At 53.8% G+C, this 57,671-nt stretch carries 40 protein-coding genes and 1 pseudogene (1 of these 41 running past the window's edge); 13 read left to right on the top strand and 28 right to left on the bottom strand.

Features of this window, described 5'->3' with window-relative positions:
- On the top strand, positions 1-729 hold the 3' portion of the coding sequence (locus tag HYD27_RS02830) for an AraC family transcriptional regulator (protein WP_219211240.1). The gene continues 192 nt to the left of window position 1, outside the view; 729 of the gene's 921 nt are visible here — the last part of the coding sequence; its start codon lies off the left edge, out of view; its stop codon occupies positions 727-729.
- Between the two features lie 165 nt (positions 730-894).
- On the opposite strand, the gene HYD27_RS02825 is transcribed toward HYD27_RS02830, so the two are convergent.
- From HYD27_RS02825 to HYD27_RS02770, 12 genes are all read right to left on the bottom strand, one after another.
- Positions 895-1,731, bottom strand: coding sequence for a carbohydrate ABC transporter permease (locus HYD27_RS02825; RefSeq protein WP_219211238.1), 837 nt, complete (start codon positions 1,729-1,731; stop codon positions 895-897).
- 1 nt (position 1,732) lies between these two features.
- On the bottom strand, positions 1,733-2,665 hold the full coding sequence (locus HYD27_RS02820) for a carbohydrate ABC transporter permease (RefSeq protein ID WP_219211235.1): 933 nt from the start codon (positions 2,663-2,665) through the stop codon (positions 1,733-1,735).
- A gap of 89 nt (positions 2,666-2,754) precedes the next feature.
- Positions 2,755-4,101, bottom strand: a complete 1,347-nt coding sequence (locus HYD27_RS02815) for an ABC transporter substrate-binding protein (protein ID WP_219211233.1) — start codon at positions 4,099-4,101, stop codon at positions 2,755-2,757.
- A 1,118-nt stretch (positions 4,102-5,219) separates the two neighbouring features.
- Entirely contained in the window at positions 5,220-6,548 is a 1,329-nt protein-coding gene (locus HYD27_RS02810) for an ABC transporter substrate-binding protein (RefSeq protein ID WP_219211223.1), read from the bottom strand.
- 53 nt (positions 6,549-6,601) lie between these two features.
- Entirely contained in the window at positions 6,602-8,362 is a 1,761-nt protein-coding gene (locus tag HYD27_RS02805; RefSeq protein ID WP_219211221.1) for a cache domain-containing sensor histidine kinase, read from the bottom strand.
- A gap of 37 nt (positions 8,363-8,399) precedes the next feature.
- Entirely contained in the window at positions 8,400-9,998 is a 1,599-nt protein-coding gene (locus HYD27_RS02800; protein WP_219211218.1) for a response regulator, read from the bottom strand.
- Positions 9,999-10,415: 417 nt separating this feature from the next.
- Positions 10,416-12,569 carry a sialidase family protein gene (locus HYD27_RS02795; RefSeq protein WP_219211216.1) on the bottom strand — a complete coding sequence of 718 codons (2,154 nt, stop codon included), beginning with the start codon at positions 12,567-12,569 and terminating at the stop codon, positions 10,416-10,418.
- Between the two features lie 55 nt (positions 12,570-12,624).
- On the bottom strand, positions 12,625-14,385 hold the full coding sequence (locus HYD27_RS02790) for a glycoside hydrolase family 2 protein (RefSeq protein ID WP_219211214.1): 1,761 nt from the start codon (positions 14,383-14,385) through the stop codon (positions 12,625-12,627).
- A 75-nt stretch (positions 14,386-14,460) separates the two neighbouring features.
- Positions 14,461-15,267, bottom strand: a complete 807-nt coding sequence (locus tag HYD27_RS02785; protein WP_219211212.1) for a carbohydrate ABC transporter permease — start codon at positions 15,265-15,267, stop codon at positions 14,461-14,463.
- Complete coding sequence (locus HYD27_RS02780) at positions 15,267-16,157, bottom strand: carbohydrate ABC transporter permease (RefSeq protein ID WP_219211211.1); 891 nt, start codon at positions 16,155-16,157, stop codon at positions 15,267-15,269. The genes HYD27_RS02785 and HYD27_RS02780 overlap by 1 nt, the downstream gene beginning before the upstream one ends.
- 175 nt (positions 16,158-16,332) lie before the next feature.
- The gene (locus HYD27_RS02775) at positions 16,333-17,694 is read right to left on the bottom strand and encodes an ABC transporter substrate-binding protein (protein WP_228744948.1); all 1,362 of its coding nucleotides are present in this window, start codon (positions 17,692-17,694) and stop codon (positions 16,333-16,335) included.
- A 173-nt stretch (positions 17,695-17,867) separates the two neighbouring features.
- Complete coding sequence (locus HYD27_RS02770) at positions 17,868-18,815, bottom strand: ArsR/SmtB family transcription factor (RefSeq protein WP_219211210.1); 948 nt, start codon at positions 18,813-18,815, stop codon at positions 17,868-17,870.
- 309 nt (positions 18,816-19,124) lie between these two features.
- Here HYD27_RS02770 and HYD27_RS02765 point away from each other — a divergent pair, with 309 nt between their 5' ends.
- The 3 genes from HYD27_RS02765 to HYD27_RS02755 all read left to right on the top strand — a co-directional run bounded on the left by HYD27_RS02765 (position 19,125) and on the right by HYD27_RS02755 (position 22,530).
- Positions 19,125-19,871, top strand: coding sequence for a YdcF family protein (locus tag HYD27_RS02765; RefSeq protein ID WP_219211938.1), 747 nt, complete (start codon positions 19,125-19,127; stop codon positions 19,869-19,871).
- A gap of 1,033 nt (positions 19,872-20,904) precedes the next feature.
- The gene (gene rsgA / locus HYD27_RS32605) at positions 20,905-21,450 is read left to right on the top strand and encodes a GTPase RsgA (protein ID WP_309242006.1); all 546 of its coding nucleotides are present in this window, start codon (positions 20,905-20,907) and stop codon (positions 21,448-21,450) included.
- A gap of 51 nt (positions 21,451-21,501) precedes the next feature.
- Positions 21,502-22,530, top strand: coding sequence for an aminoglycoside phosphotransferase family protein (locus HYD27_RS02755; RefSeq protein ID WP_219211202.1), 1,029 nt, complete (start codon positions 21,502-21,504; stop codon positions 22,528-22,530).
- An 827-nt stretch (positions 22,531-23,357) separates the two neighbouring features.
- Here the strand turns inward: HYD27_RS02755 and ybaK are convergent.
- The 3 genes from ybaK to HYD27_RS02740 all read right to left on the bottom strand — a co-directional run bounded on the left by ybaK (position 23,358) and on the right by HYD27_RS02740 (position 25,998).
- The gene (ybaK, locus tag HYD27_RS02750) at positions 23,358-23,831 is read right to left on the bottom strand and encodes a Cys-tRNA(Pro) deacylase (protein ID WP_219211937.1); all 474 of its coding nucleotides are present in this window, start codon (positions 23,829-23,831) and stop codon (positions 23,358-23,360) included.
- A gap of 37 nt (positions 23,832-23,868) precedes the next feature.
- Positions 23,869-24,120, bottom strand: coding sequence for a YolD-like family protein (locus HYD27_RS02745; protein WP_219211200.1), 252 nt, complete (start codon positions 24,118-24,120; stop codon positions 23,869-23,871).
- A gap of 201 nt (positions 24,121-24,321) precedes the next feature.
- Positions 24,322-25,998, bottom strand: a complete 1,677-nt coding sequence (locus HYD27_RS02740; RefSeq protein WP_219211198.1) for a hypothetical protein — start codon at positions 25,996-25,998, stop codon at positions 24,322-24,324.
- 540 nt (positions 25,999-26,538) lie between these two features.
- On the opposite strand from HYD27_RS02740, the gene kduI reads away from it, so the two are divergent.
- The 4 genes from kduI (at position 26,539) to HYD27_RS02720 (ending at position 29,894) form a co-directional block, all read left to right on the top strand.
- Positions 26,539-27,372, top strand: coding sequence for a 5-dehydro-4-deoxy-D-glucuronate isomerase (gene kduI, locus HYD27_RS02735; RefSeq protein ID WP_219211197.1), 834 nt, complete (start codon positions 26,539-26,541; stop codon positions 27,370-27,372).
- 34 nt (positions 27,373-27,406) lie between these two features.
- On the top strand, positions 27,407-28,162 hold the full coding sequence (locus tag HYD27_RS02730; protein WP_219211195.1) for a DeoR/GlpR family DNA-binding transcription regulator: 756 nt from the start codon (positions 27,407-27,409) through the stop codon (positions 28,160-28,162).
- Positions 28,163-28,228: 66 nt separating this feature from the next.
- On the top strand, positions 28,229-28,984 hold the full coding sequence (kduD, locus tag HYD27_RS02725) for a 2-dehydro-3-deoxy-D-gluconate 5-dehydrogenase KduD (protein WP_219211193.1): 756 nt from the start codon (positions 28,229-28,231) through the stop codon (positions 28,982-28,984).
- Between the two features lie 286 nt (positions 28,985-29,270).
- Positions 29,271-29,894 carry an NUDIX hydrolase gene (locus HYD27_RS02720; protein WP_219211191.1) on the top strand — a complete coding sequence of 208 codons (624 nt, stop codon included), beginning with the start codon at positions 29,271-29,273 and terminating at the stop codon, positions 29,892-29,894.
- Between the two features lie 99 nt (positions 29,895-29,993).
- On the opposite strand, the gene HYD27_RS02715 is transcribed toward HYD27_RS02720, so the two are convergent.
- On the bottom strand, positions 29,994-32,063 hold the full coding sequence (locus HYD27_RS02715) for a beta-galactosidase (RefSeq protein ID WP_219211189.1): 2,070 nt from the start codon (positions 32,061-32,063) through the stop codon (positions 29,994-29,996).
- A 178-nt stretch (positions 32,064-32,241) separates the two neighbouring features.
- Between HYD27_RS02715 and HYD27_RS02710 the strand changes: the two genes are divergently transcribed.
- Positions 32,242-33,111 carry an AraC family transcriptional regulator gene (locus HYD27_RS02710; protein ID WP_309242005.1) on the top strand — a complete coding sequence of 290 codons (870 nt, stop codon included), beginning with the start codon at positions 32,242-32,244 and terminating at the stop codon, positions 33,109-33,111.
- A gap of 173 nt (positions 33,112-33,284) precedes the next feature.
- Positions 33,285-35,273, top strand: coding sequence for a Na+/H+ antiporter (locus HYD27_RS02705; protein ID WP_219211187.1), 1,989 nt, complete (start codon positions 33,285-33,287; stop codon positions 35,271-35,273).
- 146 nt (positions 35,274-35,419) lie between these two features.
- Here the strand turns inward: HYD27_RS02705 and HYD27_RS02700 are convergent, their stop codons facing one another.
- Both HYD27_RS02700 and HYD27_RS02695 read right to left on the bottom strand, forming a co-directional pair.
- Positions 35,420-37,159 (bottom strand): ABC transporter ATP-binding protein, encoded by a 1,740-nt coding sequence (locus tag HYD27_RS02700; RefSeq protein ID WP_219211185.1) that lies wholly within the window; start codon positions 37,157-37,159, stop codon positions 35,420-35,422.
- Complete coding sequence (locus tag HYD27_RS02695) at positions 37,156-38,895, bottom strand: ABC transporter ATP-binding protein (RefSeq protein ID WP_219211183.1); 1,740 nt, start codon at positions 38,893-38,895, stop codon at positions 37,156-37,158. The genes HYD27_RS02700 and HYD27_RS02695 overlap by 4 nt, the downstream gene beginning before the upstream one ends.
- A 262-nt stretch (positions 38,896-39,157) precedes the next feature.
- On the opposite strand from HYD27_RS02695, the gene HYD27_RS02690 reads away from it, so the two are divergent.
- Entirely contained in the window at positions 39,158-40,024 is an 867-nt protein-coding gene (locus HYD27_RS02690; protein ID WP_219211180.1) for a LysR family transcriptional regulator, read from the top strand.
- 205 nt (positions 40,025-40,229) lie between these two features.
- Here the strand turns inward: HYD27_RS02690 and htpG are convergent, their stop codons facing one another.
- Together htpG and HYD27_RS02680 are read right to left on the bottom strand one after the other, a co-directional pair.
- Positions 40,230-42,110, bottom strand: coding sequence for a molecular chaperone HtpG (gene htpG / locus HYD27_RS02685; protein WP_219211179.1), 1,881 nt, complete (start codon positions 42,108-42,110; stop codon positions 40,230-40,232).
- A 250-nt stretch (positions 42,111-42,360) separates the two neighbouring features.
- Complete coding sequence (locus tag HYD27_RS02680) at positions 42,361-43,257, bottom strand: LysR family transcriptional regulator (RefSeq protein ID WP_219211177.1); 897 nt, start codon at positions 43,255-43,257, stop codon at positions 42,361-42,363.
- 119 nt (positions 43,258-43,376) lie between these two features.
- Here HYD27_RS02680 and dapA point away from each other — a divergent pair, with 119 nt between their 5' ends.
- The gene (gene dapA / locus HYD27_RS02675) at positions 43,377-44,264 is read left to right on the top strand and encodes a 4-hydroxy-tetrahydrodipicolinate synthase (protein ID WP_219211175.1); all 888 of its coding nucleotides are present in this window, start codon (positions 43,377-43,379) and stop codon (positions 44,262-44,264) included.
- A 127-nt stretch (positions 44,265-44,391) separates the two neighbouring features.
- Here the strand turns inward: dapA and HYD27_RS02670 are convergent, their stop codons facing one another.
- From HYD27_RS02670 to HYD27_RS02645, 6 genes are all read right to left on the bottom strand, one after another.
- Positions 44,392-45,471: a Gfo/Idh/MocA family protein gene (locus tag HYD27_RS02670; RefSeq protein WP_219211164.1), complete on the bottom strand. Its 1,080-nt coding sequence runs from the start codon at positions 45,469-45,471 to the stop codon at positions 44,392-44,394.
- A 23-nt stretch (positions 45,472-45,494) separates the two neighbouring features.
- A complete protein-coding gene (locus tag HYD27_RS02665) occupies positions 45,495-46,592 on the bottom strand; it encodes a Gfo/Idh/MocA family protein (RefSeq protein WP_219211162.1) in 1,098 nt (365 codons plus the stop codon).
- A 34-nt stretch (positions 46,593-46,626) separates the two neighbouring features.
- On the bottom strand, positions 46,627-48,243 hold the full coding sequence (locus HYD27_RS02660) for a response regulator transcription factor (RefSeq protein ID WP_219211160.1): 1,617 nt from the start codon (positions 48,241-48,243) through the stop codon (positions 46,627-46,629).
- A gap of 80 nt (positions 48,244-48,323) precedes the next feature.
- Entirely contained in the window at positions 48,324-50,081 is a 1,758-nt protein-coding gene (locus HYD27_RS02655) for a cache domain-containing sensor histidine kinase (protein WP_219211158.1), read from the bottom strand.
- Between the two features lie 36 nt (positions 50,082-50,117).
- Positions 50,118-50,948: a carbohydrate ABC transporter permease gene (locus HYD27_RS02650; protein WP_219211931.1), complete on the bottom strand. Its 831-nt coding sequence runs from the start codon at positions 50,946-50,948 to the stop codon at positions 50,118-50,120.
- A gap of 8 nt (positions 50,949-50,956) precedes the next feature.
- Entirely contained in the window at positions 50,957-51,919 is a 963-nt protein-coding gene (locus tag HYD27_RS02645; RefSeq protein ID WP_219211156.1) for a carbohydrate ABC transporter permease, read from the bottom strand.
- A gap of 216 nt (positions 51,920-52,135) precedes the next feature.
- On the opposite strand from HYD27_RS02645, the gene HYD27_RS02640 reads away from it, so the two are divergent.
- Positions 52,136-52,507 carry an iron chaperone gene (locus HYD27_RS02640; RefSeq protein WP_219211153.1) on the top strand — a complete coding sequence of 124 codons (372 nt, stop codon included), beginning with the start codon at positions 52,136-52,138 and terminating at the stop codon, positions 52,505-52,507.
- 1,613 nt (positions 52,508-54,120) lie between these two features.
- On the opposite strand, the pseudogene HYD27_RS02635 reads toward HYD27_RS02640, so the two are convergent.
- Together HYD27_RS02635 and HYD27_RS02630 are read right to left on the bottom strand one after the other, a co-directional pair.
- Positions 54,121-55,041 (bottom strand): annotated as a pseudogene (locus HYD27_RS02635) (ABC transporter substrate-binding protein); the annotation flags it as partial.
- 528 nt (positions 55,042-55,569) lie between these two features.
- Positions 55,570-57,147, bottom strand: a complete 1,578-nt coding sequence (locus tag HYD27_RS02630; RefSeq protein ID WP_219211142.1) for a DEAD/DEAH box helicase — start codon at positions 57,145-57,147, stop codon at positions 55,570-55,572.
- Positions 57,148-57,671 lie beyond the last annotated feature (524 nt).

The raw sequence follows: 57,671 nt of genomic DNA, 5'->3' as shown, positions 1-57,671 counted from the left end.
CAAGCATTTATACAGGAAATCGGAGATATCCTGTTCATCCGGCCAGGAATCAGGCATTCCAGTCTGGGAACAGACTCCGGCGATGATATGGCTTATTACTGTCTGCATTTTGACATCGATGACCTGACGCTGAGGCGCGCCCTGCTGACCATGAATGCGGTCAGTCTCAGCGGGGACTCTCCGGTGCAGCAGGCAATCCGCTCGGCATTGGATGTTATGATCAGCACTGCTATTCTCCCCGAAGCAGCCGATGCCCAGCGCAACCGTCTGGTTACGCTGAATGCCTCCCTGCAGCTGTTCGCCGCACTTAGCGGCTGGGTGCTGGCAGAGCTGCCAGCCGCCTCTCGCAGCGCCCGGCCGGGAATTACAGAGAATACCGTTGCCCTCGCGCATGCGGTTGAAGGGCTGCTGCAGGAATCTGTCTTTACAGCCGCGGCTACGGGCAGCAGGGGCGGCGGCATCGAGGACATTGCCGCACGGCTGGGCTATAGCCCGAACCACTGCAACCGGGCGTTCCGGCATATTTACGGCCTGTCGCCAAGGCAATACCTGTCTGATCTGATTATCCGCCACGCCAAGCTGATGCTGCTGGACAACAGCATGTCCGTTGAGGCCATCGCCCACAGGCTCGGGTACCGCGATGTCTCTCATTTCAGCAAGCAATTCAAGCGCTGGACCGGCCTGCCGCCCATGGGCTACCGCCAGCTGACAGAAGAATCCGGGCAGTGAAGCAAGCAGAAACGGCTACGCCGGGACGGAAGTGCTTCAGCGAGAAATAGAAGGATCATTTAGTGGGCCAAGCATATAAATTCTATTTCAAAAAAGGATACGGAAAGCCGTTGTATGAACAACGTCTTTCCGTACCCTTTATTCATGTGCTTTTTTTTAATGCCATTACCCCTTGGTTGCCCCGGAAGCAATTCCTTTCACGAAATACTTTTGCAGAGAGACGAATACGACCAGCACCGGCACCACCGACATGGCGGTTCCGGCAAAAATCATATCCCAGCGCGAGGAGAATTCACCGATATAACGGTAGATCTCCACGACCATCGTCTTCGGCTCGCCGGAAGGCAGCACCAGCATCGGCATCAGGAAGTCATTCCAGATCCCCAGACCGTTCAGCACGACCATGCTTGCCGTAACCGGCCCCAGCAGCGGGAAGACGATTTTCCAGAAGATGCCGTACCGGCTGCAGCCGTCAATCTCCGCCGCCTCCTCGATCTCCCTCGGGATGCCTTTGACAAAGCTGGTATAGAGCAGGCAGCCGAAGCCGACCGCACCGGCCACGTAGACGAGAATCGGACCGGCCAGACTTCCGTACAAGCCGAACATTCTCAGTTCTTTGAACAGCGGAATCATGTACGCCTGGAAGGGAATCATCATCCCGGCCAGGAAATACAGAAACACCAGCTTGGTCCACCGGGTGTCCCTGCGTTCAATCGCATAACCGGCCATCGGAATAATCAGCACCTGGGCCACAATGGAAACGAGCGTCAGGATCAGGCTGTTGACTATCGCGCGGGGGAAATCCGTCTCCGTCAGCAGATACTTGAAGCTGTCCAGATACAGCCCCTTGGGGAATGCGATGGCATCCTTCATGATTTCCGCATTACTCTTGAACGCCGACATCAGGTTGAAGAATATCGGGAAAAAGAAAATGACCGCCAGCAGCACCGTTATGGCAAGCAGGGCAATTTCGCCCCATCTTTTCTTCGCTTGCAATGTCATATTACATCTGCACCTCCCTTTTCCGGAGGAATTTCACTTGAATGACGGTAATCAGCATGATGATCAGGAACAGAACCATGGCGAGTGCCGTACCAAAGCCCTGCCTCAGTTCGCCAAAGCCGACCTTGTAAATAATATAAGTCAGTGTCTCGGTCTCAAAGCCCGGACCCCCATCGGTCATGACCGCAATCTGATCAAAGATCTTCAGTGCGCTGATCATGGAGAGCACCAGGCATACCGTCATCGAACCGGCGAGCAGCGGAAACGTAATATGGCGGAATTGCTGAAATCCGCTCGCTCCGTCGATGCTTGCCGCTTCATTCAGCTCGGCGGGAATCCCTTGCAGCCCTGCCAGATAGATGATCATGTAATAGCCCGCGCCTTTCCACACCGTAGACAATATAATCGAAAGCATGGCATACTTCGGACTTCCGAGCCAGTCCACCACCCAGCTGCCCAGTCCGACGGCATCCAGAATCTGGTTGAACACCCCGAAGTTGTAATTCAGAATCATCGCCCAGACAAAACCCATTACGATACCGCTGAGCAGTGTAGGGAAATAAAAGATACTTCTGAATAAATTGCGGAACCAGCGGACCTTGTCGACGAGCACAGCCAGCACAATCGCGGCAATGTTCTCCAGCAGCACCAGGCTTATCGTCATGACAAGGGTATTCTTGAGCGCGTTATGAACCCGGGGACTATTCCAGATCTCCACAAAATTGGAGAAGCCGATGTACCGGACATCCTCGCTGATGCCGTCCCATGAGGTAAAGCTTAAATAGATGCTTCCCGCTGTAGGAACGATAACAAACAAGGTATAGATTATAAATGAAGGCAAAATAAACAACAGTGCGTAGGACTGCCATTTCTTCTTTTTCTTCAGTATGGCTGCCGTTAGCGGCTTCTCTGCTCTTTCTACTGCTGTAGCCATGGTTGGTTGCTCTCCCTCCCGGAGCTGTTCCCTGGGAGAGGACGGCCGCCGTTCAAGCACAGCCGCTCCCCCGCCGGACAGTTTTCTGTTTACTGTGCGTTGGCTTTTACCTGAGCGTCATATTCTGTATCTGCCTGCTTCATGTATTCGGCCACGTCTCCGTTTTTGCCCACCATATCCTGCAGCAGCTTGTAATACCAGTTGCGGAACTGCGGCGGAATCAGATTGTCGCCCCACCAATTGTTGATCGCCAGGGACTTGTTCACGTCAGGGTCGGCAATCAGGTCCAGTGCGACCTGCATCTGCTCACCGGCTTCATAGGTTACATTTTCTTTGGTCGACGGAATGGCATTGATGCTTGCCAGGTATGTGGCATACTGCTCCGGCTCAAAGAAGAAGCGGATAAAATCCTTGATCGCCTGTGTTTTACCGGCATCCTTGGCTGCTTCGGACGAGAGCGACCAGCCGGCAGGTGACGGCAGACCGACTACATTGATCTTCCCTTCACGGTCAGGGACAGCATAGAAGCCAAATTCAAAGTTAGGATCAGCCTCTGTGATTTGCGAGAACATCCAGGTTCCGGAGAACAGCTGGGCCGCTTTGCCGGATACGAGAATCGAGGCGGTCTGGTTATCTCCTGTGCTCAGCCAGCCTTTATCCACATAATTGGTGAACAGATCTTTGAAATCGGTCATGGCTTGAATGACATTAGGATCGGTGAAGCTTACGGTCTTCGCGGTACGCTTGGAGTTCCAGTCCGGATCTTGCACGTACACATCGTCAATCAGGAATTTGTTCACCCAGAAGCCCATGTGGAAAATATCCTTGCCGCCGACCACCAGCGGCGAAATGCCGGTAGCCTTCAGCTTCTCCTGGATGGCGATGAATTCATCATAGGTTTTGGGAAGCTCAGTAATGCCTGCATCGGCATAAGCCTTCTTGCTGTAAATAATGCCCTGGGGCACATTTACGGACATGGGTGCATTCCACACCTTGCCATCAACCTGCGGCGGGTCACTGAAAAGCTCCAGCAGATCACTTGGCAGCTCTACAATTTTACCGGCATCGGCAAACACCTGGGTATCACGCATTTCCACGAGATCCGGGAATTCACCCACCGCATCCTTGGTCTTCAGCCAATCGAGATAGGCGGCAGAGGTAGTTTCGCTGATATCTTTGATTTTCACATTCGGATTGGCTTCCATGAATGCTTTGACTGTGGCGGCAATGGCCTGTTTGGTGGCGGGATCGCCGGCAGCGTAGCCGATGGAGAAGCTCACTTCTTTTTTGCCGTCCGTTGCGGCGGCATCCGGTGATTGCGGGGCAGCCCCATTGCCGCCGGCATTGCTGTTATTGCTGTTGTTTCCGCAAGCCGACAATATGGTTGTGGCCGCCAGCAGCAGGACCGATAGCTTCGTCATTGTTTTCTTGTGCATATGAAGAGTAACCCCCTAATAAGTTTCTGTTCGGATGTGTTGCGGGCCTAGCCTTGTACTATGGGCCGGAAACCGGTGCCCGATGTGCGCATCATCGTTCGAAAGCGTTTCCTTGCTTCAAGGATAGCATTCCTGAACTTTCGTTAGAATGAACTTTTTTAAGCGCCGTGTGCGGTAAATTTAAGAGGAATGAAGCAAGTGGAAACGGCTTCGCCTTCCTTATAAGGACGGTATCCGTTTCAGCGGGAAAGATAAGGCTAATGTATAGCGTGAAACATATTATAAATTCTTATCTTTGAACAAAACGGCTATGCCGTCCTTGACCGGGCAGCGCAGCTGTTTGCATTTCAGGTGTGAGGCCGGCTGCGGTTCCCCGGTTCCCCGGCTCTCCGGTTCCCCTGGCCGGCTGAAGCTCTTCCTCCCCGATCCCTCCAGACCTTCCTGCTCAGACCCGGCGGCTTAAGCCCAAGTGGAAAAAGGAAACTTAATCCCCACTTTCCCTTTTTCGCTTGCGTTAGCGGGAAAAAGAATCCCTAACCGATCCGTCTCGCCCCCTTGCGGGGAACACGCCTACATTAAGATGAACTTGAACCATTCATCCAAAGGGCAGCCATTTTAGTGGGAAAAAGGATAACTAAAGTAACGCATTCGGATTCTGTATCATCCCTAGTGGGAAAAAGTATAACTAATCCGGCTGAAATCAGCCGTATGGAGGGAGTGGGCCTCTATGAAGTGTACAAAATCCCACTAAAGCCCGTTCAACCCAGAATTCCAGCCCATTAGTGTTACTTTTTACACTTCGCTTCTGTTCCCTATGAACCTCCTTGCGTTCCATCCAGCTTGTTAGGTTCGCCGGTTCCATTCCTATACATTAAACTACCTTGTTGGCTCAAAGCCAAAATCAGCGGTTGACGATGTGAATGAAGTCCGCTGCGGGTTCAGAGGGTTCTTCCGGCCGCTGCTAAAGCCCGGTTTCCTGATTGGAATAAGATTGCAAACTTCATAACATACCTTATCTACAATTGACGAGAAGCATAATTTCCTAAACGACAAAAAAAGCCCCTGCAGGAAAAGCTCCTGCGGGACTGTCGATAGGCTAGCACGGGCCGTTAAACTCTTCACAGCCGATTATCCCGCACCTGCCGGTCATACTCCAGGTCCGCTCTCTTCATGTATTCGGCGACATTCCCGTCGTTGACAACCATCTCCTGCAGCAGCTTGTAGAACCAGTTGCGGAACTCCGGCGGAATCAGATTGTCTCCCCACCAGTTGTTGATCATCAGCGACTTGGTCACGTCCGGATCGGCAACGAGACGGAGGGCTTCTTTCATCTGTTCACCCGTCTCATAGGTGACCTTCTCCTTCGTGGACGGCAGGCCGTTGATGCCGGCCAGAAATATCGAGTATGGCTCCGGCGCAAAGAAGAACCGGATGAACTCCTTCATTGCTTCCATTTTATCGGGATCTTTGGCGGCTTCCGCTGACATCGACCACCCGGAAGGCGAGGGCAGGCCCACTATATTCCGTCTGCCTTCACGGTCGGGCAGCGCGTAGAAGCCGTATTCAAAATCCGGGCCGGCTTCCTCGATCTGCGAGAACATCCAGGTTCCGGAATAGAGCTGGGCTGCCCTTCCAGAGACAAGAATAGAGGCCGTCTGGTTATCACTGGTACCGAGCCAGCCTTTGTCGACATTGGTTTCGAACAGCTCCTTGAAATCGCTCATGGCCCGAACCACGTTATCATCCGTGAAGCTGACCTGCCCCGCCGTGCGTTTGGCATTCCAATCCGGATCTTTGGCATATACATCATCTATCAGAAATTTGTTCACCCAGAAACCCATATGGAAAATATCCTTGCCGCCGACCACCAGCGGAGTTATTCCATTCGCCTTCAGCTTCTGCTGTATTTCCAGAAATTCGCCATAGGTCTGCGGGAGCCTTGTGATTCCGGCACTGGTGTATGCTTGTTTGCTGTAGATAATGCCTTCAGGCGCATTTCCGAACAGCGGTGCATTCCATACCTTGCCGTTCACCTGCGGCAGGCTGCCGAACAAGTCCAGCAGGTCAGCGGGCAGGGGGACGATTTTTCCGGCGCCGGCAAATGCATCGGTGTCGCGGATTTCCACGAGGTCCGGAAACTCGCCTACAGCATCCTTGAATTTCAGCCAATCCAGGTATGCGCTTGCGGACAGCTCGCTGCTGTCTTGAATGATGATGTCCGGATGAGCCTTCATAAATGCTCCAATCGTGGCGACGATGGCCTGCTTGGTTGCCGGATCGCCCGCAGCGTAAGCAATGGAGAAATGCACCTCGTTACCGGAAGCCGCCGCCCCGGCTCCTGCCTGTGTGACGGCAGAGCTTCCTGTGCTGTTATCCCGGCAGCCAGACAGAAGGAGCATGGCCGCCAGCAGCACAGATGCCATACTTATCTTGGTGTTTTTTTGCATTGGTGAGCTGCCCCCCCTACTCATTGACCTTGGTTCTCTGGTCCGCTTGATCATTATTCCCGGATAACACCCATAATCGGGAACAGCAGTGTTACCGAGGTTCCGATATGCTCGCGGCTGCTGACCGACAACCCGTATTCTTGCCCAAAAATCGAGCGTACCCGCTCATGGACATTTTTCAGACCCACGTTTTTGCTCGGGGCTTCCGTATCCTCCAGCGTTTGGGTAATCCGCTCCAAGGCTTCCCTGCTCATGCCGACCCCGTTGTCATAGATGGTAATCGCAAGCAAACCGTCCTTCTTTTCCATCGTAATTCCTACGGTTCCTTTCCCCTGCCGCCGCAGTCCATGCTGTACCGCATTCTCCACAATCGGCTGCAGCGAGAGCTTCAGGATCGGCCAGTCCATTTGAATATCCGGGGCAATATCCAGATGCAGCTCATACCGGTTCTCGAAGCGGACGGAAATAATGTAGAAATAATTCTGCAAATGCTCCAGCTCGGCGCGGATGCTGACCCGGTCCTCCCCGTAGTCGATCACATATTTCAGTTCGTTGGACAGGGCAAGAATCATGTCAGCGACCTCACCCGCTTCCTTATCTACGGCGTTCATCCTAATCACTTCAAGCGTATTGTACAGATAATGGGGCCGGATCTGGCTTTTGAGAGCACTCAGTTCGGTCTGCTTCTGCTTGATTTGGGCCACATACGCTTCATCAATATAGACCTGCAGCCGTTCCACCATCCGGTTGAACCCGTGGGCGAGCCTGCCCATCTCATCATTTGTGTTCACTGACAGCTGAATATCCAGCTTCCCGGATTCCACCACCGTCATTTGCTTGATCAATTCGCGGATCGGGGCGGCAAGCCGGCGGGAGAACCAGGCCCCCATCACAATCATGACAAAAGCACAAATAATAATGGCAATGTAGACGGCGGTTCTGGCGGACAACAGCTGCTCGAACAGGCTGCCGCGGTGAATCCGCGCAATGACCTTGCCATTCAGAAAAGGAACGGCCTCGCTGAGCTCGAGCATTTCGCTGTTCTTTTGAACGGTATCCTCCATAATTCCTGCCGGGAGGTTCTGATTGCTGAAATATACCTTGCCCCCGCCATCCAGCAGGTAGAGCTCGTCCTGTGCCCCCAGGCTAAGCTCCCGGAAGAACTGTTCAAAGAGCGAAGTATCGATATCCAGAAACAATGTGCCGACCACCTTGGGCTCCTTGGTCACCCGCCCCGAGGTATCAATCAGGCTGCGCCCAATGGTAAATACCTGCCTGCTTGAGCGGAAGAAATATTCGTCCGTATGCGTGGGGAATATCGCCACCTCGGACGGACTGGGCTTCATCGTCTCCAGCCACTCGGCGGCGGGAAACATATTGGTGTCCAGCGAGCGGTTCTCCTTCTCCTGGGAATACAGCTTGCCGTCGGACTGGCGGATAAATACAGCGCTTGAGATATAAGGATCACTGAACAGGACAGTCTTCAGAAAAGAATCGATCGGAATGGTGTTGATCTGCTCCAGCTCATTGACATTGGTGGTCTGGTCCTGCTTGTAGCTGTCAATAAAGCCTTCGTAACGGCCGGTATACATCAGCTTGGACACTTCATTGTACTGGTTGAATGCCGAATTCAGATTATAGCTCATATACAGCACCATCTGCTGCAAATTGCTCGTGGTATACCGTTCCACATAGCTGGAGAAGGTCTTCACCGAGAAAAAGCTGAGCGCCAGCAGGGGAATCAGCCCGACCAGCAGGAAGGATGCAGAAAATTTGACGAAAATGCTTCTGGATCTTCGCCCCCGGATCAGCAAGGATATTCCCCCTTTTCTCTAGATATAAGCTTGAATGTTAATTCTTGACCGATTGCTTGTACTCCTGGGGCAGCTTGCCGAAATGCTTCTTGAACATATCACTGAAATGACGGGCATTGTTATAGCCGACCCGGTCCGCAATCTCATAGACCATCAGATCACTCTGCAGCAGCAGCCGCAGCGCATGCCCCATTCTCACCTCAGTGACATAATGCTTAAAGTTCTGTCCGGTATGTTTCTTGAAAAAGCTGCTGAAGTAGTAGGGATTCATATAGACCAGCGCCGCTATCGACTCCAGGGTAATATTCTCCGCATAATGCTCTTCGACAAAAGCCTTGACCTGCAGCAGCTGAGGCATTTCCTTACCGGAGATTTTGCAGGCCAATTGGTCGGCCAGTCTCTTCAAAGTATCCTCAAACTGCTGCCCAAGCGCGGCAAAGGTCGGCGCATCCGTCAGCTTCTCCAGCAAAGGCTTATCCTCGGGGCCAACCAAGCCGGCATCCACGCCGAAGCCCGCAAGCTCCTGTTCCAGTTGGATGATGGAGTTATACACATGGGTTACCGCCTGGTTCCTGCTGTCTCCCGACAGAAGTCGGACCGTTTCCAGAAGCTTGCCCGCCAGAACCGGAAGCTGCTCCTTGTCCAGCGATTTAAGCGCTTCCGCAAGCGAAGCCTGCGCTGCCGTCCATTCGGTTACCCCCGCCGGATTTCCATGAGTCTCCGCACTGTCCGTGAGCACGCGGTTGAGGCCCGAAAAATACCTGTATTTTAACGCTTTCAAAGCACTGCGGTACGATTCGTCTGCTTCCTCTATTCCACTTGCCGGCTGTCCAATCCCGATGGATACCTGCAGCTTCAGGTAGCTGTTGATTTTGTGATGGAGATCCTGCATGATCTGCTCCGGTTCAGCCTCCTGCTCATGCTGCAGTAAAACTGCGAATCGCTCCCCTTTGCGGAAAACATAGCCATTCCCTGCGGCATCCACCGTTTCTTTGATAATATTGGACAGGGCAAACTCCACCAGCTTGCGTTCACGCTCCTCCCAGCGGGAGGTCTGGACGACATATTCATCCGTCTCTACCACACATACGCTGGCATAACGGGTAATCGCTATATTTCCCATGCGGGCAAGCGCGGCCGCAGCCCCCTTGTTGCCGTCGGTTAAGCGCTCAAGCAGCTCCTCAATGGTAATGGAATGATTTTTCCGTTCATACGATTTGAGCATTTCCTTGTTGCGCTCTTCTTCCGATTCCTGGCGGATCACGGCCACGGCCCGGCCCACCACCTGCTCGAGCTGCCCTGTATTCACAGGTTTGACGAGGTAGTCGAGCGCCCCGTACTGAATCGCCTGCCGGGCATAGCTGAATTCCTGATAGGCACTGATAAATACAACCTTAATCGGGCGCCCCGACTCATGAATATCCCGTATAATATCAATTCCGCTGAAGCCCGGCATGCTGATATCGCTGATTACCAAATCAGGATGGCAGGTCTCAATCAGCGCCTTCAGCTCGGTCCCGTCATTCGCTTCGCCGACAATATCAAGGCCCAGGCTCTCCCAGGAAATCAGCTTCTTCAAGCCGCGCAGGATCACCGGTTCATCGTCCGCCAGCAATACCCGTATGCTTCTGACCATCGCAATCCCTCCGCAAGTCTGTCTTCTTCTATATCTTCACACGGCGGCTGTCTGCCTGTACCTCTATCATATCAGACCCGCCCTCATCTTTGTCCACTGCATCACGTTGCTCAAGATTTGCCAATGCCTCCTGCTGTCTGCCGATGAAGAGAGGCATCCAGCTTTACTGTAACATGCCAGGCCGGAAGCTTGAGTGAAGCTTTTTAATGGAAAAGAGCAGTTTTTTTAGATTTACCTCTCATTTCCCCCTTTAGCCGGGTGCGCTTTCATATGATCAGGTTATGAAGAATCAACAATTTCCCACTTGGATCAGCTTCCCAAACAAATAAAAAGACGGCTCCAATTCACAATCGAATTGCAAGCCGTCTTTCATTATAAGCACCCTATGCAATAAATACCTTATCCATTTAAGCAGTGTTAATACATCTTAAGATTATCGAAGCTGACATTGTTGTTGTAGCCGGCTCTGACTCCCAAAGAACCGTTATTGTAGGAAGTGTCTTTTTTATCGATATACAGTGTGTTGTTCACGTAGACCTGCATGCGGAATCCGGTTACAACAACTTTGACTGTGTACCAGGTGCCCGGGGTTATGGGCAGGGAAGCACTGCCGAGATTTGTATAATTGTTATTGAACTTGCCCAGCCAGACGGAGCCGGTCGTGCTGATCCCCGCTCCATACCCCCTGAAGCTGTCGGTTCCTGCGGCCAAGCCCTGGGTATTCCAGATCAGGCTGCCTTCCCCGCTGTCATTGATCCTGATGCTGCCTTCAACCGTATAGTTCAAGCCGCTGGTCCGCTGGTTAAGCACCGATTTGGCAAAAGCGGCCGGTGAAGCAACAGTGTACACCCCTCCGGTCAACGTCCATGTGCCGCCATAACGGGTCCACTCCGTATCTGTATTGCTGTCGAAGCTGTTCAGGTAAGTATGCGGAGTCACCTGTACATTGTCGAACTTGGCGGTATTGCCAAAGCCGCCGCGCAGGCCCACCGTGCCTCGGCTGTAGGCCGTATCCGTATAATCCAGCTTCAGCACATTATCCAGATAGACATGAATCCTCCCGGAATTTTTTACCACCTTCAGGTGATAGGTGCCCCCGGCAGCTATGGCCGCAGGCGCGCTTGCCAGCTGGCTGTAATTGTTATTGAACCTGCCCAGCCAGACCGTGCCCGAGGTGTCGATGCCGGCACCGTACCCCTTGAAGCTGTCTGTGCCGTTGCCCGGCCCCGTTACATCAAAGATCAGACTGGCCTGACCGCCGTTTGACAGCGTGATGTCTGCTTCGGCCGTATAATTCACCAAAGACACATATGGACTGACGATTGACTTTGCCGCACTGGTTGAGTTTACGCTGTAAGCCCCGCCCGACACGCTCCAGGCGCCTTCATATTTCGTCCAGCCCGTATCATCGCCATCATTGAAGCTGTCGCTGAAGGAAGCGGGCAGCGTCAGGAACTTTATTCTGACGTTGTGCCCGCCCGCAGCCCGGACAGCAGAGGTCATGGCCGCAAGCTCGCCGGTTCCGGTCTGATACAGACTGGGCCAGATATAATCCGGGAAGCCGCCCGGCCAGAGCGCCTGATCATTCGTATACCAGGTGGCACCATAGTCATTGCTGAATGAGAGAGTGCTGCTGTTGGCGGTAACCGCCAGCCGTCCGTCGCTGAGCGACAGAACATAGGGCGCGCCGTTCTGGCCGGGAACCGGATTGCCGAGTCCGCTGGCCCAGGTGGCTCCGTCCTCCGACACCTTGGAGTAAATATTGCAGCCTGCCGTACCGCAAACCTCGAAGACCAGAAGATATTTCCCGTTGTTCATCTTTGTCCAGACCGGCATTCCCGGCCGGGAGGCCGAATTCCCCGTATCCCAGGCTGCGAATATTTCATTGCCCCAGGTGGCACCGCTGTCCGGTGAAATTTTCAGCGAGATGACCTGGCTGTACGCCGGAGAGCCGGCTGCATACTTTTCACTGGCATAGTAGACCGCTATACGCCCATCGGCCAAAAAGCCCAAATGCGGCTCATAGATTCCCTGCGGCGGATTCCCCAGGCTTCCGGGTGCTCCGGCATTGCTGTCGATAGTGCTGAGATGGGTCCAGGTCGCACCTCCATCCGTACTTTTATATACAGGAAGGTAATAGGCTTCCTCCCAGCGCACAGAGCGGGCGCCCATCAGGATGTCCCCGCTGGGCAGCTCAAGCAATTGGCCGTTGTCGAGGTCCTTACCGGGGTCGCTGATCGTGCTCAGAACGGTCCAGGTGCGGGCATTGTCGGTACTTCCCGCCACTTGGAGCCTGGTGCCTCCGTTCGTGTCGCGCGTGTAGCCGTTATTGTCATAGATCGTGTACACCGCAAGCCAATTGCCGCCGGACAGCTTCAGCATGCGCCCGTATTCCGAGCCGAAGGTCCCCGGACTGATGCCTCTGAAATCCGTTCCCGCATCCGCGAAGACCGCCGGATTGCTTACCGTTGTCTCACTCTGAACAGCAGCCGGTCCGCCCTCTGCGGACACTCCGGGTACGAGCGAGAACATTAACAACAGCACAATGATTGCACCTGTCCATTTCTTCATGGTACATCTCCTTTGGATGGGTTTCTCTTGCAAGACACCATACTCCAAGGAACCGTCAGCCCAGATTGATTTCGCGGATTTTGTCAAAAGGCACTTTAGGCTTGCGGTCCTCCGTCAAAAGGCCATTCACTTCCTGCTGCACATCGCTGACCTGGGTATAGCAGTAGCCGCTGATGAACGGGGTCGCTTGGATTGCCGCAGTGATCGCCTGGAAGCGCGCCAGGAAATCCTGCTCTGTCTTCACCTGATTTCCATAGCCCCAGCCGCTGACCGTCTGAAAGGCGATGCCGCCGAACTCACTGATAATGACCGGCTGGCCTTTATAGGCGTATCCTTCGGCCCACGCAAATTTGTAGTTATTGAAGGAGACGCCATTGTCAACAATAGAGGTTTTGTCGGCGTAATGGGCCAGGAACTGTTCTCCCGCCTCCACATAATCATGCAGCGTCAGAATATCCGATACGGTGTGCTCCCAGCCATCGTTGGTGACAACAGGACGAGAGGGGTCAATGGCTTTGGTCAGGTGATAGATGCCTTCTGTGAATTTCTGCTGTCTGACATCATGGGCAATGGCAGGAATACCCCAGGATTCGTTGAACGGAACCCAGGTGATGATGCACGGATGGTTATACTGCTGCGGCACAATCTCCAGCCATTCCCGGGTGAAGCGCTGGACGGCAAGATCATTGAATTCGTAGGTGGCGGGCATTTCCGACCAGACCAGCATCCCCTTCACATCGCACCAGTACAAGAAGCGGGCATCCTCGATCTTCATATGCTTGCGGAGGCCGTTGTAGCCCATTTCGGCAATCCAGCCGATGTCATCGATCAGCGCCTGCTCGCTGGGCGGCGTCAGATGGCTGTCCTGCCAGTAGCCCTGATCCAGAATCAGGCGCTGGTACAAGGGCCTGTTGTTAAGGAGAATCTGGCCGTTTTCAATGGAAATTTTGCGCATTCCGAAATAGGAATACACATGGTCCACGCTCTCCTGTCCGCGGAGCAGCCTGAATTCAACGTCATACAGATTCGGCGCCTCCGGCGACCACAGGGATTGCTTCCATGGCCCCCCGACTTCATGCCATACATCCGCCTCAATGCTCACCAGGTCACGGTCCGCGCTCAGGCTGAACCGCTTGACCTGCCGGCCTTTCAGAGTAATCAGCACATCGAGCATAAGCTCCTGGCCGGCCTTAAGGCCGGCAATCCGGAAATCGAAGCGGATCATATGCCGGTCGACATCCGGCGTCATTTTCACGGAATCAATCCGTGCTTCGCTTACACATTCCAGCCAGACGGATTTCCAGATCCCCGTCGTCTGCACGTAGAAGCATTCAAAATTGTCAGCTACCCAGCGCTGCTTGCCCCGGGGCTGCGTGCAATCCAGACTGTCTTCCGCCTTAAGTACAATCCGGTTGGCTGCACCGAATGTCACATACGGGGTGATATCAAAGGAAAACGCAGCATAGCCGCCTTCATGCACGCCAGCATAAGAGCCGTTCACCCAGCATTTGGCCCGGTAATCAACCCCCTGAAAATGCAGAATCGCCCGCTTCCCGGCGTTCTCCGCAGGAAGGTCCAGCGTTCGCTCATACCAGACATTGGGGTGGAATTCCTGAATGCCGATCCCGCTGGCCGCCGTCTCATACGTGAACGGAACCGTAATCTGCACGCCCTGCGGAAATTTCGCGTACCATGCCTCCGCTTCTCCACTGTTGGCATCATCAAAGCTGAAATTCCATTCTCCGTCCAGAGCAAGCCATTCCTTGCGTACAAATTGCGGTCTGGGATACCCCGGAATATAAGCTTTTGTCGTCATGAAACTGCACCTGTCCTCTCCATATCTCGTCTTTTTTGTCTTTTTCTCTTAAGCTCAATCTGCTGCTCTGCCGCCTTATCCCTTAATCCCTGACATGCTGATTCCCTTGACAATCTGGCGTTCAAAAATAACAAACAGCACAATGATCGGAATGGAAGCAATCGCGTTGATGACCATCGGCTTGACATAATCCTCCGAATACTGGCTCATCAGGGTCGGAATACCCATCGGCAGCGTGAACAGATTGTCGTCCGTGATGGACAGGAAGGGCCACAGAAAATTGTTCCAGGAGCCGATGAATGTCAAAATGGCCATGGAAGCCAGTGCGGGACGGCAGAGCGGCAGCATGATGCGCATGAAGATCCTCCAGCTTCCTCCCCCGTCCATCTGCACACTCTCCAGCAGGTCGTTCGGAATGCCGTCAAAAAAGCTTTTCAGCACAATTACCGCTACTGGAGATGCCAGCGCCGGAATAATCAATCCCTGATAAGAGTTCAGCAGATTCATATCCTTCGCCACCTGGTACAGCGGAATAATCGTGGCTTCACCGGGAATCAGCAGGCCGGCAAGGACGACAAAAAACATCAGCGTCCGGTAGCGGAAGGGAATTTTGGACAAGGCGAATCCGGCCAGAGCCGCAGCGGCTACGGTCAGCACCGTGACAAAAGCAGCCACAAGCAGGCTGTTCGCGATCCAGTCCGTCAGCTTCGTCCCGCCAAGAATCTCTTTGTAGACCTCCAGCGAATACGGCGGGCTGAACCAGTCCAGCACTGTGATGATCTTCATGCCCTCTTCCTTGAACGATACGAACAGCATCCATACCAGCGGCCCCGCGAACAGCACAGCCATAAACAATGACACAATGCGGTAGACCCATTTCATTACAGATCCGCTCCTTTGCGGTTATTCATCCCATATTGCAGCGCCGACAGCACCAGCAGAATCACGAACAGCAGATAGGACATCGTGGCCGCATAGCCGAGATCATTGCTCTTGAAGCCGGTCTGATAAATCAGTTGTATGATGGGCCGGGTCTGATCCAGCGGACCGCCTCCGGTAACAATGTAGATCTGCATGAACACCTTGAAGGAAGCGATAATCTGCAGCATGGTGATCGTCTTCGTAATCGGAGCCAGATAGGGCAGCGTAATCCGCCAGAACATCTGCCGGTCATCCGCTCCGTCCAGGCGGGCCGCCTCGTAAATCTCATCGGGAATCTCCTGAATCGCCGATAAATGCAGGATAAAGTTGAACCCTACCGTCCACCAGAGGGTAATCAGCGTAATGACGATCCAGGCCAGACGGGTCTCCGTCAGCCAGAAAATTTCCGTATCACCGGGCAGCAGCCGCAGTAAATGGAGCACGGAATTCACCAGGCCGGTATATGGCTGGAACACAAACAGCCCCAGATAGGAAGCCACCGCCACAGACAGCACGCTGGGGATAAAGAAAATACTGCGGTAGAACTTTTGCAGCACGGACTTGCGGTTCGCGATCAGCGCCAGTGAAATGGACAGCACGAGCATGGTCGGCGTCGTCAGCACGACGAAGATGAGCGAATGCCCGAGCGCTTCCCACACCTCCCTGTCCTGCAGCACCCGGCTGTAATTGTCCCAGCCCAGAAATTCCATTTTGCGGATCAGCGTCCATTTATAAAAGGTCATTTCCACGCCCTTGAACATCGGCCAGATGGTGAACAGGCCATATACTATCAAAAAGGGAACCAGGAACAGCAGCGCCTGCACATCCGCCCTCAGTTTTTTCATCTTCATTCAGGTCACCTCTCCCCAAAAAGCAAGTGGAAACGGCTGCGCCGTCCTTTTAAAGACGGGGTGCTTCAGCGAGAAATAAAAGGATAATTTATATTGTGAAACATATAAATTCTTATATTTGAACACAGGCCCGCCGCCCGCCGACGCCAGGCCTATGCATCACCGGCTGCCGTTTTTATTTATCAAGCTCTTTCTGCACGCCTGCCTCCATTTTGTCCATGGCTTCAGCCGGTTTCATCTTGTTCGCCCAAACTTCATTGAGGATCTTGAAAGAGACATTATCACGGATTTGCCATGTCTTGGTCGAAGGTTTATTGAATTTTACCGTACTGGCAACAGCGGCATAATCGCTGCGGTAAGGCATATCTTTGTATTCCTGCTTCTCAAGGACAGAAGGCTTGGAGGGGATATGGCCTGCTTTGGCCCAAATCTGGCCGTTCTCGGCTACATAGTCGGCGAAGATCAGCGCAGCCTTCCGTTTGGCAGGGTCCTCGGCTTTGGTCAGCGGTAAAATGATTGTGTGCGAATCGCCCCAGGTTGCTTCCTGCTCGAACAGCTTCGGAATCGGCATCGCCCCGAATTCAAGCTCCTTCGTCGTTTCCCAGGTTCCGGTTGCCCAGACACCCGTCATCATCACAGCCGCTGTACCGCTCTGGAAGTTTTTGTAGAAGTCGGGATCATTTTTCTTGATATAGCCTTCGGTGAACAGCTTCTGAATATATTCAGCCGCCTGGATGCCTTTAGCTTTGTCAATTTCGGCTTTCTGCAGATCGTCCGAGATCAGATCGTTGCCGCCGAGCTGCGAGTACAGCGCCCACCATAAGCGGTAAGGGTCGTCATTGGTATTGGAAAGGGCAAACGGGGTTGTTTTGGCCGGAAGCTTCTCTTTCAAGGTCTTCAGGAAGGCCAGGAAGCCGTCTGCGGATTGCTCAAGCACCGGCTTGCCGTCATCGCCAAGAAGTCCTGCGTCCTTCAGCAGCTTTTTGTTGTAATACATGATAAAAGGATGGGTATCAATCGGCACTGCGTAATGTTTTCCGTCCACAACCGTTGCATCCAGCAGATTTTGATTAAAGGTTGACCAGTCCACGGCCGCCTCGCCGGCCACCGCGTCCAGATCGGTGACAACCCCTTGATTGATCAGATCCGGCAGCCGGGAAGTATGGGAAATGCCGATATCCGGGCCGTTGCCGTTGCCTACGGAGGTAATCAGCTTCGTGTAATATTCCGCCCAGACCAGCTTCGTGTTTTTCACCTTAATGTCAGAGTGGCTTTTGTTGAATTCATCGACCAGCTTCTGCATGTTGTCCCCGTCGCCGCCGTCGAACAGGGTCCAGAAGGATAGGTTGACCGTTTCGCCGCTTCCCTCGCCTCCGGTATTTCCCCCGGTGCTGTTGTTCCCGGCGGGAGCCGGGCTGCTGCCGTTATTGCCGTTCGATGAACCGCCTGCATTGTTGCTTCCGCCGCAAGCGCCAAGTACCAGTGAAAATGAGAGCATGAAGGCCAAGCCCAGAAAAGCGGTATTTCTTTTCTTCATTCCTGTCTCCCCTTTATTGTAAACTAGATACAAAACGGTTTATTTGTTTTATTACAATTATTTTGTATCTTAAGCCGATTATAAGAAACCATTTTTATATTGTCAACGCTTTCATTTTGTATTTTAGTAATAATAAGCATGCAAAAAAACCATTAGTTACAGATTAACTGTATCTAATGGTTCTGTTCTTCTTCATCCCGGATAAAGCTCAGCTTCATCATAATTTCCTGCGCATGGTCGCCGAACCCCCGCCCGAACAGGTTGACACCGCCTTGATGGATGGAATCGGGATGGACGCCAATCCGCAGCCGGATTTTCGGGCTTTGTGTCAAATTAAGCTGGCCGAGGCTTACATCCGATACCTTTTCCATATCAAGCGTGGTCTTGTCCATGTCAATCCGCCACGTCTTAAGCAGGCCGTATTGCGTGGACGAGTCTCTCCACCAGACCGGATTCAGCTTGCCCCGCCGGCCTCCGAAATCGCCCGGGCTGGTCCACATGCCAATCTCCACCCCGTTGATCCATACCGATATATCCGATGGCCAGTTGTTGTCGTAATTGGGCGCTTCCGAGCATATTTCCATGGACAGCTCCAGCATTTCGACTCTTGCCCCTTTCGGCACCTCCAGCGGCAGCAAATATTCCAGATACCCCTTGCGGAACCAGATAATCTGCGCGCCCACATGCTTGGGATGATAAAAGCTGGAGGGCTCATCTTCACGGATCAGCATCTCTTCGGCATCCGCCATGCCGCAGGTCGGGTGTACCTCGCAATCGCTGTAATGGCCGATGGGCACCTCAATTTCGAAGATACGCACAGCCCCTCTCGGAACAGCCTTCTCCTCATTCAGGGCGATATGGATATCATCGTAATTGCGGCTGCACACCTTCATCGCCCCGCGGGATGCAGGCAGCAGCTCCGTGTTGATCAGCCGGGCCGCTTCAAGCACCTTCACATTGTTGGCTACCGTGGATACGGGCAGCTTCAGCGCTTCGGCGATTTCGATCACGTTCAAGCTCCGGGAATTCAATAAATGGAGAATATCGACCCGGGAGCGGGTAGACAGCGCATGCGCCACCGACACCAGCTTCTCCGGATCATCAAAACCAAGCTCCAGCACGGACTACACTCCTTCGAACCCTAAGTAATACAATTAATAGTACGTGCTCGGAGTCACAAAATCAACCGATATCCACCGGGAATATACCGTATAGGCCCTATTCTTAATCTCAAACAAAGGAATCAGGCGGAATCCTCGCTCCTGTCCCCTCATCCGGCAGCGGCCATAGGCCCGCCAGCCATGGTTGCGTTCATGGTCCCTCCGCCTATCTCAAGCGTCTATACCGCAGCTGAAGCCTCCTCCGCCTGGGCCTGGTCCGCTGCTCATGGTACAATACAGACAGCAATCTTACATAATGAGGTGAATGAGCTGATCTATTTCATAAAATTCCTGTACAGCTTCGTGCTTCCGCCAGGCCTCTTCGTCGTTCTGCTGCTCGGACTGACAGTCTGGCTGTGGAGGCGCAATCGCCGGCCGGCCCTGACGCTGCTCGGCGTTACCTTCCTGCTCTACCTCTCCATGACTCCCCTGGTCGGCGATCTGCTGATTGGCGGCCTGGAGCGGCAGTATGACAAGCCTGAGCTGCTCCAGGGGGACGTAATCGTCGTCCTTGGCGGGGGGGCCAGCTCCGGAAACCCGGATATCGACGGTGAAGGCAATATGTACGGCCCGGCGGCGAACCGGCTGCTGACTGCGGTGCGGCTGCACCGGCAGACCGGCCTGCCGGTCCTGTTCTCCGGCGGCCGGGTGTTTGCCGACAGCGGCAACGAAGCGGATATCGCCAAGCGGCAGCTGATGGGCCTTGGTGTTCCCGAAAGCGATATTCTGGCTGAGAACCGCTCGCTCAACACTGAACAGAACGCCGTCAACACAGCCGCACTCATGAAGAGCCATGGGCTCAGTCATCCGATTCTGGTCACCTCGGCCTTTCACATGCCCCGTGCCATGATCCGTTTCAAGGACAGCGGGCTGGCCCCGCTGGCTTACCCCACAGATTTTATAGCCAGCCGTGAAATCTTGCTTTATCCCGCCAAGTTCACCCCGTCTCCCGGTGCAGTGAACACCGCCGGAACCGCGCTCAAGGAATATTTGGGCCTGCTGGCCGCCCGTTTCTGAGGTGTGGAGTAATTGTGTGACAGACATAAATATAGAAACAGCGGCAGTCCGGACATGAAACATTCATCCAAAGGGCAGCCATTTTAGTGGGAAAAAGGAACACTAAGGTAGCGCATTCGGATACTGCATCATCCCTAGCGGGAAAAAGTACAACTAATCCGGCTGAAATCAGCCGTATGGGGGGAGATGGCCTCCAATAAGTGTACAAAATCCCACTAAAGCCTGTTAAATCCAGAATTCCAGCCCATTAGTGTTACTTTTTCCACTTCGCTTCCGTTCCCTATGGGCTCCTTGCGTTCCATCAGCTTTTTCAGGTTTGCCGGTTCAATTCATATACATTAAGTTTCTTTATTGTGTTTTTTAAAGATGACAGAACCGTCTCCCGCTTAAACAGCGAAGCGGACGGACCCGCGGAACAGCGGCAGCGGCCGCCTGAGTCTCCGGATTTTCACCGCTAAGGGGAATGAAAAAAATCTGGAGAGCACAGATATTGGAACAACGCTCCGTTCGCGGAGCGGCCACTCCAAAAGCCTACGTCTATCCTACGCAAGTGGAAACGGCTTCGCCGTCCTTATAAGGGACGGGGCGTTTCAGCGAGAAATAGAGCAGGCCGACACAATCTGCGCTGTCCGGTATTGATTTTTTTTCCAAAACAGGTTATTTTATAGACAGCTTAGCGATAAGCAAGTTCCTGACACGAAGGGAGATGGTTTTAATGGCAGCTACTTATATGGTGGTTAGGTCTTAAAACTGAATAGCAGGCATATGCGAAAAAAGCGGGAAACTCCTGTATTATTTGGTATGCCATCCAAAGAAACCTTTCGTGAATATTGCTGTTTGCAGAATACGATGAAGGTCGTATTTTTTTTGCGTCCTGATGCCGCGTGACAGCAGCTTCTTTAGAGGCTGCTTGTCCGTGGCATTTTTGCGTAAAAAACAACATTAAAGGAGCTAACAAAAAAACATGATGGATCTGAAACCCTATGGCTACACAGAAATAGAAGCAATTCCCCACGGTTTATTGCCCGGCAGGGTGACGGAGCTTCGGCGCGAGCGCTTCACGGTCATGACCGAGCGCGGCGAAGTAACGGCGGTGCTCAAAGGTACGTTCTATCACAGCGCGGAAACGCGCGTAGGCTTTCCTTGCGCCGGTGATTTTGTCTTGCTGCACTGCAACGAGAGAGGAGATTCCCTCATCGTTACGGTACTGCCCCGCCGCTCCAAGTTCTCACGCGCGAATTACTCAGGTCATGCCGCAGGCTATGCCAAAACCATGCTGGAACAGGCCGTCGCAAGACGTAGTGAGGGTTCAGGCAATCCGCGAGTCGACAGCCGGGGGCGGCATACGACAACTCACCGTCAGCTGTTCATGCTCCCTTCCGGTGCGATGGTCATCGATACGCCGGGTATGCGTGAGCTTGGGCTTTTTGATGCCGACGAAGGCATCCGCGCAGGCTTTACCGATATGGAGGAATGGTTCGCGCAATGCCGATTTACAGATTGCCGCCATCAGGCCGAGCCGGGATGTGCCGTTCTCGCCGCGCTTGCCGACAGTTCGTTGCCGCGTGAACGGTGGTAGCATTATGTTGCCCTGGAGCAAGCAAACGAAGAAAAATGGAGGATGGAAGAAATGAATATTAAACTCGAAACGCTAATCTATGCTTTAAGCCAACGGTTCAGGACGGATATCGTCTCCGCCGACTGCCATACCATGCCGTTACAGGGCGGAACTGTGGGAAATGTGTACCTGGTAACGGGGATCGCCGAAACCGCAGACGGCGAAAAATTGCCGTACCGTATCGTGCTGAAAATCCAGAAGAAATGGGAACGCTACGGCGATTCGGGTTCATGGCGCCGGGAATATGATCTCTATACTTCTGACTTGGGAGCGACGTTCTCGGATGCCCTCCGCTGGCCGACATGTTATCACGCCGAGATCAATGCCGAAGAAAATGAATTCCAGCTGTGGCTGGAATATATCGATGGCGTAACCGGTTTAGACTTGACCGGTGATATGTATGAACAAGCCGCGATGGAGTTAGGACGCTATCAAGGCAAGCTGTATGCCGAGCAGCCCGCTGTGCTGTGGAGCCTGACCAACCTGAGCCATGCGGATTTTATGAAGAATACGTATCTGCATTACCGGTCATGGCCGTTCGTCTACGATTATATACGCTCGGAGGACTGCGAATTCCCGCAGCACGTGCGGCAAATGCTCATCGACATCGATGAGCACGCAGACGAGATACTCGCCCGCATTGAAAAATTGCCCCTCGTGCTAAGCCACCGGGACTTTTGGGTGACCAACCTGATCTATGCCGACGGGAAGATCGTGCTCATCGACTGGGATACATCCGGATGGGGCTACCTGGGCGAGGATCTGGCAAGCCTGATTGCGGATGAAGCGGATATCGATCACATGGTTGAATATTACCAGCGATGTGTCCCCGCTTATTACAAAGGATTTTCGGAGTATGCGGATGTATCCCCTATCGCCGATCATTGCGTTTATGAGCTGATCCTTCTCGTATTCGGCTACAGGCTTGTAGAGGGATACCTCCGCACAGAGGACGATGGCGAGAAGGAGAAGTGTGTCCATACGCTCCAAAAAATCCATGAAATGAAGAGCAGCCCTGTCCGGAAACCCTTGAATATGTAGTGGGTTTCCGGAATTCCTTTCATTACAATTTGAGCTTCAAGGCTGTACCCCTGCAATGCCTGCTCCTAAGTGCTCACACTAATGCAGATGACAGCTCTTGGCTCGCTAAACTGCCTCGTTAGCTCAATGAAGTGCAACTAAAATTTTTCGTAAATCTGAGCATAAGCCTTTTTCATTTCTTCTCGTAATTCTTAGTTCTCGTTCTCCTTGTTTTATTTAGTCCTGATAAAATTTTTCTATTTAGGATTGGTCGTGACTCCGGAGAATGCTTGGACTTCCCGCCGCTGCCCGTCTGCAGATTTCTTGATGTATACCACTGTTCGCGGTGAAATCCGCAGACAAAGGCAGACGCTCCGCTCCTGCAGTTCCCGAATTCCCTTCCGCCGCTTTTCCGCCAGCCTTAGTGGTAAAAAGGATAACTAAGGTAGCGCATTCGGATACTGCATCATCCCTAGCGGGAAAAAGTACAACTAATCCGGCTGAAATCAGCCGTATGGGGGGAGATGGCCTCCAATAAGTGTACAAAATCCCACTAAAGCCTGTTAAATCCAGAATTCCAGCCCATTAGTGTTACTTTTTCCACTTCGCTTCAGTTCCCTATGGGCTCCTTGCGTTCCATCAGCTTTTTCAGGCTTGCCGGTTCAATTCCTATAGCACCTTTATTTGTTCGGGTTGATGAAAATAGAGCGGAGCTAAAGTATATTCATAAGGCTGCCCTTTCGCCCTCCAAGGCGTCCAGATTGACCTAAAAAGCAGTGGACCGGATGAAATTCCTCACCGGCCACTGCTTCCTTAGAACTTATGCCTGAAGGGATGCTGCCGCTCCCCTATTTAAGCAAATCGCAGAATCCGGCGCTGACAGCTCCGGCAAGCTGCTCCGGTGCCAGCTCAATCTGCATGCCGATCTTTCCGCCGCTGACACCCATTGCAGCAAGGGTCCCGGCACTGCTGTCGATAAAGGTGGGATAGAGCTTTTTCATTCCTACCGGCGAACAGCCGCCGCGCACATAACCGGTCCATTTCAGCAGATCCTTCACCGGAAGCATCTCAATCTTCTTCTCGCCCGCCGCCTTGGCGGCTTTTTTCAAATCCAGCTCTTCCGCCACCGGGATCACAAACACATACAGATTAGCTCCGCTATGCGCGACAAGCGTCTTAAAGACGGTTTCCGGCGGCAGACCCATTTTCTCGGCTACTGCTGTGCCATGAATTTGGCCGTCCCCGTTGTCATACACATGAACCTTATAAGCGATTTTTCGGGTATCGAGAATCCGCATTGCATTGGTTTTGGTGATTTGCATCATTCATCGACCTTTCCGGCCGCTCTATCAGCTGGCACTAATCTCTCGGATAATCCATGGCCATAATGTCCATGAAAGGAACCTTGAACAATTCCTCATTGCTGCTTACATGCACCTTGCCGGTACGCGGGTCCATGCCGACGATGGTGCCCCGGACCGGCTCCTCTTTGCCCCAGACGGTCAATACAATTTCAGAGGACTCCTGCATCGCTTCCGTCAGCTGATTGCCGATTTCCTCCAGCACAAATTCATCTCTTGTCGGCCGTTTGGCCACCTTCGCTTTTGCCACGCTATTCCTCCAATAAGCCATTACAGGGATAAACACAGTTACGTTATGAATGCTCTTAAATATTATAACATGGACAGGCATTTCATTGAACCTTACCCATTGGCAAACGGGAGCTCCCGGCAGAACAGGCAATTCCGCAAAAAGAACCCGCAAAGGCTCATAAAGTGCCTGCGGGTTCTTTTTGCATTTCCAAATATCCGGTTAATCGCCGCTGACGGAATAACGCTCCAAGGTGATCGGACTGCCGTTCAGCAGAGCTTGCGTTGACGCCGGACTCCCTGTGCTTAATTGCAAGCGGTCTCCCCTGATAGTGTGGTAGCTTACCCCCAACGCGGCTCCCGCTTCAAAGGTTGGCGCAACCGGGGCCCGTTCCGCCGCAAAAGCTGCAAGGTCGCCAGCCCCCCGCTCCGCAGCCTCTTTGACACTGATGGCCTCGACGGCTACTCCGCCCGGCATCCCTCCAGCCGACACTTCCAGGTATCCCTCCCGCTCGTTGAGTTCATAGCCATGGGACAGGAATACGGCAAAATAGACGCCGCCTGCCTGGCCGAACAAGGCGGTTGGCTGCTTAAGCCACTCGCCCTTGGGCAGCACACCGGTTATTGTGTCCCCCTCGTCCTCCGGTACAGGGAACAAGGAAAGGATGGTGTTCTGATGATATAATACCTCCATATGACGGCTCTGATGGCGCGGATCTCCCTCCCGGCAGCCTTGGCCCGGATGGAAGAAATACAGCCGGTTCACTGCATATTCGGCAGACACCGGCAGCGAAAAGGCCCAGCGGAGCTGCTCGTTGTCGAACTCCTCCACCCGCTCCCACATCCCCCCGGCGGCAAAGCTTCCGGTAAGGTAGGCATAGGAATGAATAAGCGGCTGCGGCTGCGGATCATCGGGAACGACTTTTTGCGTAACCTTGGCCACTTCCACCGGAGTCTCCCGGTTCAGCGCGGCGGCCCGTACCTGAGCCGGCGCTTCATAGAACAGGAACCCGGCATACTCCGTACGCGGCATCAGCGGCGGCAGCTGGAAATCCCCGAACTGCACATAGTCGTGCAGGACGTTGGCATCTGCGGGAACATCATGCGGCCAGCCCCGGGAATGTGCGCCTGCCCAGGCACCGCGGAGATAAAACTGCCCCCGCTCCTTCCACAGGTAATCCAGCATCTCCCCAAGCCTGCCCTTGAGCCCGCTGTCTTCCTCCAGCTCCCAGGCGCAGGTGAACGCCTGCACCCAGTGCCAGAACCACGGCAGGCTGCCATACTCCGGCATTCCCTTCTCACTAATATACGCCAGCGTATTCTCCAGGCTCTTCCGCCCGTCGGCCAGCAGCTCTTCATCCTCGAACTGCTTGCCGAAGATCAGCTTCGCCGCCGTATATTTGGCCTCATGATGCCCATAGTAGACCACCGGCTTGCGGAAGAAGCCGCTGCGGTAGATATGCCCGATTGCGGTATGAAAAGCAATCCGCAGTCCGGCATTCAGCCTGCTTCCGTAATGCTTGCAGAACCAGACCATCAGGCTGCCCATGATCTCTACCGGCAGCTCATGCGGCGCCGCCTCCCGCGGCAGCGGGTCCAGTCCGAGCGGCCAATGGCCGTACAATTCCGTGCCCGGCTGGCGGTTCTGCAGCAGCACTGTTTCCAGGAGGACCGCCTCCGCCTTGATTTTGGCTTCTTCCCGACTAAAAGGCAGCTCAAAGGAGGGATCGGCAGCAGCCGCAAACAGATACGAAGCATAATAAAAGTTATTGCGGACATCATCATGGAACCACAGTCCGCTGCCTTGCAGCGGGCGGCGTTCCGCTTCGATGGCTATATTATAGATAATTTCGTTTTGGCGAGCCTGATACAGACCCGGTGCAGCATTAAGTTCTCCCACTTCCGTTCACCCTCCACCACTTCTTGTATTCTGGATATGCAAAGGCCAGCATCTGATTGCAGGCGCGCCGCGCAGCACGGAATCAAAGGGACTTCCGCCTTGGATTCCGGCTTTTCACACCTGTCCGATATGAAGCGTACCCATAGACCAAAAGAACCTCGACAGGCGTAACCCTTCCAATTTCGGACGGCAGGCGCGAGCGCAGGCCCCCTGATATCGTTGCCTGAAAAATAAATATCCCCTCCCTCAATCTTCTGTCAATCTTCTGCATCTCCCGGCGGAAGCTTCTAATGAATAAATCTGGAGGATGGTGTTTCACGCCCTGTCCGCTCCGCAGGCAGTGATGCGAGCTTCAACTGGGAATCCAATCTCATTTCAGCTCTATTGTGCACGCTTTCGGTTCATATGGCAATGTCTAAACCCAATAAATAAACTAAAATAAACGTACTAAAAAAGATTATCCCTTGCTAAATGAACTTATATGGATTAAATTGTACCTATACGAACGAAAATATGTTTGCGAAGGAGATTGAACATTCAATGGAAAGACGTTTCGCATCCCATCCCAATGAAGTTAAGCAATTTGACACTGAGCGCTTGCGCAAGGAGTTCCACATCCCTGTCATTTTTGCTCCGGATGAACTGAAGCTTGTCCTGACCCATGAAGACCGCATGATTGTCGGCGGCGCCAATCCGGTAAAAGAGGATGTCGTGCTTACCACTGACCTTAAGGAGCTTGGGGTTACTTATTTCCTGGAACGCCGTGAACTGGGTGTAATCAATGTCGGAGGCAAGGGCTCGGTTGTTGTAGACGGAACAGAATATGAAATAGATTTCAAAGAATGCCTGTATGTCGGACAAGGCGCCAAGGAGGTTATTTTCAAAAGCGCTGACAGCGCTAAGCCTGCTAAATTCTACCTGAACTCGGCTCCTGCCCATAAGTCCTATCCTACTGTCAAAACAACGCTGGCAGAATCCGAATCCGGCGCCATGGGCGGTCTGGAGAATTCCAACGAACGCACCATCCACCGCTTCATTCATACCAACGGCGTGCAAAGCGCCCAGCTCGTGATGGGCATGACCCAGCTGAAGCCGGGCAGCATGTGGAATACAATGCCTTCCCATACCCACCCCCGCCGGATGGAGGCCTACTTCTACTTCGATCTTCCGGACGATTCCATTGTGTTCCATCTGATGGGAGAGCCAACGGAGACCCGCCACATCGTGATGCACAATGAACAGGCCGTCATTTCCCCAAGCTGGTCCATCCACAGTGGTGTGGGTACGCACAACTACACCTTCATCTGGAGCATGGCCGGAGACAACAAACGCTATGACGATATGGACCCCGTAGGCATGAAAGAATTACAATAGAACAAAAACAACTACGGAAAGATGAGGCAGGCGGATGAACCCGATACGGCGACACGAGATGATTATGGAAGTTATGCTGAACCAGAAGGATGCAACGGTGAACGAGCTGAGCGACAAGCTCCAGGTGACAGGAAAAACCATCCGCGAGGATTTAAGCAAGCTGGAGGAACAGGGACTCATTATTCGTGTCCACGGCGGAGCCGTGCTGGCACAGAGCGACCAGTTCGGCATTCTGCCCTTGAGGACCCCGCTGGATAAATATTCCGAGGAAAAAACGGAGATTGCGCAGCTGGCGCTGGCCCATATCGCAGAGGATGACATTATTGCGCTGGACGGCGGCAGCACCACGCTTGAAATTGCCCGTAGGCTGGACAACATGCCGCTGACGGTCATCACCAATGATGTATACATCATCAGCGAGCTGGTTCAGAGAGACAACATCCGTCTTGTCGTTCCGGGAGGATACCGTGTCCGCAATATGCTGGCCGGCCCCGAAGCCGTCTCCTATGTCCAAAAGCTTAATATAGAAAAAGCCTTTCTGTCGGCAACAGCCGTACATTTAGAGCACGGGCTGTCGATTTACACCGGAGACTTCATTGATTACAAGCAAGCCTTAGTATCCACGGCCCGCACAGTGTTCGCCGCCATCGACCACCACAAATTCGGGCATACCGCGCTGCGCACGTTCGCTTCACTGCAGGAAGTTGATGTGCTGCTGACCGACAGCGGGCTGGCGCCCGGGACCGTGGAGCAGTTCCGGAATGCAGGCGTCAACATTGAATGCGGGTAGTTAAATACTCATTTTAGAGAGCGCCAAGAAACTTATTAATGTATTTTAAAAGGAGAGAATAATTATATGTCATCTTTATTCAGTCTGGCAGGTAAAACAGCAATTGTAACGGGCGCTGCCCAAGGTCTTGGACAAGGGATCGCCCTTGCCTTCGCAGAAGCAGGCGCAGACATCATCTCCGCTTCCCTCAATGCAAGCGACGAGACCGTAGCCGCCGCCCAAGCCTTTGGCGTAAAAGCACTCAGCATCGCAACCGACCTGAGCGATCACTCCAAGCTTCAGGGCATGTTCGACGAAGCGGTTGCTTTTACAGGAAAAGTAGACATTCTCGTCAACTGCGCAGGCATGATCCGCCGCACACCGGCCAAGGACCACAGCGAAAAAGACTGGTTCGATGTAATCAACCTCAACCAGAACACCGTCTTCCTGCTGTCGCAAATCGCCGGCCGCCACTTCCTGGAAAGAGGAAACGGCAAAATCATCAACATCTGCTCCATGCTCTCCTACCAGGGCGGTATTAACGTGCCGGGCTACACTGCCAGCAAGCATGCTGTAGCAGGCCTGACCAAAGCCTTTGCCAATGAATGGGCCGGTTCCGGTCTGAACATCAACGCAATTGCCCCAGGCTACATGGCTACTGAGAACACAGCTCCAATCCGTGCCGACCAGAGCCGTTCCGACTCAATCCTCGACCGCATTCCTGCCGGACGCTGGGGAACTGCCGAAGATGTTAAGGGACCTGCGGTATTCCTGGCATCCGCTGCTTCCGACTATCTGAACGGCCACATTCTGAATGTGGATGGCGGATGGCTGGCCAGATAATTCCGGGCCGCATCCTTCCTGAATGCTGGATTAGCAAGCTTATTAAATAAGACAAACATACAAATTGGCTGCGGGCGGGTCAGAAATGATATCGGCTTACTCTGCAAGCAGCTGCTGCTAATCTCTATAACTCACACCAGAAGGCTGCGCCGTTCCCGCAAAGGACGGTGCAGCCTTTTGGTATCCCGGCAGCCATCCCGGTGCAATCCGATGATCCCTTGAAATCTGTACAATCCCCTCATTTACATGGTAGGCTATTAGAACTGGACACGAGGGAGCGATTAGCATGAACGACGAAATTCTCACCACCTTTGACGCACAGGGCAATGTGACCGGGACCGCCCCGCGCAATGAAGTGCACCGGCAGGGACTTTGGCACGAGACCTTTCACTGCTGGTTCGTCCGGCAGCGCGACGACGGCCGTTATATCTATCTCCAGCTGCGCAGCAAGGACAAGCGGGATTATGCCGGACTGCTCGATATTACCGCCGCCGGACATTTGCTGGCGCATGAGACCGCAATGGACGGCATCCGCGAGGTGGAGGAAGAGCTGGGGCTGGAAATTGCATACGATGAGCTGATTCCGCTGGGCATTATCCCCTATTCCATGGTCAAGGAAGGGCTGATCGACAACGAAAGGGCCAATGTCTTTCTGTATGACAATCATTTTCCGCTCAAGCAATTCCAGCTGCAGAAGGAGGAGGTTGCGGGAATCGTCATGACAGAGTTCAGCGCCTTCCGCAAATTCTGGCAGGGAGAGCTGCAGCAGCTTGAAGTTTCGGGCTTCCGTGTAACGGACAACGGTGAACGCATCGCCATTCAGGAGACGGTGGACATTACCCATTTTGTGCCTCATGATACAGCCTATTACCTGAAGATTATCGCCGGAATTGAGGCGGCGTTCAGTTAAGTCAAGCCTGCGGCTGCGGAATTGATACCCTCTCTCCCAAATAGACAGCAGAAAAGGCAGAGCCCTGACTAACGGGCCCTGCCTTTGTCAACTGCTGAATCAGCGGGCCCGCTTCAGGATCGCCAGGCCATGTACCGGAAGGGTAAGCACCGCTGGAGCAGGCTCTCCAGACTCCAGAACTGTGTATGTTCTGCCGTCCAGCTCTACGGATTGCTCTACACCGCTGAAGTTCTGCACAAAAACATAATCGCTGGCGCCGTCCGTCCGCAGCTGGGCCGTGACGCCCGCGGGCAGCTCGGTGTCCAATGTGCGGACAATCCCCGCCTTCCTGGCAATATTCGCATACAGCTCCACATAGAATCCGGCCTCCTTCACGCGGGTCGCCAGATGATACGCCCGGCCTTCACCCAAACGGTTCAGCGTCAGCGCAGGCTGTCCGGCATAGAAGTCCGTACGGTACGTACCCAGCGTCTCTGCACCTTCGAGATGGATCAGCTCGGCAATCTCATGGGCGTCATAGTCGCCGGCAAGGCTCAGCGCATTGCCCGGATTCATCACCAGCCCGTTCAGGTCCCGGCTGTGCAGGCCTTCCGTCTCTTCGGCCCAAATGCCAAGCGTACGGCGGAGCGGACCCGGGAAGCCGCCCAGATGGCAGAGATCCGTTTCGCCTACCACGCCTGACCAGTAGGTCCCGAGGAAGGTTCCGCCCTGCTCGACGAATTTCTCAATCCGCTTGCCGTTCTCCTCGCTGATCAGATACAGCATTGGGGCAACGACCAGCTTGTAGGCGGACAGCTCCTCCTCCGGGCCGATGATGTCCACTGGAATGCCCAGCTCCCACAAAGCCCGGTAATGCTGGAGCACGGTTTCTTCAAATTTCAGGCCCGAGTTGCGGATTCCCTGCGCATCCTTAATCGCCCAGCGGTTGTCCCAGTCATAAATAATGGCGGTCTGCACAGGCGTGGTTGTTCCCACGACCTCCTGAAGCTCGCTGAGCGTCCGGCCGACTTCGGCCACATCGCGGAAGACGCGGGTTTCCGCGTGGCCGCTGTGGTCGATCACGGCACCGTGGAATTTCTCGCTGGAGCCGCGGCTTTTGCGCCACTGGAAGTACTGCACGGAATCCGATCCATGGGCAATCGCCTGCAGCGAGGACAGCTTGTGCATGCCCGGCCGCTTCAGCTTGCTGACGGTCTGCCAGTTCGTAAGCGATGGCGTGCTTTCCATCAGCAGGAACGGCTTGTGCTTGAAGGTGCGGTACATATCGTGGTGCATCGCCGTCCAGGCTGCCAGACGTGCATCATCATCGTCTTCGGTGTAATGCCAGTCCGGATAGGCATCCCAGGAGACCACGTCGAGAATTTTGGCCAGCTTGCGGTAATCCACGCCGTCAATGTTATGCATATTGGTCGTTACGGGCAGCTTAGGGTTGTATTCACGCACGGAATCAATCTCATGCCGGCAGAAATCAATCGTCGATTCGCTCACAAAGCGCCGCCAGTCCAGGTTAAGGCCGTGAACCTGTGTCTCTCCATGCGGAGCCGGGGACTCCACCTGATTCCAGGAGGTATACGTATGGCTCCAGAAGGTCGCCCACCAGGCATGGTTCAATTCATCCAGGCTGTTGCCGTATTTCACCTTCAGCCATTCCCTGAAGCTCGCCTGGCACAGATCACAGTGGCATTCACCGCCGTATTCATTGGAGATATGCCAGCCAATGACGGCCGGATGGTTGGAATACCGCTCCGCCAGCTTGCCGTTCAGCAGAGCGGTCTTCTGCCGGTAGACCGGCGAAGTATAGCAGTGGTTGTGCCGGACGCCATGCAAATTGCGCACGCGGTTGCGTTCCACCCGCAGCACCTCGGGATATTTCTCCGACATCCAGGCCGGACGCGAGCCGCTTGGAGTAGCCAGGAACGCATAAATCCCGTTCTCGGCGAAGGTGTCCAGAACACGGTCCAGCCAACCGAAGGTGAATACGCCTTCCTCCGGCTCCAGCGATACCCAGGAGAAAATGCCTACAGACATTACATTGCAATCCGCCAGCTTCATCATACGGATATCCTCGCGCAGCACCCCAGGGTATCTCAGCCATTGCTCCGGATTATAATCGGCACCATGCAGCATCGCCGGAATCTTGCTGCTGACCGGAGGTAATTTCATGTTCATTCGTGTGTTCACCCTTTCGGTATGTTGTCCATGGCCGGATCGGACTATTCTCTGATGAAGCCTGAGGTCCAGCCCTGTCCATTTCATGAATCATCCTTTATACTATATATCATATAGGACAATTCAATTCAGACAGTAGGAGTATACACTCGATTTACTAGTACAAAATGAATACGAGGTGAGCTTCATTCTTCCCTTCTCCCTGATAGAAATGCCGCGCGACCTGAAGCGCTTCCCCTTGTATCCCTATTCCGTCGGGCGGCATATCCAGTACCATCATGTCCGTCCCGGCGGCTTCCCCGTTTACCAGATCTTTCTGATCCGCAGCGGCAGAGGCCTGTTCCGGGACCTTGCGACGGGCGAGGAAGCTGTCCTGGAGCCGGGAACGGCTTTTGCCTATCCGCCGGACCGGGGCCATGAATATTATCCGCTGTCACTGGAGCCCTGGCATGTGGGCTTCATCGGCTTCCACGGAGAGCTGTCCCAAGGCCTGCTCGAAGGGATCGGCTTCCTGCCATCCTCCCCGCCGCTGCGCCCGGAGCACTTCGAGGAATGCTGGGAGCAGGTGGGCAGCATCTGGCACACTGTGCACCAGCAGGCAGGCCGCCAGGGCGGGCAGGTGATGCAGGAGCTGTCCGTGGCGCTGTACCGGCTGCTGCTCCTGCTGCGCAGCAGCGCCTCGGCGCCGGGTGCCTCGGGGCGCCTGGAGCTGGAGAACGTCCGCAACGAGGCGCTGCAGAAGGCGGTGAGCCTGATCAATGAGCATTTTACCGAGCCGCTGCTGGTCTCGAATCTCGCGGCTGCCGTAGGCTACTCCGTCCAGCATTTCCAGCGGCTGTTCCTGCAGGAATACGGGATTACACCGCATAAATATTTGCAGAACCTGCGGCTGGAACGGGCGCTGCAGATGATCCGGGAGGATGCCAATACGCCCGTACAGGATATCGCCCTGCATCTGGGCCTGGAGACCAATTATTTCATCCGCATCTTCCGGAAGGCGTACGGCTGTACGCCGGGCATGATGCGCAAAAGAATACATGAATCCTAGCTGCCGCCGTCTCCCTTCCTGACAGGAGCGCAGCATCACCCGGAGAGCCCCGCCAGCGGCGCCGAGAAGCCTGCAAAGCGCTATTGCTCCTTCGCGCTTTGCAGGCTGTTGCAAATGAATAGCCGACATGGCAAGATACAGACAGACAATACATAAATAAGGTGGTAGAGCTTTTGGAGATTTTTGAGTTTATTTTACTGATGCTGGCCGCAATCGCCTTATCCAATCTGATCAACAGGTTTATCCCTTCCGTTTCGGTACCCATTATCCAGATTGCGCTTGGAGTTGGCATTACCTATTTGCCTCTGCACTTTGAATTAAAGCTCAATCCAGAGTTGTTTTTAGTCTTATTCATTGCGCCCCTGCTGTTCAATGACGGACGGCACTCGGATAAAGAGGCGCTGTGGAGTTTGAAGAAACCGATTCTTTTATTGGCGCTGGGACTGGTATTTGTAACCGTTGCCCTGCTGGGCTACTTTCTGAATTGGCTGCTTCCCGTCATTCCGCTTGCTGCGGCCTTTGCCCTCGCGGCGGCGCTTGCTCCTACGGACGCTGTAGCGGTCGGCGCGCTCGAAGAGAAGATCCAAATCCCCCACAAAACGATGAAAATCCTGGAGGGGGAATCGCTCATTAATGATGCTTCCGGTCTGGTATCCTTTCAATTTGCCGCCGCGGCGATGGTAACCGGCGCCTTCTCCCTGCGTTCGGCCAGCCTGAGCTTTATCGGTATTTCCATCGGCGGTATCCTGCTGGGCCTTCTGCTGACCCTTGTGAAATATGTATTTGTGAAATGGCTGCGCAGGCTGGGCATGGAGAACGTTACACTGCATATGCTGATTGAGATCCTGACTCCCTTTGCGATTTTCCTTGCCGCTGAAGAGCTTGGGGTCAATGGAATCCTTGCGGCGGTCAGTGCGGGAATAGCCCATTCCTTTGGCTACAAAAAAATGAACCCTGAAGTAGCCCGGCTGGGCATTGTTTCCAAAAGCACCTGGTCGGTGATCATTTTTGTGCTGAACGGACTGGTTTTCCTGCTCCTCGGCACACAGCTGCCGGAGATTATCCGGACCATTTGGGGCAGCTCCAGCTTTGGACATATCCAGGTAATCATCTATACGCTGGTGTTGACCCTCGCTGTGCTGGCCCTGCGCTTTATCTGGGTTCTTGTGATGAAGCTTCCCGGTACCGATGAAGAGAAGCCTGACCGCAGGCATAAATTCAAAAATGCGCTCATCCTCACCCTGTCCGGGGTGCGGGGAACGATCACGCTGGCAAGTACACTGTCGCTGCCGTTTTTCCTTGATAACGGGAATCCGTTCCCGGAGCGGGATCTGATCATCTTTTTGGCGGCAGGGGTCATTCTGTGGACCTTGCTGGCGGCCAACTACCTGCTGCCTCTGCTGGTCAGAGACGTTGCAGAAGCCGTGGAGATCAACGATGAGACGCATATTGAACTGGAAATCCTGCGCAATGTTGTGATTGCCTTAATCGAACAGACAACCGACGACAACAGAGCCGCTATCGGTAAAATTATCAATACGTACAACTCGCGCATCCGCAAGCTGAAAAAGGACGAAAGCGCCGAAAGGCGGCAGCGCCCGCTGCTCATCGACACGCTCAAATGGCAAAGGGAGAGCACTCTGCTGGCGATTAAGAACAAAGAAGTGAATCCTTTTATGGCTTACCGTACTTTGCACAGACTGAACAAAACACTGTTCCGGTTCACCAAGGACGACCAATACAAAACAGATCTGCTGGCTTTCCGGCAATGGATAGAGGTGTCCGGGATGCTTCAACAGGCTGCCCTAAGCTTTCAGGAAAGGCGTGAGCAATTGGATGCCTTCAGATCCCGCAATATCAAGTATGTTATTGAGAAATTAAATGCTGTGCTGCCTGCGGCGGGCACAGAGATTGAAGAGATTAGCTCGTTGATTCTGCGTTATGAGAGCTTGCTCAGCAGATATACGAGAAGTGAGGCCTCCGCAGCTTCCAGGGAGGACTTTGACGCCGCTCTGGATGAATTGGCCCGGGTAGGCATCCAGTTGGAAAGAGATCAGATTCAGCTCAAGTTCGAATCCGGACAGCTTTCGAGAGCCGGGATGAAGGAAATGAAAAGCAATCTCTTGCTGATGGAGCATGATCTTAGAGAATTGACTGTCTGATCCGCCGATTGCCGCCCCTTCTGAAGAGAACAGTTCAATCAAAAACAGCTGCCGGTCCCGGACTTCATCTGAAGTCCTTGCTGCAGCTGTTTTTGATGTAGCAAAGCCTACAATCAGGCCAAAGCCCGCCAGTGCCCCTTCCCCAACTACACCGCCGCAAACTGGCTGTTGTACAGCAGCGCATAATAGCCGCCGCTCTCCAGCAGCTCTTCATGTGTGCCGCTCTCGACGATATCGCCGTCCTTCATAAAGAGAATCACATCCGCTTCACGGATCGTGGACAGCCGGTGGGCAATCACGAAGCTGGTCCGGCCGGCGATCATCTTGAGGAAAGCCTTCTGGATGCGGGCCTCCGTCAAAGTGTCGATACTGCTGGTGGCTTCGTCCAGAATCAGCATCGGCGGATTTGCAAGCATCACACGGGCTATGGTGAGCAGCTGCTTTTGTCCCTGGGACAGGTTATCCCCTGAACCGGAAATTTTCGTGGCATAGCCTTCGGGCAGCCGCTTAATGAAGCTGTGGGCGTTCGCGGCCTTGGCGGCGGCAATGACCTCTTCCTCAGTGGCCTCCGGCCTGCCGTAGGCAATATTGTCCCGGATCGATCCTCCGTACAGCCAGGTATCCTGCAGCACCATCCCGAAGTTACGGCGCAGGCTGTCGCGGGTAATCTCCCTGATATCGATTCCGTCAATCCTGATGCTGCCGCCGTCTACGTCATAAAAGCGCATCAGCAGGTTGACCAGTGTCGTTTTGCCGGCTCCGGTCTGTCCGACGATAGCCACCCGCGTGCCCGGCTTCACTTCAAGACTGAAGCCCTTAATCAGCGGACGCTCCGGAATATACGCGAAGCTTACTTTATCAAAGGCGATCGTGCCTTGGCTCACACCCATAACATGCGCGTCCTTGTCATCCTGAGGTTCGGGAGGAAGATCCAGAATCGCAAAGATGCGCTGTGCAGAAGCCGTTGCGGACTGCAGCTGGGTGATTACGCCGGTAATTTCATTGAACGGCTTCGCGAACAGATTCGAATAGATCAGGAAGCTGGAGAGAGCCCCGACCGAGAAATGCCCACCGATTACCAGCGCACTGCCGATCATGGCAATTACAGAGAAGGTAATGTTATTCACCAGCCGGGTGGTCGGATTGGACAAGGAACCGTAGAACTGGGATTTGACGCCGGTATGGTACAGCTTGTTGTTCCGCTTCGAGAACTCTGCGAAGCTGTGGTCTTCATAACGGAATGCCTGCACCACCTTCTGGCCGCCGACGATTTCTTCCACGTACCCGTTCAAACCGCCCAGAATTTTGGCCTGCTCGCGGAACAGCTTCTGGGATCGTGTAGTAATGAACCGGGCGACAAAAAAGGTGGCCGGTGCCGAGAGCAGCACAACCAGCGTCATCACCGGGCTGATATACAGCATCAGACCGACAGCTCCGGCAATCGTCACGACTCCGGTCAGCAGTGTGGAGAAGCCCTGCAGCAATCCGTCCGAGACGGCGTCCATATCGTTCACAAACCGGCTGATGCTGTCTCCCTGCGGGTGGTTGTCATGAAACTTCAGCGGCAGCACGTTCAGCTTGTCGAACAGCTCCAGCCGCAAATCATAGACCGTCCGGTAGGCGATCCGGTTGGTATAGTAAGTCAGCAGCCAGCCAAAGAAACTGCCGACAATGTAGACCACAGCCAGCAGCAGCAGCAGCTGGAGCACACGGTTAAAGTCCACTTGTCCGGGACCCACCATATGGTCGACAGCCCGGCCAATCAGCAGAGGGCCGATCAGGCTGGCGATCACGCTCAATATGGCGCAGAATACAGCCGCAATGGCGATGCTTCTATGCTGCTTGGTATAGACAATAATTCTTTTCCAGGTTGCTCCGGCATTCATTGCGCGTGCACCTCCTCAGTTGACAGCTGGGACTGGCAGATTTCCTGATACACCCCGCAGCTCGCCAATAATGCTTCATGTGTGCCGACGCCGGCAATCCGGCCCTCGTCGAAGACAATAATCTGATCCGCCTGGCGTACGGTGCTCACCCGCTGGGAGACCAGCAATACGGTGGTTTCGCTGCGGCTCTCCCGGAGTGCGCGTCGCAGCGCCGCATCCGTGGCAAAATCGAGCGCGCTTGCCGCATCGTCCAGAATCAGGATCGGCGGAGCCTGGACTACCGCGCGGGCGATGGTCAGCCGCTGTTTTTGCCCGCCGGACAAGTTCATTCCGCCGCGGGCAACCGGCGTAGCCAGCCCTTCAGGCAGCTTCCGGATGAATTCCTCAGCCTGGGCGACTCCGGCTGCTTGCATTAGCTCATCGTACGAGGCATCCTGTTTGCCCCAGCGGATATTGGCTTCAATTGTGCCGCTGAACAGTGTGGCCTTCTGCGGCACAATGCCGATCCGGCTCCGCAGCTGCTCCAGCCCGTAATTCCTGACATTTATGCCATCCACCCGGACTTCTCCCGCAAGAACATCATAAAAACGCGGGATCAGATTTACAAAGGTCGACTTGCCGGAGCCGGTGCTGCCGATCAGCCCGACGGTCTCCCCCCGGTTAATGGTCACCGAAATGTCGTTCAGGGCCAGCTCCCCCGTCGTGTTGTAGCCAAACGAGACATGCTCGAAGACAATGGCCGGAGCCTGCTGATCTTCCGGTGGCAGCGCCTGCTTCCCCGAATCTGCAACGGAGGCCGCAGTAGCCAGCACTTCATTCACCCGGTTCGCAGAGGATGAGGCTTTGGTGAAAATAATAACCAGATTCGAGACGACGATCAGCGCCAGCAGAATCTGGGTCACATAATTGATAAAAGCGATAATCTCGCCTTGGGACAGCTGTCCGGCATCAATATGGATGCCGCCTGCCCACAGAATGGCAATGATCGCCGCATTGACTACCAGCGTTGTCATTGGCCCCAGCCAGGCGGAGATGCGGGAGACGCGGATTGCCGTCGCCGTCAGATCCTCCGAGGCGGCGTTAAAGCGCTGCTTCTCGCTGCGGCTCTTGGCAAAGGCCCGGATGACGCGGATGCCGGACAGATTCTCGCTGAGCACCAGCGCCAGATGATCCAGCTTCTGCTGATACTTGCGGTAGAGCGGCGAACTGCGCGTGATGATGAAATACAGGATCACCCCAAACACCGGGGTCGCCGCCAGCAGGATCAGCGACAGCCGGAAATCGAGGATCATCGACATGATGATCGCCCCGATGCAGATGAACGGCGCACGGATCACGAGACGGATCAGCATCGCTACGGCAAGCTGCAGCTGGTTCACGTCATTCGTGATCCGGTTGATCAGCGAAGGCGTGCCGAAGGTATCCAGCTCCGCATAGGAGAGCGCAGAAATATGCTTGAACATCTTGTTGCGCAGCGAAGTGCCGAAGCCCTGGGAAGCCCGTGCGGCATAATACTGGCAGATCATCGAACAGCCGAAGCCTAGCAATGCCATCACCACCATCAGCCCGCCCATCCGGTATACATAAGCACTGTCCTGGCGGCCAATCCCGTTGTTGACAATCAAGGCTACGATCGTTGGCAGCAGCAGCTCAAGAATGGCCTCCAGCAGCTTGAAGATCGGCCCTAGCGTTACTTCTTTTCTGTACGGCTTAAGAAATGCGGCAATTTTAAACACAGAAATCCTCACCTAACTTATGAAATATGTAGCAACTGCAAGCAGAAAGGGCTGCGCCGTCCGTTAATGGAGCATAATGCTTCCGAAGCAGCGGGAAATATAAGGATACAGGATATTGCAGAATATATCCTTTCTTATATTTTGAAAAATGGATAAGACCCGTTATGATTATGTCATACCTGCTAACATATTAATAATATTGGTTTCGTATTCATGCGATACGATTAACATATATCAGACTGATCATACCCGGAGGTTATTTATGGATATCCGTCAATTGAGATATTTCCTGGCTATTGCCGAAGAAGGACAGATTACCTCGGCGGCAAGAAGGCTGCAAATGGCCCAGCCCCCGCTCAGCCAGCAGCTCAGGCTGCTGGAAGAGGAGCTTGGAGTGAAGCTGGTGGAACGGGGTCCGCGCAGCATCCAGCTTACGGAAGCCGGGATGGTCCTGCGGGAACGGGCGCAGCAAATTCTGGAGCTGGCCGACTCCACGACCCGGGAGCTGAAGGATTTTGTCAAAGGTGTACACGGCACACTCTCCATCGGAACCGTATCCTCTTCTGCGGCAACCCTGCTCCAGGAGCGGCTGCTGGAGTTCCATCAAATCTACAGCGGGGTGAAATTCGAGATTCACGAAGGCAATACCTACAGAATTATCGATCTGCTGAACAAAGGCATCGTCGAAGTAGGCATTGTCCGCACCCCCTTCAGCGCCGCCGGCCTGGAGTGTGTCTACACCGCGTCTGAACCTATGATTGCCGTGATGACGCCTGAATATGACTGGACCCGCGGAGAGTCCGCTATTGAGATTGGAGAGCTGAAGCATCAGCCGCTCATTATCTACCGCCGCTTCGAGCAGCTTATCCGCGAGGCGGCCCTTGAGAACGGCTTCGATCCGCAGATTTTCTGCATGAATGACGATGCCCGCACTACCCTGCTCTGGGCCAATGCCGGTCTTGGCATCGGCATCATCCCGAGGTCCGCCTTCACTCTGGCCGACAACAGCAACGTAATCGCTAAGGAAATCCTTGGCGACTCGCTGAACACCCGGGTGGCCGCAGTCTGGATGAAGGATAAGTACCTGTCTTCCCTGGCAGGGAAGTTTATTGAGAACTTTCAGACGTAGCGGCATTGTTGTCCCAAATACAGCAGAATGCGATTTATCGCCAACCTTAAAGCTTTCTATTGCAGAAAATGCAAGCATCCCAGTAAATAGCCAAGGATTGGGAAATCACATCACGTTTTTACCCTCAACCGGCAAAAACCCGCCCCGGTCAGCACCGGAAGCGGGTTTGGCTGGTCAATCTACTGCACGGCGGAGCCGCTGCGGATTAAACCATGATTTTGCAAATATCATTCGTGAACTGCACCGGATCATTCACCTGCAGACCTTCGATCAGCAGCGCCTGATTGTACAGCAGGTTCGTGTACAGGCCCAGCTTCTCCTTGTCCCCTTCAGCGGCAGCCTTCAAGGATTTGAAGACATCATGATGGATGTTGATCTCCAGCACCTTGTCCGCCTGCACCTCCTGGCCATTCGGCATCGCTTTGAGGATCTTCTCCATTTCAATCGTCAGCTCGCCTTCCGTAGAGAGGCAGACCGGATGCGATTTCAGGCGTTTGGAGGCCTTGACGTCCTTTACTTTGCCGGAGAGGATGCCCTTCATGGCTTCGAACAATTCCTTGTTCTCGGTTTCTTCCGCTTCCGATGGCTTCTCGTCGGCATTCTCTTCAAGCCCCAGGTCGCCGCTGGATACGTTTTTGAATTCCTTTTCCTTATAGGACATAATCATCTTGATCGCAAACTCATCGATATCATCGGTGAAGTAGAGAATTTCGTAGCCCTTGTCCGAAACCAGTTCAGTCTGCGGCAGCTTCTCAATGCGTTCCACCGAATCCCCGGAAGCGTAATAGATATACTTCTGGTCTTCCGGCATTCTTTCCACGTATTCAGCCAGCGTTACCTGTTTCTTCTCCTTGGAGGAGTAGAACATCAGCAGGTCCTGGAGCGTTTCTTTTTCCATGCCATAGTCGTTGTACACCCCGAATTTCAGCTGTCTGCCGAAGGAGGTGTAGAACTTCCCGTATTGCTCCCTTTCATCCTTCAGCAGGCTCAGGAGCTGGCTCTTGATTTTGCTCTTGATGTTCTTGGCAATCAGCGTCAGCTGGCGGTCATGCTGCAGCAGCTCGCGGGAGATGTTCAGCGACAGGTCCTCGGAATCAACCATCCCTTTGACAAAGCTGAAGTAATCCGGCAGCAGATCCGCGCATTTGTTCATGATCAGCACACCGTTGGAGTACAGCTCCAGGCCTTTTTCATACTCCTTGGTGTAGTAATCGAACGGCGTGTTCTCCGGGATGAACAGGATTGCATTATAGACCACCGCGCCGTCGGCACTGATGTGGATATGCTTCAGCGGCTTGTCGAAGCCATAGCGCTTCTCGGTGTAGAAATTGTTGTAATCCTCTTCCGTCAGCTCATTTTTGTTCTTGCGCCAGATCGGCACCATGCTGTTGACGGTTTGCTCTTCCTTCGTTTCCTCGAACTCGCCTTCGCTGCCTTCCTTCGGCTTGCTGCTGGTGATATCCATCTTGATCGGGAAGCGGATGAAGTCAGAGTATTTCTTAATAATCGATTTCAGGCGGTATTCTTCCAGAAACTCGTCGTAATTGTCTTCTTCAGTGTTGGCTTTGATCTTGAGTGTAATCTCGGTGCCTACGCTGTCCTTCTCGGCCGGCTCAATGGTATACCCGTCCGCTCCCTGGGATTCCCATTTGAAGGCCTGCTCGCTGCCCAGCGCCTTGCTGACCACAGTAACATCGTCCGCCACCATAAAAGCGGAATAGAAGCCAACGCCGAACTGCCCGATAATGTTGTGGCCGTCCTTCGCTTCGTTATCCTTCTTAAAAGCAAACGAGCCGCTGTTCGCGATAATCCCCAGGTTGTTCTCCAGCTCTTCCTGGGTCATCCCGATCCCCGAATCGGAGATAGTCAGCGTACGGCTTGCCTTGTCCGCAGTTACCTTAATGTAGTAATCCTCTTTATTGAACACCAGCCCTTCATCGGCCAGCGCTTTGTAATAGATTTTGTCAATGGCATCGCTCGCATTTGAAATCAGTTCCCGCAAAAAGATCTCGCGCTGCGTATAAATCGAATTAATCATCATTTCCAGCAACCGTTTGGATTCGGCTTTAAACTCTTTTTTGGCCATGAATAAGTGAATCTCCTTTCAATAATAACCTTCTAGTAGCTTCCAATTGATTAGCACTCCGCTTCATTGAGTGCTAACACTTCCTTTTATATACCATATTCTCGTTTTTGGTGTCAATATATTGCTGCATACTGGTAAGCATCGTTAGCCTGTATTTTTCGCTCTGACTGTATCCGGTACACCTAAAAGGTAATCTTATGAGCAAAGCCGCAGGCAATTGCATTTGAGCAGCAGATTCCCGGCCCGCGCTTCACAGCGCAGCTGCCTTGGACTTGGCATCGGCCAGCAGCATCTCAATCAGCGATTGCAGCGGCAGCGGCTTCCATTTCTTCGGGTGGATCAGCAGCTGCAGGTCAAAATGGATTTCCGGATGCACAAATGGCAGCTCGGCCAGAGTGCCGCGTTCAATCTCCTCTTCGGCCACAATTCGCGGCAGCAGGGCAATGCCCAGACCGTTGCGCACGCAGCGCTTGATTGCCTCCAGGTTGGACAGCTCAAAGCCGATGCGGAATATGATCCCGTGCTCCCGCAGCAGGTTCTCGAACAGGCTGCGGTAAATGCAGCTCTCCTCGGAGACGATCAGCTCGCAGTTGTTCAAGTCCTGCAGCGCCACGCGGTCCAGCTTGGCCAGCGGGTGCCCCTCCGGGGCTACCAGCACCAGCGGTTCATCCCGGATGATCATCCGCTCCAGCTGCGAATCGGCGGTGCTGCGGTCGAGCATCAGGCCGATATCCACTTCTCCGTCCCTGATTTTGGTCACCAGATTGGCCTCCTGCTCGGTTTGCAGATGGATATTCAATCCGGGAAACGTAGTCCGCAGCTGCTGCAGAAACGGCGGCAAATAAAAAGCGGCCAGCGAATCTATCGTCCCGATTGTCAGGGTTCCCCCGATCTGCTGGGCGATGGTCTCCTTGGAACGGTCATACAAGTCCAGAATCTCCGCGAACAGCTTCAGCAGCTCTTCTCCGGGCGGAGTCAAGCGCAGCGCGCGTCCATGCCGCTCCATCAACGGAACCCCGTATTCCTTCTCGATCTTCTGAATCTGCATCGTCACACTGGACTGGGCATAGCCCAGCTCTTCAGCCGCGCGGGTGAAGCTCTGCCGCTTCGCGACCTCGCGGAAGGTCCGCATATATGTTAAATCCATAACCTCACCCTAACATCAATATTATTGATAGCCTACATCATTTATTATAGCTAACGCCGATGAAATATTCCATGCTACAGTAAGATAAAAGGATTTTAACATTTTGGAGGACGATATTCATGTTAACAGAAGAACAGATTTATGGAATTTATGTTCCCGTGGTAACCCCGTTCAATGCAGCTGGCGAGATCGATCTGGAATCGTATCAGCGTTATGTGAACAACATCATTAAGAACAGCATTCATGGTCTGGTCGTCAATGGAACCACTGGAGAATCGCCGACAGTCAACATACAGGAATTGCAGATCCTTGTGAACACCTCGCGGGAATTATTGAAATCAGGCCCGGTCCCGCTCGTCATCGGCACAGGCACCAACGATACGGCTTCCACTGTAGCCCGCACCGAGCTGGCTGCCAATTCAGGGGCCGATGCCGTGCTGGTGGTCGTACCCTATTACAGCCGTCCTTCCCAGCAAGGCATTATTGAGCATTTCCGCAAAGCCGCCGGGGTGGGCATTCCGGTTATTGCCTATGATATTCCGGGGCGCGCCGGGGTCGGCATGTCTGTAGACACCGCACGCACCATCCTTGAAATGAACAATGTCGTGGGATTAAAAGATTGCTCCGGCTCGCCGCTGCTCGTCTCCGAGCTGTCCCGGCTGGGCTCGAAGCCGGTGCTGTGCGGCGATGATCTCCATTTCTTCGATATGCTGGGCTGCGGAGCCGCCGGGGGCATGCTGGCTTCGGCCAACGTGCATACCGCGAAGTTCCTCGGCATCTACGAGCAGTTCAGAGCCGGACGGATTGAGGAGGCCAGAGCCGAATTCGAACAGCTGGTCCCGCTGATGAAGCTGCTCTTCAAGGAGTCCAATCCGGCTCCGATCAAATGGCTGCTCAGCGCCTGCGGAGAGATTGCCTCCGATACACTCCGCTTGCCGATGACCTCGATCAGCTCCGGGCTGCGCGAGGAATTGGGAGCCTATCTGGCCAGCACCGTACAGCAATAATTATAAAACAATATAATTACAGCGCCAAAAACCGCCTCTACACTGCCAGTTAGCACTGTAGGGGCGGTTTTTACTGCTGCTCTGCAGCCCTTTTTCTGCCGGCGTTCCCGGCCGCGGTACGCAACGCTTATTTCTGCGCCCAGATCTGCGGCTGCGTCTTCACCGTCTCTCCCGTCTGTATCGCCCGCTCAATCATCATCCCGAGGTAATGATCCTGCGAGGCCTCCGCCAGACTGTAAAAATCCGGTCCGCCGAACGTATAGTCCGCCATCCTCTGCAGACAGCCCGCGATCGCAAGTTCATCATCGTAGAGCCTCGCTGGAGCAAAAGGATTGTTGTACAGCCACTTTTCCCCGCAAATATAACCCTTGAGAAAATAGCCCTCCTGGTTTTCCAGCTCGCCTGCATTGACCCGCTTAAGCTCCAATTGCAGCGGAATGCGGTCTTCTTGCTGTAGCTTGACCCGGTCGTCAAAGATTTCTCCGCGCACACCGCGGATACTCATATGATTGGAACGGACCCAGGAACGGTGCTGGTCCTTCGTGAAATCGTAAATGCCCAGACGGCCGCCGAAATCCAGCCAGGCCAAATCTCTTTGCGAAGACACGATAACGTCTTCTACAGGCGGACCGCTGCGTCCCGGCCCCTTCACCCAGCGGGATTCAAAGCGCATGGCCCGGATCTGGGCAGGCTCGAAGAGAATGCCCAGCATCCGGCGCATTAAGCTGACAGCGTGATACATTTGGGAGATCGAAACCGTAGTCTCGGTGATGCTTCCCAGACGGCCGGAACGGATCAAGGCTTGCCGCGCCTCCTGGATCGGATGAAAGGCATACTGCTCGGCCACTTGCACCCGCGCACCGGCGAGGGAGAGCTTCTCGTGCAGCAGCTCAAGGCCGCGGATATCCGCGGCCGGAGGCGTCTCCGTCAGGGCCGGAATTCCCGCGCCGGCCAGCTTAAGCAGATAGCCCGTGCTATCCGCTGCGTTAACAGATACAACGGCGAAATCGGGCGTTTCCCTGTCCAGAAGCTCATCGAGGGACGGATAGGCATTGACCCCCCACCCGGCTTGCATCAGCCTGCCCTTCGCTTCGTCCCGCACAACAATTCCGCTGATCTGAAACTGTTCGGGCAGCGCCTGGGCAATCCGGAGATAATATTGCGCGCGATAGCCCGCGCCGCCGATGATGCTGAATTTTACGGACATGTGTATCCTCCCTGTAACTGTTGTTAGGTATGATAGCGCGGAGCGCGGTGAAGCAGCCCCTCCCTCGAATAAAACCGGCTTTCTCTGCCGAGAGGCAGCTCAACCGCGCTCTTCGTAATGGCAGCTTCATAGATGGCCGTGACAAGCTCTATCATCTTTCTGCCCTCATAACCGTCGATAAGAACTTGCCGCGAATTGTTCTCCAGCGCCTCCAGCACATTGTCAATCTGCCCGGCATGGCCGCTGTAGCGCAGCGGCTGCAGCGAATCATGCACCCGCTTAATTTCCTTCTCCAGTGCGGGATTCCGCTTCGGAAAGCCATTCTCCAGCTGAGTGGTGGCATAGATGGCCAAGGGCGACGATATACGTGCAAGCTGCCCCTGAAAGATCATCTGCCGCTCTTCGCCGTGATGCACCACAGAGCTGGTCACTTGCGCCAGACCTCCGCCGGGATAGGACAGGATGGCGACCGAAAGATCCTCCACCTCGGAATTTTCATGCGAGGTATTGCTCATCACAGCCTGTACCGAACGGGGCATGCCCAGCATCCACTGCAGCAAATCCAGGTGATGAATGCCGTGGTTAAGCGTGCAGCCGCCTCCCTCCTGCTCCCATGTGCCTCTCCACCATACATCGTAGTAGCTGCCGCCCCGCCACCAGAAAGCATCCGTCTGGGAGTGGACAATTTTCCCCGCCAAGCCGGAGTCCAGCGTGTGCTTCAGCCTCATATAGGAATCAAGAAAGCGGTTCTGCCCGACTACGGACAATAAGCTCCCTGTGCTCTCCGCCGCTTCCAGCATACGGTCGCATTCTTCCAGCGACATCGCCATCGGCTTCTCCACCAGCACATGCATTCCCGCCCGCAGGCAATCTGCGGCAATCTCCGCATGCGAATGGGGCGGAGTGCAGATAGAGACCAGATCGGCCTCTCCGCTCTCCAGCAGCTCATGATAATCCTGCACAATCCTGCAGCCGAGTTCAAATCTGTCCCGCAGCTGAACCGCCTTGGCTTCATGCCTGTTGATCAGGGCTGCGATTTGGCAGCGCTCCGGGAACAACGAATAGGCCTCCAAATGGGAAGCGGCGATTGAACCGGTGCCGATAATGGCTACGCGTATCATAACATTTTCACTTTCCCTTCTCACGATCTTCTGCTCAATTGATTAACTCCGTCGGATTCATTCCGGTGATCTTCTTGAACAGGGTGCTGAAATAAGGCACATTCCGGTAGCCGACCCGCTCTGCCACCTCATAGACCAGCATATTGCGCTCCAGCAGCAATTCACGCGCCTTCTCAATGCGCACCCGCGTTAAATAGCTGTTGAAGGTCTCGCCTGTGATGTTCTTGAAAATAATCGATAAATGATTGCGCGAAATGTATACCTTGTCCGACAGTTCCGCAAGCGTTAATTCTTCGGCAAAATGCTCATGGATATAGTGGGTCATGAAATCCACCACCTGCCTGTGCTTGCTGCTGCCCTTCCACAGCCTGCTGCCGCAGATTGCGGAGATTTTGGTCTGCAGCCATGCGGCCAGCTGATCCGGCTGTGTGAGAGTACCCAGCTCTTTGGCAATTTGATCATTCGTGAACAGCTCGTCCAGCACCAGTCCCGATTCATAGAGGCAATACGTAATGATCCCCCACAGCTCGCTCCCCAGCATCTGTATATAATCCTTGGTGATGCCTGTTTGCTTCTCCAGTTCCATCATATACTCGGCAACCAGCTGCTGCGCCTCTGTCTCCTGGGCCGTCTTCATCGCACCGGCGAGGCGGAAGGAGAACTTCACCGGGAACAGCGCTACGGCTTCCCGCCGGCGGTCCGGCTGCTCTCCGTAGGCAAACAGATCATAAGCAGGCAGCATCCGCTGCCCGCTGCCATCCATAGCCCGGAAGGCCTCCTCGGTCGAATCGGGAATTTGGGTCCATTGCTGCTTCAGCCCTCCTATCCCTACGCGGATAGACAGCTTCAGGCAGGCCCGGATGCTGTCGATCAGTTTGAGGCCCAATTCCTGCAGCAGCGCCTCCAGCTGCCCAAGCTGTTCCAGCCCGGGGTGGACAATAAGCACAGCTCTGGTGCTGTGCAGCTCGGTATATTCAGCACGGGCGAAGATTTTTCCGGCCACCTCGCAAGCAATATTGCTGATCGCAAAGCGGAACAGACTCCAATCCGACAGTGAAAGCTCGCTGGCCCGGATGTCGCGGACACAGTCAATGCCGACTACCATGTGGCTGCATTCCGTCCAATCCCGGTATGGCTGCGGCAAATACTCCCTATTGCGGTAGGTGTGGTCCAACGTGCCGACGGCGGCAGACCTCACCCACTCCTTCTCTATAAACGGCTCGTACAGCAGCAGTTTATGCGTAAGCTCTCCCTGCAGCAGGTTTTTCTCCTTCTCTTCGCGCAGTTCCCGAATGACCTTGCCCAGAATATCCTTCAGCGTCGTTACACTGATCGGCTTCGATACATAGTCGCTTACGTTGTTCCGCAGCGCCTGCCTGGCATGCTCAAAGTCCGAATATCCGCTTAAAATGATGATTTTCCCGGTATAGCCCTCTTTTCTTAACTGCTCAATCATATCTAGACCGTTCATCGACGGCATATAAATGTCCGTAATCACAATGTCGGGCCGGATTCCGCGCACCATCTCCAGTCCGTCCTCGCCATTCATCGCCTCGCCTGCCCATTCCGCTCCCAGCTCCTCCCACGGAATCACACGCCTCATCCCCTGCAGCACCTGCCGCTCATCATCGATAATGGCGATCTTCAGCATGATTTTTGCCTCCCTTTAGCCGTAGCAATCCGGACGTCCGGTTTACAGGGCTGTGAAATAAATCGCTTACAATAACAGGTTCAGTTCATATCCTGCTCCAAGGGCGCTTTCCCCGGAGGCTCAGACAGCAGCGGAATTACAATCTCCACCCGGGTTCCTCCACCTTCCCTCTCTTCAAGAGCTATGCCGTATTCCTCACCGAAATAGCCGCTGATCCGCTCACGCACATTGCGTATGCCGTAACCACCGGTCTGCCGCCTGCTCTTGTGCGGCTCCCCCGTCTGCTTCAGGCCGCTGCCATCGTCTTCAACGATAATATGCAGCGCATTGTTCCTGCTTATCATGCCGATATGGACATGGCCCTGCGTCCGCTTGTTGAACCCGTGAAGCACCGAGTTCTCCACAAACGGCTGGAGCGTAAGCTTCGGAATGAAGAGCTGCCTGAGCTCCGCCGGGACCGCAATGCTGTAATGCAGGCCTTCGCCCCAGCGGAGCTGCTGGATTTGCAGGTAACAGCCGATGTGCTCCAGCTCCTCGTCAACTGTAATAAAACTGCTGCCGCCCGACAGGCCCAGCCGGAACATCCGCCCCATCAGCTCCAGAATCCGGCTCAGCTCATCCTGTCCGGCCTCTATGGCCATCCAGTTGAGCTGGTCCAGCATATTATAGAGAAAATGCGGGTTGATATTCGCCTGGAGCGCCTCAATCTCCGCCTTGCGCTGCTGCTCGTAGCGCCGCTGAAGGGAATCGTACAATTCTTCGATCCGTTCATTTTGCTTGCGGTAGCCGGCGAACACATACCCGAATTCATTCTCATAATCCGCCGGCATCTCCATATTGTTGCCGCCGACCGAATAACTCCGCATGGCGGTTACCAGCTTTTTGATCGGCTTGGTGAACTCCCGGCTCAACCAGTGGGTAATCAGCAGCACCAGCAGCACCGCCCCGATGCCGATCAGCAGGATGACCTCAGCCAACCGGAAGCTGCTCGCGGTAATCTGATTCCAGGAAGTAATTTCAACCAGCGTCCAGTTGGAATTCTCCAGTCTTGAATAGACAAGCAGTGAATCCCCGCCCTGCCCGCCGTCCCGGATGTGGGCATAGCCGGACTGACGGCTTCCCAGTTCCATCCATTCCGAGGCTGTATCCTGGTCCAGTGCCTGGCCGATCTTCAGAAACTGCTGTCCTTCGGCATTCGTCATCATGCGGTTGGATTCAGAGGAATTCCCTGTCAGCAGGCCGCGGATTTCCTTGGCTTTGACATGAATGACAATGACGCCGAGGGAGGCATCATTGTATATGATTTTCCGCGCAAAGCTAAGCACCGGCACATCGCCCTGAAAGCTGGGGATATCATGCTCGCTGGTCCAGGCGAAATCATTTTTTTCCAGGACCGGCGACCAGTCCTGCAGCTTCAGATCGTCAGGCGCACGGAACTGGATATAGCTTTTGGCGTCACCCTGCAAAGGCTGGTCCATATACAGATCAATGCCCTGGATCAGCGGAATTGAATATGTTAAATTGGCCAGTGCGTGCTCAACGCCTAATTGCCCCCGGTAACGGTCGAATTCATCCTTTTGGCCGGCCAGAAAGGTAATCAGCTCGTTGTCCCGCGAGGTGGAGAGCGAGATTTGTTCAATCATGTCCAGCCTCGTAGAAATTTCATTATTCAGCTCATCCAGCAGCTTTTGCTGATAATGCGAGGTTGTCCGCACCAGCGCATTCGACGAAATGCTGTAGCTGGTCCAGGCAATAATGGCCAGGAGCACAATAATCAGGACCGCAAAGCTGCTGAAGAAGAGGCGGTCGATTCTGAATTTTTTGAAAGGATTGGTCATGCCGCTCTCTCCGTCCCGATCATAATCGCCCCCATCTTATCCTTTTATTCCCGTTGTGGCAATCCCTTCGACAAAATACTTCTGGAGGAACATAAAAACCAGCGTCGCCGGAAGAATGGAGACCAGGGACATTGCCAGCAGCTGCCCCCATTGCTGTGCCGATTGGGAATCGTTGATCATGCGCAGCGCCAATCCAACTGTATATTTGTCCACGGAATTCAGATAGAGCAGATGTCCAAGGAAATCGTCCCAATTCCATAAGAAGCAAAAGATCATCACGGTGACAATCGCCGGTTTGGTCAAGGGCAGCACGATGCGCCGGAAGATGCCGAACCACGAGCAGCCGTCGATTTTGGCCGACTCATCAAGCTCGCGCGGAATGCCGCGGATAAACTGGATCAGCAGGAAAACAAAGAACGTGCCGCCCGCACCGCTGGCCAGCAAATGCGGCACAATAAACGGAAGATAAGTGTTGACCCAGCCCAGCTGATAAAAGAGCGCATACTGCGGGATAATCAGCACCTGGCCGGGCATCATCAGGGTCAGCATCAGCAGGGAGAACCAGAAGCCCTTGAGCGGAAAGTCCAGTCTGGCGAACCCGAAGGCCACAAGTGTGCAGGAGGCCAGCGTGGCAATCAGGACGGCAAGTTCCAGCCCAAACGTATTCAGATAGAAGTCCGAGAAGGAATGTCCGGGAACCGAATTCCAGCCTTTGGAGAAGTTGCTCCAATTGGGCGAGGCGGGGAATATATTCGGGGAGCTCAGCTCACTGTTCGTCTTAAGCGAAGCGCCTACCCACCACAGTACCGGATAGACCATCACCGCACTGAACAGAATCATAAAAATATGGCGGATGGCTAATTTCATTCGTTTGCTCATTTGCGTTTTCTCCCTCCAGTGTCCGTTTCATAAAACACCCAGTATTTTGCGGAAAAGGCGATTATTACCGTTGCCAGAACGATCATCACCAGCATGATCCAGGCCAGAGCCGAGGAATACCCCAGCTGATACCGGCTGAAAGCGCGTTCGTACAAATACAGGGCATAGACATAGGTAGAATTCATCGGCCCTCCGTTGGTAATGACAAACGCTGAGGTGAACATCTGGAAGGCCCCGATGACGGCCATGATGAGGTTGAAATACAAAATGGGCGACAGCATCGGCAGTGTAACGCTGATGAATTGTCTGAAGCGTCCCGCGCCATCCACCGATGATGCCTCATACAGATCATTTGGAATCTGTTTCAGGCCGGCAAGAAAAATGACCATGGTGGAGCCGAACTGCCATACGGTCAGCAGAATCAATGTCCACAGCGCCGTCCCGGGGTTGGTAATCCAGCCTTTGCCTGCAATGCCGAACACACCGATAATTTTGTTGAATATCCCGTCCACGCCGAAAATATTCCGCCACAGCAGGGATACCGCAATGCTCCCCCCGATCAGTGAAGGAAAGTAAATCGCCGTGCGGTAAAAGGTGATGCCCTTCAGCGCTTTGTTTAGAATCAGCGCCACCACAAGTGCAGCGGCGAGCTTCAATGGAACCGAGGCGGCAACATACATGAAGGTTACCTTCACCGATTGGCTGAATTTCGAATCAGCTGTAAAAATAAGCTCATAATTGCGCGTACCCACCCACTCAATCGGCTCCATCAATGTGTAGTTTGTGAAAGAGTAATAGAGCGACAGCAGCAGCGGGTATGCCGTAAGACAGACAAAACCAAGAAGCCAGGGGGAAATGAACAAGTAGCCCGCAAGGGGAGCGTTCCATCTGCTTCGCTTGGCACGGATTTTGCTGGCCTTCGCAGCGCCTGCTGCAGTAACGGCCGTGGAACGAATCATCTGTGTCACCTCATATCATAGATTTATAGTTTAAGTATAAGGGCCGTCCCGGCCGCTGCTAAAGAAGGGAAAACCTCGAATTCTTTTGAAATATCACGAAAAAAAAGCAAAGGGATCAACCGGATGCCGCAGCAGGCATTTCTGTTGCTTCTTTTCACCGTTCGTTGATACGGTTATATTTATAAATAGTTCGAATTTGGTTTTGGAGGCAACGACATGGAAATTTTTGCAGACTTCCTCGCGCATATTGAGAATCCGCAGCATCGGGCCCGTACGGAGGAAGTTTTGGCTTGGGTCACTAAGAATTTTCCGAATTTAATGCCAAAAATCGCCTGGCATCAACCCATGTTTACCGATCACGGCACATTTATTATTGGCTTTAGCGTAGCCAGGCGACACTTGGCTGTTGCCCCTGAAAGAGCCGGAATTATTTATTTTTCTGATATAATTGTGCGTGCCGGCTATGATCACACCAAACAGCTGGTGCGTATCCAGTGGGATCGTCCGGTTGATTTCTCCTTGCTTGGGCAAATGATCGAGTTTAACATTGCGGATAAGGCAGACTGTTCAACCTTTTGGCGGAAATAAAAACAGGGTTGCCGTTGCACGCACTATTTGCGTTTCGTCAAAATGAGGGGCAGCCGTTGACGCCTCCTGATTCCGCTGCCGAGAAAACAAAACGGCTATGTGTCCTTGACCGGGCAGCGCAGCTGTTTGCATTTCAGGTGTGAGGCCGGCTGCGGTTCCCCGGCTCTCCGGTTCCCCTGGCCGGCCGAAGCTCTTCCTCCCCGATCGCTCCAGATCTTCCTGCTCAGACCCGGCGGCTACGCCCAAGTGGAATAAGGAAACGTAATCCCTACTTTCCCTTTTTCGCTTGCGTTAGCGGGAAAAAGAATACCTAACCGATCCGTTTCGCCCCCTTGCAGAGGAATACGCCTACATTATGATGAACTTGAAACATTCATAAAAAGGGCAGCCATCTTAGTGGGAAAAAGGATAACTAAGGCAGCGCATTCGGATCCTGATTCATCCCTAGTGGGAAAAAGTACAACTAAGGCAGTGCATTCGGATTCCGGATCATCCCTAGTGGGAAAAAGTACAACTAATTCGGCTGAAATCAGCCGTATGAGGGGAGCGGGCCTCTATTAAGTGTACAAAATCCCACTAAAGCCCGTTAAATCCAAAATTCCAGCCCATTAGTGTTACTTTTTACACTTCGCTTCCGTTCCCTATGAACCTCCTTGCGTTCCATCAGCGTTTTTCAGGTTCGCCGGTTCCATTCACATTAAATTACCTTTTTGGCTCAAAACCAAAATCAGCGGTTGACGAGGTGAATGAAGTCCGCTGCGGGTTCAGGGGGTTCTTCCGATCCCGCTGCTAAAGCCCGGTTTCCTGATTGGGAATAAGATTACTGGTTGAAACCGGTCTTTAAAAGCGAACACTATCGTTTCTCCGGAATTCCTCTGACCCTCCGCTATGTCCGCACTTAGTGCCGGTCCCTACTTTTTAGATGGAGACAGCTTTTTCCCACGATCCCTTTAAGAATTCCCCGTCCAATTAAGCGTACTAATTCTTACGAATTCCACTTCATTCACTCCATTCCACTTCACGTCCCTGCCCCGGTAGCGGCCTCGGTTGGACCCGCTCTATTCCCGCTTCCTCCTGCAAAACATAGAACCCACAGACTCCGCACGGCTCAGGAAACTCAGCACCATTCAGCAAACTCTGCAGACTCAGCAAACTCAGCACGGCTCAGTACGATTCAGCACGACTAAGACGCATTATAATTTTCCCCTAACTTCATACCTACCTTATCTACAGTTGACAAGAAGCATAATTTCCTAAACAGCAAAAAAAGCAGCGGCGCCGGTCTCCACTGCTTTCCCCAAAATCAAGCCTTCCCTCCCGCCTGCTGCCGCCAGGCAATGCCATCTGGAGAGCAAGGGTGCCGGGCCTGGATTCGCCGTTTATTTTTCGTAGGCCCGGGCTGCGGTCTTCAGCTCCTCATAGGCTTTTTCCGGCGTTATTTTGTTGAAGCTGAGCTGGTCACGGATAAGGGTCCAGTCCTTATCAATATAATTGGTCCAGCCGCCCGCACCGGCGCTCCAGGTCTGCCCATCCTTTTCCGTAGCCTGCAGAAGTTCCATGCCGACCTTATCCGCCTCACTCATTGACGATATCAATGCTGCGGCGTTCTGCTTATTTACAGGCAACCCGCGTGATGTCTTCAGGACCTGTGCTGCCTCGGGATCATTTACCAGCCAGTTGATGAACTTCTTGGCTTCCGCTTGATTCTTCGAGCCTGAAGAAACAGCCAGATACATGGAAGGCTTGAGCCAGCCGCCCGCTTCTTGTGAACGCGGCATGGTCACCAGCCCATAGGCCCCCGGCTTCAAGCTGTCCCAGGTGCCGTAGTTATTGGAGAAGCTCAGACGGAAGATGATCTTCCCCGCCACCATCAAATCCATTTGCGGATCAAATTGTTTATCCGAGGCATTCACATCTGCGGGAGGAACAATTCCATCCTTGCGCAGCTCTTCGAAGTTCTTGGTCCATTCCAGAAAAGTAGCCTGGTCAATATTGAAATGGCCATCCTCTGTAATTACCATGCCTTTGGCTTTGCTGTACTGAAATGCGGAATAGGCGAAATAGTCACCAGCTAAATCCTGCGAGAAATATTGGCCGCTCGGCAGTTTGCCTTTGGATTCCTTGGCGAGTGCGAAGAAATCATCCCAGCTCCAGCCATTCACCGGCGCCTGAATTCCCAGCTTCTCCAATGAGGCCTTATCATAAATCATCCCGTAGGCTACCGAGCCCAGCGGCACTGCATACTGCTTGCCATCCGCTTGACCGCCGGCCAGCAGCTTGGCATCAATCTGGCTGACGTCCACCTCCGGCGACAGCTCGGCAAGCTGATTGCGGCCTGCCCAATCCGGAGCCCAGCCCGGGTCCAGCTGAATAAGATCAGGGGCATTGTTCGCCGCAGCCTGGGTGGACAATTTGTCCAGGTATCCTTCCATACCGGAATACTCCGGTTCAAAGGTGATATCCGGGTGATTCCGGGTGTACAACTCCAGTGCCGCCAGCGTGGCCTCATGGCGCTCCTGCGCCCCCCACCACATGATCCGCAGCTTCACCGGCTGTCCCTCTGCCGCCGCAGTGTTGCCTGTGGAGTCTGCACTGTTTGGTGTCTTTTCTCCATTCCCGCAAGCAGCCAGCGAGCCCGTCAGCGCGATGGCCATCAGAACCGCAAGAGAACGCTTCCATTTCAACATCGTTAACCCTCCTGTTGTGAAACATTAATGTCTTGCTCTTTTACTAGATTATCAATTCAGGCTGGAAGTTCATATAAGAGCAATGCACGATTTGTTTTAAAATCCCCCGAACTCTCGGCTCCCCGGCCGCAGCGCAGAACAAAACTCCCCGGTATATTCAAAGGCCCTTTAACCTTCATTCCGCCTTGTAGCCTACATCTGCCGGAATCAAAGGCACTTTTACCTTTTATTCCTCCATCCAGCCTACGTCCGCCGGGATCAAAGGCACTTTTACCTCATTCCGACTTTGTAGCCCACATCCGGCAATTCTTGCCCGGACAGCAAAAAACAGCCTCCCTGACAGGGAGGCTGCGGTCTAAATCTATACGCCCCAGTTTACTGCGATCTGCCCGCTTTGGCGGCAGGCCTGCCGCCGGTGCGGCTGTTGTGGTTATTGCCCGGTCTGCCGCCTTCGCTGCCGGCAGGTCTGGTGCTCTGTCCGGCGGCTCCGGCACGTTCACCGGTTCTGCCGCTGTAGCCCCCGCCGGGGCGGCTGCTTGCGCCTGCTCCGCTGCCGTTCCCGCCGCTTGGCCTGCTGCCCGGGCCTGTCCCGCTGGCGGTGGCACCCGCGGGTCTTGCACCGGCTCCGGCTTTGTGGGCCGCTTCCCCGTTTGGTCTGCCGCCTGTGCCGCTGCCCTTGCTCCCGCCGGACCCGTTGCCCGGACGGCCGCCTTGTGTGAACCACTCCGACTTCGGCTTGCGCGCCGGACTGGTCTTCGCCTTCGCTGCCGGTTTTGCCGGAGCTTTAGCGGGACGTTCATTCAGCAGGGCCTGTGCGCTTTTGGACATCGGATACGCATGATCCTTCACTTCAGGGATCGTCTTGCCGATCAGCTTTTGAATATCCTTGAGGTACGGAATCTCCTCCGCCTCGCACAGAGAAATTGCGATTCCGCTCATTCCGGCACGGCCGGTGCGGCCGATGCGGTGAACATAGGTTTCCGGAATGTTCGGCAGGTTGAAGTTGATGACATGCGACAGCTCGTCAATATCAATGCCCCGGGCGGCAATGTCCGTTGCAACGAGCACGCGGGTAGCTCCGCTCTTGAAATTGCGCAGCGCATTTTGCCGGTCATTCTGCGATTTGTTGCCGTGAATCGCTTGGGCGGTAATATTGATTCGGGTCAAATCGCGGGTAACCCGGTCAGCACCGCGTTTGGTGCGGGTAAAGACCAGCGCCGACACAATCGATTTATCCTGCAGCAGGCGGTTCAACTGATTTTGTTTATTGCCGTTCTCCAGCAGATAGATCGACTGCTCAATTCTGTCCACCGTTGAGGAAACCGGGGTAATCTCGATCTTAACCGGATTCACCAGCAGCGTTTTGATCAAATTCGAAATTTCTGTCGGCATCGTTGCCGAAAAGAACAGCGTTTGTTTTTTGCCTGGCATTTTGGCTATAATCCGTTTCACATCATGAATGAAGCCCATGTCCAGCATGCGGTCCGCTTCATCCAGCACCAGAATCTGCACATACTGCAGATCGACATGCTTCTGGGTAATCAGGTCGATGAGCCGGCCCGGTGTGGCAATCAGGATGTCCGCACCCTGGCTTAATGCCCGCTCCTGGGCTTTTTGCGATACGCCGCCAACAATGGCTGTTGAACGGATATTGGTGAACTTGCTGTAGGCCTGAATATTTTCCGAGATTTGCAGGGCAAGCTCTCTTGTCGGTGTGAGAATCAGTGAACGGATCCGGCGTTTGCCGCTGGCCGGCTGCTGGCTAAGCAGCTGAATAATCGGCAAGGAAAATGCCGCAGTTTTGCCTGTTCCGGTCTGTGCGCAGCCAAGGACGTCTCTGCCGGCCAGAGCCGCAGGAATCGATTCCTCCTGAATTGGGGTGGGTGATGTATAATTTTCCTGGCTTAACGCCTTGAGAATCGCTGGGATCAAATTCAAATCATTAAAAGTCATGTTGTCTCCTTAATTTTAGGTACATATATTTTCGGATCATTGAACGAATGAAATTCAGCTTATGCCTGCGTCTCCACATAGCGCAGATGTAAGTCATAACACATAATGATACCACACATTTGCATATAAAATAACCCCGCCAACCAGGATATTTAATTCCATACTCGTTTTTAGACAGTGCACGCAGCGCAGCTGTTTGCATTTCAAGTGTAAGGCCGGCTGCTGAAGCCAGGCGGGAAGCCAAGTGGATAAGGTCTCTTCATATTCCGCCAGCCGCTTTTTCGCAAGTGTTAGTGGAAAAAAGGATACCTGATCGATCCCGGGCAACCATTTTAGTGGAAAAAGTACAACTAAGGTAGCGCATTCGGATACTGGATCATCCCTAGTGGGAAAAAGTGTAACTACTTAGGTCCTCTCTGTTACCCCCATCCAGATAATGGGTAAATAATACTCTAAACATATATATACCTAGCTGGAAGGAGGAGAGCAGAAATGAGTCCCGAAGACATTCGACGAATCAGCCG

The sequence above is a fragment of the Paenibacillus sp. S150 genome, assembly GCF_019352175.1.
Lineage (GTDB): Bacteria > Bacillota > Bacilli > Paenibacillales > Paenibacillaceae > Paenibacillus_AQ.
Note: the sequence above shows the minus strand (reverse complement) of the source record. Positions and strands in the feature narration are given on the sequence as shown.

What these genes read in the sequence shown, in the direction of transcription:
- HYD27_RS02690 (WP_219211180.1), top strand. Translation starts at nt 39,158, where the DNA reads ATGGATATCCGTCAATTGAGATATTTCCTGGCTATTGCCGAAGAAGGA.
- HYD27_RS02665 (WP_219211162.1), bottom strand. Translation starts at nt 46,592, where the DNA reads ATGATACGCGTAGCCATTATCGGCACCGGTTCAATCGCCGCTTCCCAT.
- HYD27_RS02775 (WP_228744948.1), bottom strand. Translation starts at nt 17,694, where the DNA reads ATGAAGAAAAGAAATACCGCTTTTCTGGGCTTGGCCTTCATGCTCTCA.
- HYD27_RS02780 (WP_219211211.1), bottom strand. Translation starts at nt 16,157, where the DNA reads ATGAAGATGAAAAAACTGAGGGCGGATGTGCAGGCGCTGCTGTTCCTG.
- HYD27_RS02660 (WP_219211160.1), bottom strand. Translation starts at nt 48,243, where the DNA reads ATGCTGAAGATCGCCATTATCGATGATGAGCGGCAGGTGCTGCAGGGG.
- HYD27_RS02825 (WP_219211238.1), bottom strand. Translation starts at nt 1,731, where the DNA reads ATGACATTGCAAGCGAAGAAAAGATGGGGCGAAATTGCCCTGCTTGCC.
- HYD27_RS02650 (WP_219211931.1), bottom strand. Translation starts at nt 50,948, where the DNA reads ATGAAATTAGCCATCCGCCATATTTTTATGATTCTGTTCAGTGCGGTG.
- HYD27_RS02730 (WP_219211195.1), top strand. Translation starts at nt 27,407, where the DNA reads ATGAACCCGATACGGCGACACGAGATGATTATGGAAGTTATGCTGAAC.
- HYD27_RS02715 (WP_219211189.1), bottom strand. Translation starts at nt 32,063, where the DNA reads ATGAACATGAAATTACCTCCGGTCAGCAGCAAGATTCCGGCGATGCTG.
- HYD27_RS02655 (WP_219211158.1), bottom strand. Translation starts at nt 50,081, where the DNA reads ATGACCAATCCTTTCAAAAAATTCAGAATCGACCGCCTCTTCTTCAGC.
- HYD27_RS02810 (WP_219211223.1), bottom strand. Translation starts at nt 6,548, where the DNA reads ATGCAAAAAAACACCAAGATAAGTATGGCATCTGTGCTGCTGGCGGCC.
- HYD27_RS02645 (WP_219211156.1), bottom strand. Translation starts at nt 51,919, where the DNA reads ATGATTCGTTCCACGGCCGTTACTGCAGCAGGCGCTGCGAAGGCCAGC.
- htpG (WP_219211179.1), bottom strand. Translation starts at nt 42,110, where the DNA reads ATGGCCAAAAAAGAGTTTAAAGCCGAATCCAAACGGTTGCTGGAAATG.
- HYD27_RS02820 (WP_219211235.1), bottom strand. Translation starts at nt 2,665, where the DNA reads ATGGCTACAGCAGTAGAAAGAGCAGAGAAGCCGCTAACGGCAGCCATA.
- dapA (WP_219211175.1), top strand. Translation starts at nt 43,377, where the DNA reads ATGTTAACAGAAGAACAGATTTATGGAATTTATGTTCCCGTGGTAACC.
- kduI (WP_219211197.1), top strand. Translation starts at nt 26,539, where the DNA reads ATGGAAAGACGTTTCGCATCCCATCCCAATGAAGTTAAGCAATTTGAC.
- HYD27_RS02700 (WP_219211185.1), bottom strand. Translation starts at nt 37,159, where the DNA reads ATGAATGCCGGAGCAACCTGGAAAAGAATTATTGTCTATACCAAGCAG.
- HYD27_RS02785 (WP_219211212.1), bottom strand. Translation starts at nt 15,267, where the DNA reads ATGAAATGGGTCTACCGCATTGTGTCATTGTTTATGGCTGTGCTGTTC.
- HYD27_RS02755 (WP_219211202.1), top strand. Translation starts at nt 21,502, where the DNA reads ATGAATATTAAACTCGAAACGCTAATCTATGCTTTAAGCCAACGGTTC.
- HYD27_RS02800 (WP_219211218.1), bottom strand. Translation starts at nt 9,998, where the DNA reads ATGGTCAGAAGCATACGGGTATTGCTGGCGGACGATGAACCGGTGATC.
- HYD27_RS02795 (WP_219211216.1), bottom strand. Translation starts at nt 12,569, where the DNA reads ATGAAGAAATGGACAGGTGCAATCATTGTGCTGTTGTTAATGTTCTCG.
- kduD (WP_219211193.1), top strand. Translation starts at nt 28,229, where the DNA reads ATGTCATCTTTATTCAGTCTGGCAGGTAAAACAGCAATTGTAACGGGC.
- HYD27_RS02680 (WP_219211177.1), bottom strand. Translation starts at nt 43,257, where the DNA reads ATGGATTTAACATATATGCGGACCTTCCGCGAGGTCGCGAAGCGGCAG.
- ybaK (WP_219211937.1), bottom strand. Translation starts at nt 23,831, where the DNA reads ATGCAAATCACCAAAACCAATGCAATGCGGATTCTCGATACCCGAAAA.
- HYD27_RS02670 (WP_219211164.1), bottom strand. Translation starts at nt 45,471, where the DNA reads ATGTCCGTAAAATTCAGCATCATCGGCGGCGCGGGCTATCGCGCGCAA.
- HYD27_RS02630 (WP_219211142.1), bottom strand. Translation starts at nt 57,147, where the DNA reads ATGACTTTTAATGATTTGAATTTGATCCCAGCGATTCTCAAGGCGTTA.
- HYD27_RS02720 (WP_219211191.1), top strand. Translation starts at nt 29,271, where the DNA reads ATGAACGACGAAATTCTCACCACCTTTGACGCACAGGGCAATGTGACC.
- HYD27_RS02815 (WP_219211233.1), bottom strand. Translation starts at nt 4,101, where the DNA reads ATGCACAAGAAAACAATGACGAAGCTATCGGTCCTGCTGCTGGCGGCC.
- HYD27_RS02640 (WP_219211153.1), top strand. Translation starts at nt 52,136, where the DNA reads ATGGAAATTTTTGCAGACTTCCTCGCGCATATTGAGAATCCGCAGCAT.
- HYD27_RS02790 (WP_219211214.1), bottom strand. Translation starts at nt 14,385, where the DNA reads ATGACGACAAAAGCTTATATTCCGGGGTATCCCAGACCGCAATTTGTA.